The sequence below is a fragment of the Mesorhizobium sp. CCNWLY176 genome (assembly GCF_037153935.1).
GTDB classification, from domain to species: Bacteria; Pseudomonadota; Alphaproteobacteria; order Rhizobiales; family Rhizobiaceae; genus Mesorhizobium_M; species Mesorhizobium_M zhangyense.
Map to the genome: position 1 here is coordinate 1 of NZ_JBBBDZ010000017.1, position 55,358 is coordinate 55,358.

62 protein-coding genes (1 of these 62 running past the window's edge) are annotated in these 55,358 nt (G+C 62.2%); 39 read left to right on the forward strand and 23 right to left on the reverse strand.

Annotated elements, in window-relative coordinates; genetic code table 11:
* Positions 1 to 111 (forward strand): formate--tetrahydrofolate ligase (locus WBQ96_RS23165; RefSeq protein WP_336553949.1); only part of this gene is annotated, 111 nt, incomplete at its 5' end.
* Between the two features lie 356 nt (positions 112 to 467).
* Here WBQ96_RS23165 and WBQ96_RS23170 read toward each other — a convergent pair.
* The 15 genes from WBQ96_RS23170 to WBQ96_RS23240 all read right to left on the reverse strand — a co-directional run bounded on the left by WBQ96_RS23170 (position 468) and on the right by WBQ96_RS23240 (position 14,246).
* Positions 468 to 1,043: a DUF2380 domain-containing protein gene (locus WBQ96_RS23170; protein ID WP_336553706.1), complete on the reverse strand. Its 576-nt coding sequence runs from the start codon at positions 1,041 to 1,043 to the stop codon at positions 468 to 470.
* Between the two features lie 124 nt (positions 1,044 to 1,167).
* Positions 1,168 to 1,806 (reverse strand): sarcosine oxidase subunit gamma, encoded by a 639-nt coding sequence (locus WBQ96_RS23175; protein ID WP_336553708.1) that lies wholly within the window; start codon positions 1,804 to 1,806, stop codon positions 1,168 to 1,170.
* Positions 1,799 to 4,780 (reverse strand): sarcosine oxidase subunit alpha, encoded by a 2,982-nt coding sequence (locus WBQ96_RS23180; RefSeq protein ID WP_336553710.1) that lies wholly within the window; start codon positions 4,778 to 4,780, stop codon positions 1,799 to 1,801. Before WBQ96_RS23180 ends, WBQ96_RS23175 begins: the two co-directional genes overlap by 8 nt.
* Positions 4,780 to 5,085 carry a sarcosine oxidase subunit delta gene (locus WBQ96_RS23185; protein ID WP_336553712.1) on the reverse strand — a complete coding sequence of 102 codons (306 nt, stop codon included), beginning with the start codon at positions 5,083 to 5,085 and terminating at the stop codon, positions 4,780 to 4,782. Before WBQ96_RS23185 ends, WBQ96_RS23180 begins: the two co-directional genes overlap by 1 nt.
* 13 nt (positions 5,086 to 5,098) lie before the next feature.
* On the reverse strand, positions 5,099 to 6,352 hold the full coding sequence (locus WBQ96_RS23190; protein ID WP_336553714.1) for a sarcosine oxidase subunit beta family protein: 1,254 nt from the start codon (positions 6,350 to 6,352) through the stop codon (positions 5,099 to 5,101).
* A 36-nt stretch (positions 6,353 to 6,388) separates the two neighbouring features.
* Positions 6,389 to 7,696 (reverse strand): type III glutamate--ammonia ligase, encoded by a 1,308-nt coding sequence (glnT, locus tag WBQ96_RS23195; RefSeq protein ID WP_336553951.1) that lies wholly within the window; start codon positions 7,694 to 7,696, stop codon positions 6,389 to 6,391.
* Between the two features lie 76 nt (positions 7,697 to 7,772).
* Positions 7,773 to 9,101, reverse strand: coding sequence for an FMN-binding glutamate synthase family protein (locus WBQ96_RS23200; protein WP_336553716.1), 1,329 nt, complete (start codon positions 9,099 to 9,101; stop codon positions 7,773 to 7,775).
* A gap of 12 nt (positions 9,102 to 9,113) precedes the next feature.
* Positions 9,114 to 9,800 carry a GXGXG domain-containing protein gene (locus WBQ96_RS23205; RefSeq protein WP_165120589.1) on the reverse strand — a complete coding sequence of 229 codons (687 nt, stop codon included), beginning with the start codon at positions 9,798 to 9,800 and terminating at the stop codon, positions 9,114 to 9,116.
* 46 nt (positions 9,801 to 9,846) lie between these two features.
* Positions 9,847 to 10,743 (reverse strand): class II glutamine amidotransferase, encoded by an 897-nt coding sequence (locus WBQ96_RS23210; protein ID WP_336553720.1) that lies wholly within the window; start codon positions 10,741 to 10,743, stop codon positions 9,847 to 9,849.
* Between the two features lie 156 nt (positions 10,744 to 10,899).
* Positions 10,900 to 11,208, reverse strand: a complete 309-nt coding sequence (locus tag WBQ96_RS23215) for a hypothetical protein (protein ID WP_336553722.1) — start codon at positions 11,206 to 11,208, stop codon at positions 10,900 to 10,902.
* Positions 11,205 to 11,882, reverse strand: coding sequence for a hypothetical protein (locus WBQ96_RS23220; RefSeq protein WP_336553724.1), 678 nt, complete (start codon positions 11,880 to 11,882; stop codon positions 11,205 to 11,207). The genes WBQ96_RS23215 and WBQ96_RS23220 overlap by 4 nt, the downstream gene beginning before the upstream one ends.
* Before the next feature lie 72 nt (positions 11,883 to 11,954).
* Positions 11,955 to 13,364 carry an APC family permease gene (locus WBQ96_RS23225; protein WP_165120592.1) on the reverse strand — a complete coding sequence of 470 codons (1,410 nt, stop codon included), beginning with the start codon at positions 13,362 to 13,364 and terminating at the stop codon, positions 11,955 to 11,957.
* Between the two features lie 9 nt (positions 13,365 to 13,373).
* Complete coding sequence (locus WBQ96_RS23230) at positions 13,374 to 13,535, reverse strand: hypothetical protein (RefSeq protein ID WP_091915136.1); 162 nt, start codon at positions 13,533 to 13,535, stop codon at positions 13,374 to 13,376.
* 10 nt (positions 13,536 to 13,545) lie between these two features.
* Complete coding sequence (locus tag WBQ96_RS23235) at positions 13,546 to 13,926, reverse strand: hypothetical protein (RefSeq protein WP_165120593.1); 381 nt, start codon at positions 13,924 to 13,926, stop codon at positions 13,546 to 13,548.
* Positions 13,927 to 13,955: 29 nt separating this feature from the next.
* A complete protein-coding gene (locus WBQ96_RS23240; protein WP_091915527.1) occupies positions 13,956 to 14,246 on the reverse strand; it encodes a hypothetical protein in 291 nt (96 codons plus the stop codon).
* Positions 14,247 to 14,610: 364 nt separating this feature from the next.
* Here WBQ96_RS23240 and WBQ96_RS23245 point away from each other — a divergent pair, with 364 nt between their 5' ends.
* The 4 genes from WBQ96_RS23245 to WBQ96_RS23260 are packed head-to-tail and all read left to right on the forward strand — an operon-like array spanning position 14,611 to position 18,371.
* Positions 14,611 to 15,744 (forward strand): aminomethyltransferase family protein, encoded by a 1,134-nt coding sequence (locus WBQ96_RS23245; RefSeq protein ID WP_336553728.1) that lies wholly within the window; start codon positions 14,611 to 14,613, stop codon positions 15,742 to 15,744.
* 7 nt (positions 15,745 to 15,751) lie between these two features.
* The gene (locus tag WBQ96_RS23250; protein WP_336553729.1) at positions 15,752 to 16,351 is read left to right on the forward strand and encodes a dimethylamine monooxygenase subunit DmmA family protein; all 600 of its coding nucleotides are present in this window, start codon (positions 15,752 to 15,754) and stop codon (positions 16,349 to 16,351) included.
* Positions 16,348 to 17,313 carry a PDR/VanB family oxidoreductase gene (locus WBQ96_RS23255; protein ID WP_336553731.1) on the forward strand — a complete coding sequence of 322 codons (966 nt, stop codon included), beginning with the start codon at positions 16,348 to 16,350 and terminating at the stop codon, positions 17,311 to 17,313. Before WBQ96_RS23250 ends, WBQ96_RS23255 begins: the two co-directional genes overlap by 4 nt.
* A 17-nt stretch (positions 17,314 to 17,330) precedes the next feature.
* Complete coding sequence (locus WBQ96_RS23260) at positions 17,331 to 18,371, forward strand: heme-dependent oxidative N-demethylase family protein (RefSeq protein WP_336553733.1); 1,041 nt, start codon at positions 17,331 to 17,333, stop codon at positions 18,369 to 18,371.
* 212 nt (positions 18,372 to 18,583) lie between these two features.
* Here WBQ96_RS23260 and WBQ96_RS23265 read toward each other — a convergent pair whose 3' ends face one another.
* Together WBQ96_RS23265 and WBQ96_RS23270 are read right to left on the reverse strand one after the other, a co-directional pair.
* The gene (locus WBQ96_RS23265; RefSeq protein WP_336553953.1) at positions 18,584 to 19,243 is read right to left on the reverse strand and encodes a helix-turn-helix domain-containing protein; all 660 of its coding nucleotides are present in this window, start codon (positions 19,241 to 19,243) and stop codon (positions 18,584 to 18,586) included.
* Positions 19,244 to 19,435: 192 nt separating this feature from the next.
* Positions 19,436 to 19,966 (reverse strand): SRPBCC family protein, encoded by a 531-nt coding sequence (locus tag WBQ96_RS23270; protein ID WP_336553735.1) that lies wholly within the window; start codon positions 19,964 to 19,966, stop codon positions 19,436 to 19,438.
* A 498-nt stretch (positions 19,967 to 20,464) separates the two neighbouring features.
* Between WBQ96_RS23270 and WBQ96_RS23275 the strand changes: the two genes are divergently transcribed.
* Together WBQ96_RS23275 and WBQ96_RS23280 are read left to right on the forward strand one after the other, a co-directional pair.
* Positions 20,465 to 21,127 carry a helix-turn-helix transcriptional regulator gene (locus tag WBQ96_RS23275; protein ID WP_246245920.1) on the forward strand — a complete coding sequence of 221 codons (663 nt, stop codon included), beginning with the start codon at positions 20,465 to 20,467 and terminating at the stop codon, positions 21,125 to 21,127.
* Positions 21,124 to 21,894, forward strand: coding sequence for a helix-turn-helix transcriptional regulator (locus WBQ96_RS23280; RefSeq protein WP_336553739.1), 771 nt, complete (start codon positions 21,124 to 21,126; stop codon positions 21,892 to 21,894). The genes WBQ96_RS23275 and WBQ96_RS23280 overlap by 4 nt, the downstream gene beginning before the upstream one ends.
* 4 nt (positions 21,895 to 21,898) lie before the next feature.
* Here WBQ96_RS23280 and WBQ96_RS23285 read toward each other — a convergent pair whose 3' ends face one another.
* Genes WBQ96_RS23285 through motA form a run of 6 tightly spaced genes read right to left on the reverse strand, consistent with a single transcriptional unit; the run spans position 21,899 to position 26,771 of the window.
* Positions 21,899 to 22,345 (reverse strand): hypothetical protein, encoded by a 447-nt coding sequence (locus WBQ96_RS23285; RefSeq protein WP_165120602.1) that lies wholly within the window; start codon positions 22,343 to 22,345, stop codon positions 21,899 to 21,901.
* Positions 22,342 to 23,424, reverse strand: coding sequence for a flagellar biosynthesis protein FlhB (gene flhB / locus WBQ96_RS23290; protein ID WP_165120603.1), 1,083 nt, complete (start codon positions 23,422 to 23,424; stop codon positions 22,342 to 22,344). Before flhB ends, WBQ96_RS23285 begins: the two co-directional genes overlap by 4 nt.
* Before the next feature lie 20 nt (positions 23,425 to 23,444).
* Positions 23,445 to 24,458 (reverse strand): flagellar motor switch protein FliG, encoded by a 1,014-nt coding sequence (locus tag WBQ96_RS23295; RefSeq protein ID WP_336553742.1) that lies wholly within the window; start codon positions 24,456 to 24,458, stop codon positions 23,445 to 23,447.
* Positions 24,459 to 24,498: 40 nt separating this feature from the next.
* On the reverse strand, positions 24,499 to 24,888 hold the full coding sequence (gene fliN / locus WBQ96_RS23300; protein WP_165120605.1) for a flagellar motor switch protein FliN: 390 nt from the start codon (positions 24,886 to 24,888) through the stop codon (positions 24,499 to 24,501).
* A 42-nt stretch (positions 24,889 to 24,930) separates the two neighbouring features.
* Entirely contained in the window at positions 24,931 to 25,860 is a 930-nt protein-coding gene (locus tag WBQ96_RS23305) for a FliM/FliN family flagellar motor switch protein (protein ID WP_336553745.1), read from the reverse strand.
* Between the two features lie 35 nt (positions 25,861 to 25,895).
* A complete protein-coding gene (gene motA, locus WBQ96_RS23310; protein WP_165120607.1) occupies positions 25,896 to 26,771 on the reverse strand; it encodes a flagellar motor stator protein MotA in 876 nt (291 codons plus the stop codon).
* A 190-nt stretch (positions 26,772 to 26,961) separates the two neighbouring features.
* Between motA and WBQ96_RS23315 the strand changes: the two genes are divergently transcribed.
* The 32 genes from WBQ96_RS23315 to fliR all read left to right on the forward strand — a co-directional run.
* Positions 26,962 to 28,080, forward strand: a complete 1,119-nt coding sequence (locus tag WBQ96_RS23315; protein WP_336553747.1) for a DUF1217 domain-containing protein — start codon at positions 26,962 to 26,964, stop codon at positions 28,078 to 28,080.
* Between the two features lie 12 nt (positions 28,081 to 28,092).
* Positions 28,093 to 28,815, forward strand: coding sequence for a flagellar basal-body rod protein FlgF (flgF, locus tag WBQ96_RS23320; RefSeq protein WP_165120609.1), 723 nt, complete (start codon positions 28,093 to 28,095; stop codon positions 28,813 to 28,815).
* A 10-nt stretch (positions 28,816 to 28,825) separates the two neighbouring features.
* Positions 28,826 to 30,241, forward strand: coding sequence for a flagellar protein export ATPase FliI (fliI, locus tag WBQ96_RS23325; RefSeq protein WP_336553750.1), 1,416 nt, complete (start codon positions 28,826 to 28,828; stop codon positions 30,239 to 30,241).
* A complete protein-coding gene (locus WBQ96_RS23330) occupies positions 30,222 to 31,361 on the forward strand; it encodes a hypothetical protein (RefSeq protein ID WP_336553751.1) in 1,140 nt (379 codons plus the stop codon). Before fliI ends, WBQ96_RS23330 begins: the two co-directional genes overlap by 20 nt.
* A gap of 123 nt (positions 31,362 to 31,484) precedes the next feature.
* Positions 31,485 to 31,865, forward strand: coding sequence for a flagellar basal body rod protein FlgB (flgB, locus tag WBQ96_RS23335; protein WP_336553754.1), 381 nt, complete (start codon positions 31,485 to 31,487; stop codon positions 31,863 to 31,865).
* 5 nt (positions 31,866 to 31,870) lie between these two features.
* Positions 31,871 to 32,287 (forward strand): flagellar basal body rod protein FlgC, encoded by a 417-nt coding sequence (gene flgC, locus WBQ96_RS23340; RefSeq protein WP_165120613.1) that lies wholly within the window; start codon positions 31,871 to 31,873, stop codon positions 32,285 to 32,287.
* On the forward strand, positions 32,287 to 32,613 hold the full coding sequence (locus tag WBQ96_RS23345) for a flagellar hook-basal body complex protein FliE (RefSeq protein ID WP_165120614.1): 327 nt from the start codon (positions 32,287 to 32,289) through the stop codon (positions 32,611 to 32,613). The genes flgC and WBQ96_RS23345 overlap by 1 nt, the downstream gene beginning before the upstream one ends.
* A gap of 12 nt (positions 32,614 to 32,625) precedes the next feature.
* Complete coding sequence (flgG, locus tag WBQ96_RS23350; protein WP_336553759.1) at positions 32,626 to 33,414, forward strand: flagellar basal-body rod protein FlgG; 789 nt, start codon at positions 32,626 to 32,628, stop codon at positions 33,412 to 33,414.
* Between the two features lie 5 nt (positions 33,415 to 33,419).
* Positions 33,420 to 33,893, forward strand: a complete 474-nt coding sequence (flgA, locus tag WBQ96_RS23355) for a flagellar basal body P-ring formation chaperone FlgA (protein WP_336553761.1) — start codon at positions 33,420 to 33,422, stop codon at positions 33,891 to 33,893.
* A complete protein-coding gene (locus tag WBQ96_RS23360) occupies positions 33,890 to 35,146 on the forward strand; it encodes a flagellar basal body P-ring protein FlgI (RefSeq protein ID WP_336553763.1) in 1,257 nt (418 codons plus the stop codon). The genes flgA and WBQ96_RS23360 overlap by 4 nt, the downstream gene beginning before the upstream one ends.
* Positions 35,147 to 35,156: 10 nt before the next feature.
* Entirely contained in the window at positions 35,157 to 35,699 is a 543-nt protein-coding gene (locus WBQ96_RS23365) for a MotE family protein (protein ID WP_336553765.1), read from the forward strand.
* Entirely contained in the window at positions 35,696 to 36,394 is a 699-nt protein-coding gene (flgH, locus tag WBQ96_RS23370; RefSeq protein WP_165120619.1) for a flagellar basal body L-ring protein FlgH, read from the forward strand. Before WBQ96_RS23365 ends, flgH begins: the two co-directional genes overlap by 4 nt.
* A gap of 18 nt (positions 36,395 to 36,412) precedes the next feature.
* Positions 36,413 to 36,913 carry a flagellar basal body-associated FliL family protein gene (locus WBQ96_RS23375; protein ID WP_336553768.1) on the forward strand — a complete coding sequence of 167 codons (501 nt, stop codon included), beginning with the start codon at positions 36,413 to 36,415 and terminating at the stop codon, positions 36,911 to 36,913.
* Positions 36,910 to 37,641: a flagellar type III secretion system pore protein FliP gene (fliP, locus tag WBQ96_RS23380; protein WP_165120621.1), complete on the forward strand. Its 732-nt coding sequence runs from the start codon at positions 36,910 to 36,912 to the stop codon at positions 37,639 to 37,641. The genes WBQ96_RS23375 and fliP overlap by 4 nt, the downstream gene beginning before the upstream one ends.
* A 264-nt stretch (positions 37,642 to 37,905) precedes the next feature.
* The gene (locus tag WBQ96_RS23385; protein ID WP_165120622.1) at positions 37,906 to 38,682 is read left to right on the forward strand and encodes a flagellin N-terminal helical domain-containing protein; all 777 of its coding nucleotides are present in this window, start codon (positions 37,906 to 37,908) and stop codon (positions 38,680 to 38,682) included.
* Between the two features lie 130 nt (positions 38,683 to 38,812).
* A complete protein-coding gene (gene fliF / locus WBQ96_RS23390; protein ID WP_336553770.1) occupies positions 38,813 to 40,435 on the forward strand; it encodes a flagellar basal-body MS-ring/collar protein FliF in 1,623 nt (540 codons plus the stop codon).
* Positions 40,435 to 41,070 (forward strand): hypothetical protein, encoded by a 636-nt coding sequence (locus WBQ96_RS23395; protein WP_336553772.1) that lies wholly within the window; start codon positions 40,435 to 40,437, stop codon positions 41,068 to 41,070. Before fliF ends, WBQ96_RS23395 begins: the two co-directional genes overlap by 1 nt.
* Positions 41,067 to 42,290: a MotB family protein gene (locus WBQ96_RS23400; RefSeq protein WP_336553774.1), complete on the forward strand. Its 1,224-nt coding sequence runs from the start codon at positions 41,067 to 41,069 to the stop codon at positions 42,288 to 42,290. Before WBQ96_RS23395 ends, WBQ96_RS23400 begins: the two co-directional genes overlap by 4 nt.
* Positions 42,287 to 43,615 (forward strand): chemotaxis protein MotC, encoded by a 1,329-nt coding sequence (locus WBQ96_RS23405; protein ID WP_336553776.1) that lies wholly within the window; start codon positions 42,287 to 42,289, stop codon positions 43,613 to 43,615. Before WBQ96_RS23400 ends, WBQ96_RS23405 begins: the two co-directional genes overlap by 4 nt.
* Positions 43,616 to 43,764: 149 nt before the next feature.
* On the forward strand, positions 43,765 to 45,084 hold the full coding sequence (gene fliK / locus WBQ96_RS23410) for a flagellar hook-length control protein FliK (RefSeq protein WP_337035933.1): 1,320 nt from the start codon (positions 43,765 to 43,767) through the stop codon (positions 45,082 to 45,084).
* Positions 45,035 to 45,601 (forward strand): transglycosylase SLT domain-containing protein, encoded by a 567-nt coding sequence (locus WBQ96_RS23415; protein WP_336553780.1) that lies wholly within the window; start codon positions 45,035 to 45,037, stop codon positions 45,599 to 45,601. Before fliK ends, WBQ96_RS23415 begins: the two co-directional genes overlap by 50 nt.
* A 226-nt stretch (positions 45,602 to 45,827) precedes the next feature.
* On the forward strand, positions 45,828 to 46,499 hold the full coding sequence (locus tag WBQ96_RS23420; protein WP_091915198.1) for a response regulator transcription factor: 672 nt from the start codon (positions 45,828 to 45,830) through the stop codon (positions 46,497 to 46,499).
* Between the two features lie 181 nt (positions 46,500 to 46,680).
* On the forward strand, positions 46,681 to 47,946 hold the full coding sequence (locus WBQ96_RS23425) for a flagellar hook protein FlgE (protein ID WP_165120629.1): 1,266 nt from the start codon (positions 46,681 to 46,683) through the stop codon (positions 47,944 to 47,946).
* A gap of 31 nt (positions 47,947 to 47,977) precedes the next feature.
* Positions 47,978 to 49,426, forward strand: coding sequence for a flagellar hook-associated protein FlgK (gene flgK, locus WBQ96_RS23430; protein ID WP_336553782.1), 1,449 nt, complete (start codon positions 47,978 to 47,980; stop codon positions 49,424 to 49,426).
* Between the two features lie 4 nt (positions 49,427 to 49,430).
* Complete coding sequence (locus WBQ96_RS23435; RefSeq protein WP_336553784.1) at positions 49,431 to 50,477, forward strand: flagellar hook-associated family protein; 1,047 nt, start codon at positions 49,431 to 49,433, stop codon at positions 50,475 to 50,477.
* Between the two features lie 14 nt (positions 50,478 to 50,491).
* Positions 50,492 to 50,839 carry a flagellar biosynthesis regulator FlaF gene (flaF, locus tag WBQ96_RS23440; RefSeq protein ID WP_165120632.1) on the forward strand — a complete coding sequence of 116 codons (348 nt, stop codon included), beginning with the start codon at positions 50,492 to 50,494 and terminating at the stop codon, positions 50,837 to 50,839.
* The gene (gene flbT, locus WBQ96_RS23445) at positions 50,836 to 51,279 is read left to right on the forward strand and encodes a flagellar biosynthesis repressor FlbT (RefSeq protein WP_336553787.1); all 444 of its coding nucleotides are present in this window, start codon (positions 50,836 to 50,838) and stop codon (positions 51,277 to 51,279) included. The genes flaF and flbT overlap by 4 nt, the downstream gene beginning before the upstream one ends.
* A gap of 5 nt (positions 51,280 to 51,284) precedes the next feature.
* A complete protein-coding gene (flgD, locus tag WBQ96_RS23450; RefSeq protein WP_376767748.1) occupies positions 51,285 to 51,689 on the forward strand; it encodes a flagellar hook assembly protein FlgD in 405 nt (134 codons plus the stop codon).
* On the forward strand, positions 51,686 to 51,952 hold the full coding sequence (gene fliQ / locus WBQ96_RS23455) for a flagellar biosynthesis protein FliQ (RefSeq protein ID WP_165120635.1): 267 nt from the start codon (positions 51,686 to 51,688) through the stop codon (positions 51,950 to 51,952). Before flgD ends, fliQ begins: the two co-directional genes overlap by 4 nt.
* Positions 51,953 to 52,231: 279 nt before the next feature.
* Positions 52,232 to 52,591 (forward strand): lysozyme inhibitor LprI family protein, encoded by a 360-nt coding sequence (locus WBQ96_RS23460; RefSeq protein WP_165120725.1) that lies wholly within the window; start codon positions 52,232 to 52,234, stop codon positions 52,589 to 52,591.
* 165 nt (positions 52,592 to 52,756) lie between these two features.
* On the forward strand, positions 52,757 to 54,844 hold the full coding sequence (gene flhA / locus WBQ96_RS23465) for a flagellar biosynthesis protein FlhA (RefSeq protein ID WP_336553791.1): 2,088 nt from the start codon (positions 52,757 to 52,759) through the stop codon (positions 54,842 to 54,844).
* Positions 54,841 to 55,358: the 5' portion of a flagellar biosynthetic protein FliR gene (gene fliR / locus WBQ96_RS23470; RefSeq protein ID WP_336553792.1), read on the forward strand. It continues 235 nt past the right edge of the window; only the first 518 of its 753 coding nucleotides appear in the window; the start codon lies at positions 54,841 to 54,843; its stop codon lies off the right edge, out of view. Before flhA ends, fliR begins: the two co-directional genes overlap by 4 nt.

A 55,358-nucleotide genomic window follows, 5' to 3' on the forward strand; every position in this document is an offset into this window, starting at 1 on the left:
TTCGTCGTCGCCATCTGCGGCGAGGTCATGACCATGCCAGGCCTGCCCAGGACACCGTCGTCGGAGAGGATCTTCCTTAATGACAAGGGGCAGATCGAGGGGTTGTTCTAGAGCGAGAACTGAGCCGCCTGCCCTGCAAGGGAGGGCAAGGTCGCAGCACGTTACCGGCAAACAAAGACGGCGCCCGCAACGGCGCCGTTTGCGTTTGTGGCAACGGTGCTCCCCTCTCCGTCTCGGCTTCGCCGAGCCACCTCTCCCCATTTCATGGGGCGAGGAACCGGTACTTTCCGAGGCCGAGGCGTTTCAGGACTTGGGTTTTCCTCGCCCCATGAAATGGGGAGAGGTGGCGCGCGAAGCGCGACGGAGAGGGGGAACTACAGGACGCAAGGCGGGTCGGTGTATTCGGGATCGCTCCAATCACCCCACGCGGCGACCCTCCCAAACAAGGGGAAGGCAATAATGCCGTCTCACTTCACCGGAGCGTTCTTGATCAGCTCCCTTGCCGCATAGCGAGCCGCTCGCTGCCAAGCCTCGTCATTGTCGCCGCGAAAGGTCAGCAGGCGGTTGAACACGATCTGCCGGCTCGGCACGTCATAGACCTCGAAGCGCGTCCAAAGCACCAGCGTGCTCATCTTCTCGACCGCGCCGACGGTGACGAAGCGCGCGCCGGCCCCCTTCGCGCGGTCCAGCATGTGGTCGAGCTGCAACTCCTTGCTCGTACAGCCCGCTTCCGGGCACTGCATCTCAGCCAGCGAGAACTTTCCGCTCTTCGACAATTCGTCGTGCATGATCTCGTCGAACCGCTTCAGCCGCGCGTCGTGTTCGGCATCCTGATTGCGCACCTCACCGGAAGAATCGACGAGATAGAAATCGCCAAGCGCCATCGAAAGGCGCTCTTCGCTGGCACGAGCATTCGAGAGAAGCGCGAAGAAAAGAACCAGCGCGCAAAGCAGAGGCACGCTCGCTGCTAAAGCGAGGACGACCAGCCTTCGGCCATCCTTCGAAGCTTCGCATCTCGCATTCGATTTGACGTGGCTGTTCATGCCGACCTCCCGGCTCGCCGGGCGATCCGCCCGCGCGACCAATCATCATGATCGGCAAAGCTTAGGAGCAGCCCGCGGCCAACTCAACCGACGCAGTCTTGTCAATTAGAACGAGGCACTGCGATCAACCCGCGGCAATGGATATGGTTTCGACCTCGATGCCATATTCGGCGGCCGAGTCGACCAGCGTATGCCACAGGCTGTCGGCGAAGCTCGAAAACACCAGCACGTTGAACACCGGCGAGCCGTCTGCCGCATCCGCCTCGCGCCAGAGATTGACCGCCGTGTGATCGATGGAGGTGGTCGCGGCCGCCCCAATCGGAAACACGCCATCATGCAGGTCGAGCGAGTTCACCTTCGCGAGCATGTCGCGCACGCGCGGGCCGGACAGGCGGATCAGGCAGCGCCCGTCGGACTGGTCGGAAAGCGAAGCGAAACCCTCGAAGACACCGCGCAAGCCATCGATCGGCTGGATCGTGCCAAGGCGCGGCGACAGCGCCATGAACTGGTCAGCACCGGACCAGACCAGCACGCCCTTTTTGCCCGTCACCGCCTTTGGCCCGGTCGGTGCGGCAACGCCGAAATAGGCTTCCGCCGCCTTGGCGGTCGCGGCCCATTGCCCGCGCCGCACAAAGACCTGCACCAGATCGAAATCGCGTATTTCCGACAGGCGGATGCCGGCCTTGACAATCGCCGCGCCGTGTTTGCCGGCAATGACCGCCTGCTGCAGCGGCGAACGGGTGGTCCAGACGAAATCAGCCACGCTGACGCCCTCCCTCGGGATCGTAGAAGACCGGATTGCAGATTTCGACGTCATAGTCTTCGCCGCGCAGCGGGTCATGCGCGCGCACGATCTCGCCGATGCGCTCGCGTCCGCGCTCGACAAGGCCGAGGCCGATCCACTGGCCGAGCATTGGCGAATGGCAGACCGAGGTCACATAACCCTGGTCCGTGTCCGGGCCGACTGCCGCGCCCTTCGGAATGATATGCGCGCCGGAGCGCAGCCGCCTTGCCTTGTCGACCGGTTTCAGACCGACAACGACCTGACGATCGGGCGCCGTCAGCGCCTCGCGCCCGGCCATGACGCGGCCGACAAAATCCTTCTTCTTCGACATCATCTTGCCGAGGCCGAGATCGTCTGCCGTCGTCGCGCCATTGAGTTCGGCACCAGCGATATGGCCCTTTTCGATGCGCATCACGCCAAGCGCCTCGGTGCCGTAAGGCACGACGCCGAAAGGCTCGCCGGCCTTCATCAGGTTGCGCGCCATGGCGTCGCCATAGCGGGCCGGAACCGAGATTTCGAAGGCCATCTCGCCTGAGAAGGAGATGCGGAACAGCCGCGCGAACAGCCCGCCGCGCAGGCGTACCTCGCGCACGCCCATGAAGGGAAACCCTTCGTTGGACAGGTCTTCCGCCGGGTCGACGATTTCGCGCAGCAGGTCGCGGGTCTTCGGCCCGGCGATGGAGAACTGCGCCCACTGGTCGGTGCAGGAGGTGAGCTGCACGTCCAGTTCCGGCCACAGCACCTGCCGGCAGAATTCGAGATACTGCATCACCGGCCCGGCCTTGGCCGTGGTGGTGGTGAGGAAATAGTGGTCTTCGGCCAGCCGCGAGGTGGTGCCGTCATCCATGACGATGCCGTCCTCGCGCAGCATCAGCCCGTAGCGCGCCTTGCCGATGGCCAGCGAAGCGAAGGCATTGATGTAGACCCGATCGAGGAAAGCGCCGGCATCCTTGCCCATCACGTCGATCTTGCCGAGCGTGGAGACATCGCAGAAGCCGACGCCGTTGCGGACGGCAAGCACTTCGCGGTTGACCGAGGTCAGCCAGTCGTTCTCGTCGGCAATCGGATACCACTGCGCGCGCTTCCACAGACCGGTGTCGACGAATACCGCACCGCGCTCGGCAGCCCAGTGATGCGACGGCGTCAGCCTGACCGAATGGAAATTCTCGTCGCGATGATGGCCGGCAAAGGCACCGATCGCCACCGGAACATGCGGCGGGCGGTAGATGGTGGTGCCGGTCTGCGGGATCGAGCGCCGCGTCAGCTCCGACATGATCGCCAGGCCGGTGACGTTCGAATTCTTGCCCTGGTCGGTCGCCATGCCGAGCGTGGTGTAGCGCTTCAGGTGCTCGACGGATTCGAAGCCTTCGCGCTGTGCCAGCGCGATGTCAGAAGCGGTCACGTCATGCTGGAAGTCGACAAAACCCTTTTTCCGCCCCTCGACATGCCAGAGCGGTGAGATGGAAATGGCTTCGTCGTTCGCAACGGGGGCGCTGCCACTCTTTCCACCAAAGCCGCAATCGGATGCAGCAGCGAACCCCGCCTCGTGACCGGTGCGCAGGCAGGCGCTCAGCGAAAAATCGCCATTGGCCGCACCTGCGGAAAGCATTCCCGCCGGCGCGCCCTCCGGCACGAAGGCCGAAATATCGTCGCGCCATTTCGGCCGTCCGCGATGATGTGAGGACAGGCCGACGGATGGGTTCCAGCCGCCCGACATGGCAAGCACATCGGTGGTGATCTGCGCATGGCCGCCATTGGCCAGCGCCACCTCGACGCCGCTGATGCCTGTCTTGCCACCCTTAACATCGACGACGACGCCATTGTGCACGGCAAAGCCGCCGCTTTGCGCCAGCGCGCGATGATGCTGCGGTACATCCTTGCGGGAATCGATAACGGCGGCGATTTCGATGCCGGCGCGGTGCGCGGTCTCGACCGTCTTCCAGCCATCGTCATTGTTGGTGAACAGCGCTAGCCGCTTGCCCGGAGCCGCAGCAAAACGCTCGACATAGGTGCGCACAGCCGAAGCCATCATCACGCCCGGCCGGTCATTGCCGGAAAAAACGATCGGCCGTTCGATCGCGCCTGCAGCCACCACACAGCGCTTGGCGATGATACGCCAGAGACGCTGGCGCGGCTGGTGCGCCGGGGGAACCGGCACATGGTCGTTGACGCGCTCCAGCGCCCCATAGGTGCCGCCGTCATAAACGCCGAACACGGCGGTTCGCGTCATGATGCGGACATTCGGCAAGGCTTCCAGTTCGGTCAGCGCACCGGAAAGCCATACGCCCGCCGGCATGCCGTCGATCTCGCCGCCGTCGCTGTTCAGCCGGCCGCCGGCCAGGCGGTCTTCCTCGGCAAGGATCACGCGCGCGCCAGCGCGGCCCGCCGCAAGAGCGGCAGCCAAACCGGCAGGGCCGGAGCCGACGACCAGCACATCGCAATGCGCCCAGGCCTTCTCATAGTGATCCGGGTCAGCGATCCCGCTCGTGCGGCCAAGACCAGCGGCGCGGCGGATGGCAGGCTCATAGAGCTTTTCCCAGAACTTCGCCGGCCACATGAAGGTCTTGTAGTAGAAGCCGGCGACGAAGATCGGCGACAGCAGCGAATTCACCGCCATCACGTCGAGGCCGAGCGAGGGCCAGCGGTTCTGGCTCAGCGCATCGAGCCCGTCATAAAGCTCGGCAGTGGTCGCCTTGGTGTTGGCCTCACGCCGCGCGCCGCTGCGCAACTCCACCAGCGCGTTCGGCTCTTCCGGGCCGGCGGTCAGGATGCCGCGCGGGCGGTGATATTTGAACGAGCGACCGACCAGCGCGACGCCGTTGGCGACCAGAGCCGAGGCCAGCGTGTCACCGGCATAGCCGGTCATCGCCTTGCCGTCGAAGGTGAAGGAAAGCGGCGCGTTGCGGTCGATCAGTCCGCCCTTGGCGAGACGGTTGGTTTGCGCGGAAGCCATTACTTCGCCCCCGCCTTGGCCGCACCTGCGCCGGGTGCGGCACTCACCGACTTGATCTCATGCGTCAGCGTGTTGCGCTCGATGACCAGCCAGGAGCGACAGCCGCCGCCATGATACCAGTACTCGCTCATCTCGCCGGCAAAATTGTCGCGCAGATAGACATAGTCGTAGAAGGCTTCCGCCTCGCCGGGCGCACCTGCGCCGCCGTCGATGGCGGCGATAGCCGGGCGCTTCGGCTTGGCGTCACCGAGATAGGTGAACTCGCCATTCTCGCGTTCGCCACAAAATGGGCATGCAATGCGCATTCCTGATCCGCCTTCAGTGCAAGTTCGGTTGGGCGCCAACGCCCTTTTCGTCGATCATCGCGCCGCGCTGGAAACGGTCGAGCCGGAAGCGTTTTGCTTCTTCATGCGGCGTGTCGGTGGCGATCAGATGCGCGAAGACGAGGCCCGAGCCCGGCGTCGCCTTGAAGCCGCCATAGCACCAGCCGGCATTGAGATAGAGCCCGTCGATGGGTGTCTTGTCGATGATCGGCGTGCCGTCCATCGACATGTCCATGATGCCGCCCCACTGGCGCAGCAGGCGCACGCGGCCGATCATCGGCATCAGCGCCATGCCGCCTTCGCAGACGTCTTCCATCACCGGCATGTTGCCGCGCTGGGCATAGGAATTGTAGCCATCGATGTCGCCGCCGAAGACCAGCCCGCCCTTGTCGGACTGGCTGACATAGAAGTGGCCGGCCCCGAAGGTGATGACGCCCGGGATGAGCGGCTTGATCGCCTCCGAGACGAAGGCCTGCAACACATGGCTTTCGATCGGCAGGCGCATGCCGGCCATTGCCGCGACGCGCGATGAGTTGCCGGCCACCGCCATGCCGACCTTGCCGGCGCCGATCGCGCCGCGCGAGGTTTCGACGCCGGTGACCTTGCCGTTCTGGTCGCGGGTAAAGCCGGTAACTTCGCAATTCTGGATGATGTCGACGCCGAGCCTGTCGCCGGCATGGGCGTAGCCCCACACCACGGCGTCATGGCGCGCCGTGCCGGCGCGGCGTTGCAGCAGCCCGCCCTGGATGGGAAAGCGCGCATTGTCGAAATTCAGGAACGGCATCATCTTGCGAACCTGATCCTGGTCGAGCAGTTCGGCATCGATGCCGTTGATGCGCATGACATTGCCGCGCCGCGCATAGGCGTCGCGCTGCGCATCGGAGTGGTAAAGATTGACGATGCCGCGCTGGCTCATCATCGTGTTGTAGTTGAGATCCTGCTCCATCCGCTCCCACAGCTTCATCGAAAGCTCATAGAAGCCTGTGTTGCCGGGCAGCATGTAGTTGGAGCGCACGATGGTGGTGTTGCGGCCGGCATTGCCCGAGCCGATCCAGCCCTTCTCCAGCACCGCGACATTGCGGATGCCGTATTTGTGGGCGAGGAAATAGGCGGTCGCCAGACCATGCCCGCCTCCGCCGATGATCACCACGTCGTAATGGTTCTTCGGCTGGGCATCGCGCCAGGTACGGGGCCAGTTCTTGTGTCCTGAAAGGGCTGCCCGCGCGAGAGAGAAGATCGAATATTTCATCAAGGTTTTCCGCCGCGCAGGCCTGCTATTTCCGACTTACACGTCGAGCGTGTTTTCGCGTTCCCACTGCGTGAAGTGGGAGGCGTAGGCATTCCATTCCTGATGCTTGAGCTTCAGGAATGCACTGGAGAATTCCTCGCCCATCGCCGCTTTCAGCCCGCTGTCCTTGTCGTATTCGCGGAGCGCATCGAGCAGGTTCAGCGGCAGCTTCGGGCCGTTGGTGACGGTATGGCCGTCCTTGTACATGTCGATGTCGCTGCGCTCCCCGGGATCCGCCTTGGTACGAATACCGTCGAGGCCGGCAGCGATGATGACGGCCTGCATCAGATATGGGTTGGCCGCACCGTCGGGCAGGCGAAGCTCGAAGCGGCCGGGGCCTGGCACGCGCACCATGTGGGTGCGGTTGTTGCCGGTCCAGGTCACCGTGTTTGGGGCCCAGGTCGCGCCCGAAACGGTGCGCGGCGCATTGATGCGCTTGTAGGAATTGACCGTCGGATTGGTGATCGCGGCAAGTGCTGAAGCATGCTTCATGATGCCGCCGAGGAAGTGTCTGCCCTTGGCCGAGAGGCCCAGCTCGGCATTCTTGTCGGCGAAGGCGTTGCTCTTGCCGTCGAGGTCCCACACCGAGATATGGGCGTGGCAGCCATTTCCGGTCAGGCCCTGGAACGGCTTGGGCATGAAGGTGGCGCGCAGGCCGTGCTTCTCGGCGATCGACTTGGTCATGAACTTGAAGAAGGAGTGCTTGTCGGCGGTGTTCAGCACATCGTCGAAAGCCCAGTTCATCTCGAATTGGCCGTTCGCATCCTCATGGTCGTTCTGGTAGGGCTGCCAGCCGAGTTCCAGCATGGCATCGCAGATCTCGGCGATGACATCATAGCGCCGCATCACCGCCTGCTGGTCGTAGCAGGACTTCGTCGCCGTATCGTATTCGTCGGAAATCTTCTCGCCACCCGGCGTGGTCAGGAAGAATTCGGGCTCGACGCCGGTCTTGACGCGCATGCCCTCTTCGGCGGCTTCCGCCACCAGCCGCTTCAGCGTGTTGCGCGGCGCCTGCGCAACGCTCTTGCCTTCCATGACACAGTCGGAGGCAAGCCAGGCCACGTCCCTTTTCCACGGCAGCTGGATGACGGAGGAAGCGTCGGGCACGGCCAGCATGTCGGGATGCGCCGGTGTCAGGTCGAGCCAGGTCGCGAAACCGGCGAAGCCCGCGCCTTCCTTCTGCATGTCCGAGATCGCCTGCGCCGGAACCAGCTTGGCGCGTTGGCCGCCAAACAGGTCCGTATAGGAAATCATGAAATATTTGACGTTATTCGCCTTTGCGAATTCTGCGAGATCGTTTGCCACAGCAGTTCCCCGTTTGCTTTCGAATGCCGTTCCCATGGCATGTTCCTCTCTTATTATTTTTGATCTTATTTTTTGATCAGAAACCGTTCTTTCCCGGTATCCAGCTGGTTCCCGCCAGCGGCACCTGAGCCATTGCGGCGGCTTCGATTGTCAGTGCGCAGAGATCCTCCGGCTCGAGATTGTGGAGATGATTTTTGCCGCAGGCGCGCGCGATGGTCTGTGCCTCCAGCGTCATCACTTTCAGATAATTCGCCAATCGCCTTCCCGCAGCGACCGGATCGACACGTTTCATCAGCTCCGGATCCTGCGTGGTAATGCCTGCAGGATCCTTTCCTTCGTGCCAGTCGTCGTAAGCACCGGCCGTCGTGCCGAGCGCCTGGTACTCGGCCTCCCAGCGCGGATCATTGTCGCCGAGCGCCACGAGCGCCGCAGTACCGATCGACACCGCATCGGCACCCAGCGCCATCGCCTTGGCGACGTCGGCGCCGTTGCGAATGCCACCGGAAACGATGAGTTGGACCTTGCGATGCATGCCGAGGTCCTGCAGTGCCTGGACGGCGGGCCGGATGCAGGCGAGCGTCGGCTGGCCGACATTTTCGATGAACACTTCTTGCGTGGCAGCAGTGCCGCCCTGCATGCCGTCGAGCACGACGACATCGGCACCCGATTTCACCGCAAGCGCGGTATCGTAATAGGGACGCGCGCCGCCAACCTTCACATAGATCGGCTTTTCCCAGTCGGTGATCTCGCGGATTTCGAGGATCTTGATTTCGAGGTCGTCCGGGCCGGTCCAGTCAGGATGACGGCAGGCCGAGCGCTGGTCGATGCCCTTGGGCAACGTGCGCATTTCGGCAACGCGGTCGGAAATCTTCTGGCCGAGCAGCATGCCGCCGCCACCGGGCTTTGCGCCCTGCCCGACCACGATCTCGATCGCATCGGCGCGGCGCAGGTCGCGCGGGTTCATGCCGTAGCGCGACGGCAGATACTGATAGACCAGCGTCTGCGAATGGCCGCGCTCTTCCTCGGTCATGCCGCCGTCGCCGGTGGTCGTGGAAGTGCCGGAGAGCGAGGCGCCACGGCCAAGCGCTTCCTTGGCCGGACCCGACAGCGAACCGAAGCTCATGCCGGCAATGGTGATCGGAATTTTCAGCTCGATCGGCTTCTTGGCATGGCGCGCACCGAGCACAACGCTGGTGTCGCACTTTTCGCGGTAGCCTTCGAGCGGATAGCGCGAGATCGAGGCTCCGAGGAACAGCAGATCGTCGAAATGCGGAAGCTTGCGCTTCGCGCCGGCGCCACGAATGTCATAGATGCCGGTAGCGGCGGCGCGGCGGATTTCCGACAGCGTATATTCGTCGAATGTCGCAGAGTATCGGGGCTTCGTCGGCGGGTTCTGATAGGTCATTCTGATCTTGCCTCAATACGCGTCGGCATTGTCGATGTTGAAATTGTAGAGCGTGCGGGCTGAGCCGTAACGCGTGAACTCCTCCGGCTTGACGTCCTTGACGCCCGCGCGGTCGAGCAGATCCCTGAGCTTGGCGATATGCTCCGGCCGCATCTCTTTCTTGATGCAGTCGGCACCCAGGCTCTTGACGTTACCGCGCACGAAAAGCTTCGCCTCGTAGATGGAATCGCCCAGCGCATCGCCGGCATCGCCCAGCACCACGAGATGGCCCGACTGCGCCATGAAGGCGGACATATGGCCGATATTGCCGTGGACGACGATGTCGATGCCCTTCATCGAGATGCCGCAGCGCGACGAGGCGTTGCCCTCGATCACCAGCAGCCCGCCCTTGCCGGTGGCGCCGGCATACTGGCTGGCGTCGCCCTTCACGACAATCGAGCCCGACATCATGTTCTCGCCGACGCCGGGGCCGGCCGAGCCGTGCACCGTGATAGTGGCTTCGCTGTTCATGCCGCCGCAATAGTAGCCGACGCTGCCGCGCACATCGACGCTGATCGGCGCATCGACACCCGCCGCGACCGCGTGGCTGCCCTTCGGATTGAGCACTTCCCAGGCGGTCTCGTTGGAGCCGTTCTGGACGTTGTGAAGCGCCTGGTTGAGTTCACGCAGCGTTGACTTTGCAAGGTCGAAGACCTGCATGCCGGAGCTCCTTTCCGCTACATTGACGACATCGTGTTTCACGGTTTCAGTGCTCCCAGAAATAAACGGTGGAGGGTTCCGGCTCCCAGACCTTCGCGCCGTCGATGCCGGGCAGCTTGGCCAGCGCGCGGTATTCGGAACCGAAGGCGACATACTGGTCGGTTTCGGCCAGAACCGCAGGCTTGCAGGCGATCGGATCGCGCACCACGCCGAAGCCGTTCTTGGTGCCGACGACGAAGGTGAAGAAGCCGTCGAGATCACTGAGGCTGGATTCCAGCGCCTGGCCGAGATCCTGGCCGTTGGAAATCTTGTGCGACAGGTAGGCGGCAGCGACTTCGGTGTCGTTCTCGGTCTCGAACGTCATGCCCTCGCGCTTCAGCTCGCGGCGCACATTGTTGTGGTTGGAGAGCGAACCGTTGTGCACGAGGCACTGGTCCGACCCGGTCGAGAACGGATGCGCACCCATGGTGGTGACAGCGGATTCGGTCGCCATGCGGGTGTGGCCGATGCCATGCGTGCCGCTCATCTTCGAGACTTCGAAGCGTTCCGCCACCTTCTCGGGCAGGCCGACTTCCTTGTAGATCTCGATCGTATCGCCCATGCCCATCACGCGCGCATCGGGGCGCAGTTCGGCAATGGCATCACGTGCCGCTTCGAGCTTGTCGCGCGGCACGTCGAGCACGGCGTGGGTGGATTTCACCAGCATCGTCACCGAAGCGCGGATCTTCTTGCCGAGTTCGGCTTCCAGCCCGGCAAAATCGCGCGCCGGCTGCTGCGACTGGATCGTCAGCTTGCCGTGATCTTTCTGCGACGCGCCATAGATAGCGATGCCGGCGCTGTCCGGCCCGCGATCGGTCAACAGAACCAGCATTTCCGACAGCATGGCGCCCAACTGAGGCTCCAGCGATTTATCCTTAAGAAACAGTCCAACAATGCCACACATCGGCCTGAACCTCCTTGCGAGTTTTCTGACTTCAATGGCTAGCAGTTTTGAAAATTGAGTTCAACCCATATGAATGTTTTTTTCATGTGAGAAAAGAAAGGCGCGACTTTAAACAGTCCAGCGCCGTCCCCGGCGTGCCCTCGGTATGTCGTGGCATCACGCCGCTGGCGGCGTGTTTTCCTGCCTTCGCGCAAAGCGCCATTTCTCGTGCTGGATCCGTGCGATCTTGTAGGCATCGAGCACGCAGAAACCATAGATCAGAATGGCTCCGGAATGGCGCGCGAAAAACGAGCCGTCCGGCAGCAGCCGGATGCCGACCCAGCCGAATACCGCCATGAAGAACAGGAACATCAGCGCGCGCTGCGCATAGCCGAGCAGCAGATGTCCCGCGCCCGGCACCAGTATGGAAGCAGCCAGGATCGCCAGCGGCTTGAATGGCTCTTTCGCCTCGGCAACCATCGTCATGCTGCCACCTCCATCGGTTGGCGCAGATTGTAGACTACTGCCACCATCCGGTTGAGCACCACCTCGATAAGGTCAGGATTGATGACGATGTCGCCGAACTCCGCCTGCCGAAAGACGCCATATTGCGCGCGGTTCGCCTCCGCGATCTGGATCACGATGCGCACGCCCTTGGGCGAAACCAGGAATTCCTTCATGCGCGGATTGGCAAACAGCGGCAGCGCCGGCGCAACCGCAGCCGGCCGCGGCATATCGTGCGGATCGTCGCTGCGCAGCAGGCCGTCCTCCGGCCATCCGGCAGGCGACGCCACGATATGCGGCAGGTGGTCGAAGTTCGAAAAGCTGGTCGGCCCGGCAGGCCGCATCATGAAATCGAACGTGCCGCCAACGCTAGTGGCGATCGGGATCGTCACCTGAAGCCACAGGCTCGGCAGCTTGCGCACCGCAAGCGTGTCCACCACCGGGCGAAGCTGCACCGGCAGGCCACGGAACTGCCCTTCCAAGACGGGATGGTCCGGTGCCTGAAGTTCACGCACGACCGGGTTCTCAAGCAACTCTTTCACCGTGCTGAACAGAAGCCCTTGCCGCTCAGCCACAGTCTCACGGCTGCGCTGGAACATACGGAAGAGCTGCCACGCCACAAGCGCGAAAAGCAGGATGCCGAGTGCGGTTTTCACGATGATCGCTCCGCTTGCCTTGCGATGTTTCGGCGGCCCGCAACTGTTGCGCGGGCCGCCGGTTTCAGGTCGTCAGTAGCCGATCGGCTTCGGCCACGGCATGGTGAACTGGTCGCCGCGCCGGACGTATTTGTAGCGGTAGAAATGGAACCAGATCGACACGACGATATAGAACAGCGTCATGGCGATGAGCTGTGAACCGTATCCGAGGAACACCGCGAAATAGGTGATGACGCAGATCGACAGAAGCGCGATCGCCGGCATTGGGTGGAACGGATGCGTATAGCCTCTGCGGATCGAGCCCAGCGGCCACTTCCTGCGGAACATCATGATGTTGATCGACATGAAGGTGTAGCCGAGCAGGCCCGACAGGATCGAGAAGGTGATCGCCTGGTTCAAGTCTGCGATGAAGGCGAAGGCCAGCGCGATCGGCAGCAGGAACAGGATCGACCGGTAGGGCGTACGGTATTTCGGATGCACCGCCGAGAACCATGTCGGCAGGTAGCGGTCGCGGCCGAGCGAGAACCAGGCGCGTGCCGCATCGTTGATGCAGCCATTAGCCGAAGCGACAGCCGCCAGCACCGTGCCCCAGAACAGCAGCGTCTCGAGGAAGCCCGAGCCCGTTGCCCTCGCCGCGTCGAACAGTGGGAAGAAGGTGAAGCCGAGATACTCCCACGGCAGCAGCGAAGCGCAGACATACCAGGTCATTGCCGCTCCGATCAGCAGAGTGATCATGCCGGCCATGGTGCCGTAAGGCAGCGAACGCGCCGGCGAGCGCACTTCCTCTGCGGCCTGCGTCGTGCCCTCGATGCCGAGATAGAACCAGATGCCGAAATGGAAGGCCGCAAGAACGCCGATCCAGCCATAGGGCAGCGCGTTTTCCGGCGTGATCAGATCCCCGAGCTTCAGCACCGTGCCTTGGCTCCACGGCTGGACCGAGAAGAACAGGATGATGATGGCGACATAGGCGATCGCGGTGATGACGAAGTTGACGTTGAGCGTCATCAGCACGCCGCGATAGTTGAGCCAGGCAAGCACGACGATGGTCAGCACGACGAAAGCGTGCCGTTCCAGCCCTTCGGTTCCGGCCACCGTCACGATCAGGTCGCCAACGAGGATAGCGTCGGAAACCTCGAGCATCGTATAGGCAAAGACGAGATAGAGCGCGACATTGAAAGCCATCAACGGGCCGACGATATGCTTGGCCTGCGCATACTGGCCGCCGGCGGCGGCGACCGTGGAGGTCACTTCGGAATCGATCATCGCGACCGAAGTGTAGAGCAGCCCGATGAACCAGCAGACGATCAGCGCGGCCAGCGAGCCGCCCTTGTCGACGGCGAAGTTCCAGCCGGTATATTCGCCGACCAGCACGATGCCGACGCCCAATGCCCAGACATGGGCCGGGCCGAGCACGCGCAGCAGCGAAACCCGCTGGCCGGGCGCCACCGTCGACGGTGAGGTAGTGATTGCAGCGTCAGTCATCGAACGCCCTCAGAGCTTGTGTTTTTCGGTGGCTGCCTCGATCTCGCCTTCGCGCGAGGAGGTCAGCACGTCTTCCGAATAGGTCGTGTCGGTCTTGAACCAGTCGAAGAGCATCCAGGCGGCGAGAACCGCCGAAAGCGCCCAGGCGACATAGGAAAGTGTGAACCACATCGTTTCGCTCCTATTTCTTGTCGCCGAACTTTTCGTCGATCACTTCGCGGTATTCCTTGTCGGAGGCGCGGAAGAGAAAGATGAAATAGCCGACGACCACGACGACCATGACGAGCAGCGTGGTGATGTCCCAGGTGTAGTGGAACTTGTTCTGGATGATGTCGTGGGCGGTCGTCGGGTCGTAACCGAGCTTCTCCCAGAATCCGACCATGGTCGGGTTTTGCCCCAGGCTTTCCCAGGTCGGGTTCTCGATCTTGTCGATGGCCTTGGAAACACCGGCAAGGCCAAGTTTCAGCGGCAGCCACAGCGCCACGAAGATAGCGACAACGATGAAGGCGATGTCGATGACCTGCATCACTTTCGGTTGTTCGGGTGGTATATATTTCGGCATTCTTTGTCCTCCCAAAACCTGCCAGAGCGCTAGAGATTCTTCTCCCGCTTCGCCGCGTCCAGATGCTGGATATCCAGCCCGTAGATGAAGTGCTTGTCTTCGGCGTAGTGCTTGACCATCGCCCGGATCGCGGCGGTGTTGAAAATGAGCACCGCGGCAGCAGCAACGACCACCGCAACCCTGATCCCGCTATTGGGGATGTAGGGCCAGGTCATGAACAGGACGAAGAGCAGGGTTATCCAGAGAAGTACTACGAGAAGCCACGCACCGCGCACGTCAGAACGGTACATGGCCTCAATCCGCTGATTGAGGTCCGACATTTCTCTCCCTTTCGACAGCGCTCGTATTGGCCTGGCGGAGCGCCGCTTTCCCCGTGGGAATTATACTGCCAGGCAACATTTTTGTTTGCGAAGAAAATACCCGCGCAACCCCGATGTCAAGGCGTATTTACGCGGCGTAAACCATAACGCACCGGAATATCGCGGAGCGAATTCAGGTCCTTTTTCTAGCGAAACCTGCGCCCAAGGACTTGTCGCCGGCAATTCCTGATTTTGCCTGATAATGAAATTTTTTGCACTACAGTGTTGCGTGTCCGGAAATTTGAGGCACTATGGCTGGCAATCAAAGTTGCAGCATTTCGCGCGGGGGCGAAATCAAGCAAAGTGCAAATGGGAGATGTATCAGATGACTGCTTCCTGGAGATTCTCGACCCTCGCTGACCGCCATCGCGCCCTCGGCTCCAAGCTCGAAGACTGGAGCGGCATGGGCACTGCCTGGACCTACGACAAGGACGCCGACGAGGAATATGTCGCGATCCGCACCAAGGCCGGGCTGATGGATGTCTCGGGCCTGAAGAAGGTCCACGTCAACGGCCCGCACGCCTCCCATCTGCTCGATCTCGCCACCACGCGCGATGTCGAGAAGGTCTATCCCGGCAAGTCGGTCTATGCCTGCATGCTCAACGAAGCGGGAAAATTCACCGACGACTGCATCCTCTACCGCATGGGCCCGAATTCATGGATGGTCGTGCATGGTTCGGGCACCGGCCATGAGGAACTGCAGCGCGCCGCCATGGGCCGCGACGTGTCGCTGCGCTTCGACGACAATCTTCACGACCTGTCGCTGCAGGGACCGCTTGCCGTCGACTTCCTCGCCAAGCATGTGCCGGGCATTCGCGACCTGAATTACTTCCATCACATGCAGACGCGTCTGTTCGGCTTCCCGGTGATGATTTCGCGCACCGGCTACACCGGCGAGCGCGGCTATGAAATCTTCTGCCGCGGCCAGGATGCCGGCACGGTCTGGGATACGATCCTCGCAGAAGGTAAGGACATGGGCATCATCCCCTGCCGCTTCACCACGCTCGACATGCTGCGGGTCGAGAGCTACCTGCTCTTCTACCCCTACGACAATTCCCAAAAGTACCCGTTCGAGAACGAAGGCCCCGGCGACACGCTGTGGGAACTCGGCCTCGACTTCACCGTCAGCCCGGGCAAGACCGGCTTCCGCGGTGCTGAGGAGCACTACCGCCTGAAAGGCAAGGAACGCTTCAAGATTTACGGCGTGCTGCTGGAAGGCAAGGAACCGGCCGACGAAGGCGCGCCGATCTTCAAGGACGGCAAGCAGGTCGGCGTCGTCACCTGCGCCATGTATTCGCCGCTGGTCAAGAAATCGATGGGCATCGCCCGCATGCCGGTCGATTGCGCGGTCGCCGGCACGCCGCTTGAAATCCACTACGCTAGCGGCAAGATCAAGGCGACGGCGCAACCGCTGCCGTTCGACGATCCGAAGAAGCTGAAGCGCACCGCAAAGGGTTGAGCCGGCAATGACGGCAAAGACCATACTGAGCCGACCCGTCTATGGCACACTCTCGCCGCAGCCGGGAAAGCATCACCTCTTCATCGCCGACGCCGAGGGCGCGGCGGCGATCCTCGACATGGCCAATAGCGCGCCCGCCGGCTTCTTCGCCGATGCCCACATCATGTTCGTTCCCGGCGCCACCGGCACGAAATATGTGGAGCCGTTGAAGAAGCTCCAGCCGGCGCAATTCTATGAAGGGCCTTCCCTAGCCAGCGCCCTGCCGCGCCTGCGTCAGACGCTTGCGACGGCGCATATGGGCCTGCGCGTCTATCTTTCCGGCACCGAAGGGCTGATCGGCCAGGCCATGCAGGCTGCCCTTGAAGCCGGCATCGACCACACCTCGATCCAGACCGAGCAGCGCGGCTCGCTGGCGCGGCGCGTCCAGTGCGTCCACTGCAAGGGCATTACCGAGAATGTGACGACCCAGCCGGCGACCTGTTCGCATTGTGGCCTGCTTCTTCTGGTACGCGATCATTATTCGCGCCGCATCGCCGCCTTCCAGGGCGTGTGCATCAATGCGGAGGACCCGACCGAGAACCCTCCAAAAGAGGAGATTTTCCGTTGAGCGCCGGAACGAGCAAGATCGACGTCACCGTCACCGATGTCGTCCCCGTTAACGAACTGGTCAAGCGCTTCCATTTCCGGCGCACGGACGGCGCCATCCTGCCGACCTTTTCGGGCGGCGCGCATGTGGTGGTGGAGATGCGCGACGACGATCGTACGCGCCTCAACCCCTATTCGCTGATGAGTTCGCCGCTCGACACCACCGACTACACGATCAGCGTGCGGCGCGACGATATCGGGCGCGGCGGCTCGCTGTTCATGCACAACCGGGTAAAGCCCGGCCAGCGCATGGTCATCAGCAATCCGGTCAACCTGTTCTCGCTCGATCTCAGGGCCAGGAAGCATCTGATGATCGCCGGCGGTATCGGCATCACGCCCTTCATGGCGCAGACCTCGCAGCTTGCCGGCGAAGGCGGCAATTTCGAACTGCACTACACCTGCCGCAGCGAAGCGCTCGGCACCTATGCCGACGTGCTGCAGGCCCGCTATGGCAGGCGCATCCATCTCTACCACGACGACCGCGACGAAAAGCTGCCGCTCGAAAAGCTCCTGTCGTCGCAGCCGCTCGGCACCCATCTCTATATCTGCGGCCCGGCCGGCATGATCGACTGGGTGCGCAGGACCGCAGCCGAGGCCGGCTGGCCGAACGAGACGGTGCACTACGAGCATTTCGCAGCACCCCAGCCGGGCAAACCCTTCGATGTGACGCTCGCCGTCAGCGGCAAGCAGATCCGCGTCGGTGAGCAGCAGAGCCTGCTCGAAGCCATCGAGGCAGCGGGCGTCGATCCGCCCTATCTCTGCCGCGGTGGCGTCTGCGGCCAGTGCGAGACCAATGTCGTCTCTTATGACGGCAAGTTCCTGCACAACGACCATTGGCTGTCGGAAGAAGAACACCGCTCCGGCTGCAAGATCATGCCATGCGTTTCGCGGTTCGAAGGAAAATCCCTCGTACTTGAACGCTAGCTCGAAGGGGAAAGAAAATGGGAATCAATTTCAGGAAGGAAACGTTTCGCGACGATTTCACCTTCAGGAACAGTCCCGAGCATATCAGGCGGTTTCCGTTCCCGTTCCATGAAGACGCTTACATGTTTGCGGTCAACATCGAGCCGCATGTGCCCGGTCCGAAAGGCAGCGTGCTCGAGCATGGCATCGACGTCGACGAGCACTATGTCTCGGAGATGCAAGACCGGGCGCTGGTGCTGGCGGAAGACCCGCTGCGCTGCCAGTCGCTGCCGCATATGACGCTGGCCGGCTGGGACCTGCTCGAACTCTTGATGACCTCCAAGGCCGAGAGCTATCCCGAGCATTTCTCGCTGGCCCGCGATGGCGACAAATGGCACTGGATCAACCGGCCGCTCGGCATCGATGACCGTTTCACCTTCGGCGACGTCTCCACCCTGCCCTATGGGCCGATGGAATACATCACTCGCCAGAGCCAGGGCGATTTCTGCATCCTCGACCAGCGCGACGGCAACCTCTGGATGGATGCCGGCATCGTCACCACCCAGGCCGACTGGTCGCTCGATTTCGACATCGGCATGAACTTCTTCGAATGGCACGCCCCGGTGCCGCTGGCGCATGAAAAGGGCATCTTCACCCGTGCGCTGAAGTTCCTCACCAACATCCAGCAGGGCGCGCCGGCTCGACGCCTGAACTGGACGATGACGATCAATCCGCGCCTCGACACCAGTCCCGAAAACTATCACAAATGGGGCACCGACCGCGCGACGGTGACGCCGGAGAATGTAGGCCAGAAGGTGCATCTACGCGTCGAGCTGCAAAGCTTCTGGCGGCTGCCGCGCTCCAATGCGCTGGTGTTCCCGATCCGCTGCTACCTGATCAAGATGGACGAACTGGTGACCTCGCCGAAATGGGCGCGCCGTTTCCACCGCGTCCTGCGCGACTTGCCGACCGAGCTTGCCGACTACAAGGGTTTGTCGCGCTATCGGCCGACGGTGCTCGAATGGCTGTCGCAATATGACGACGGCGCAGCGACCTCGCCGGGCTTTGGGCCGGATTAAGGTTTGCAGCGCGGAGCAGCCCCTCACCCTTACCCTCTCCCCGTGAAGAACGGGGAGAGGGGGTTCTGCAACCTCGCCGCTTGTCCCTTCTCCCAGTAAATGACGGGAAGGAGGGAGTTCCAACGCTGACGCCCCCTCTCCCCGTTTCTCACGGGGAGAGGGTAAGGGTGAGGGGCAGCGCCGATTTTGCGGAATTGCCGACGACAGCAAACTCAATCGCCGCCGCTGCCCTGCGGGTAGGAGATGATCGAGAGATAGCGCATCGGCAGCTTGGTCAGCTCTTCCGGCCCATGCGGCGCATCGGCATCGAAAAACAGGCTGTCGCCCGGCGTCATCCGGTAGAGGTTATCGCCGTGGCGATAGACCACCTCGCCCTCCAGCATGTAGAGGAACTCCATGCCGTCATGCTGGAAGGTCGGAAACACGTCCGAATCTTCGCTCAACGTGATCAGATAGGGCTCGACCACGACACCGCTGGTGTTGGAGCCGACATGGCCGAGCAGCGTGTACTGATGGCCGGCGCGCGTGCCGCGGCGTTCGACATCGACGCCCTCGCCCGCCTTGACAAAGACCGCGTTGCGCTCCTGCTCGAAGCGGCGCAGGAACGCCGTCACCGGCACGCCGAGCGCCCGCGACAGGGATTGCAGCGTCGTCAGCGACGGCGAAGTGTTGCCGTTCTCGATCTTGGACAACATGCCGAGCGAGATATTGGTCGCAGCCGCAAGATCGGCAACGGTGATGCCGAGCTTCTTGCGAAAAGCGCGCACCTCGCGGCCGATCGCCACTTCCAGCACGTTTTCGCGCGTATCGCGCACCGCATGCGGGTTCTGCTTCAGCGCGGTGTTGTGAAGATCGCCGTCGACCACTTTCAACGGCCGAACCGAAACGCCCGCGGCTGGTTTGCCGACCTGTGTCGTTGCCTGTGAAGCCTTCTTTGCCAAGCCCGCCTCTCCTTGCGCTGAGATTTCACTCGCAGTGAATATTTTTATTCTCAGTACGCGTTTGTGGCAAGGGATGCAAGTTTCTTGCTTGGGCAGCAGACAGGATGAAATTGGCTGATAGCGTCACGAAGACAGACGCTTCTCATACTCCTTCTCCAATTGGGCAAACGTCGACCAGAAACCACGCGGCTTTCGGCCTGCCAATTGGTCTTCCAGGATGCCGAGATGGGTGTGCCAGCCGCTGGCGACGCTGGTCATTTCCAGGCGATCGGCAAGCCTGCGATGCGTCAGTATCATGAGAACGTCGTCGCCCTGAGGCGACAGCTCAAAGGTCACTTCCGACATGTCCCCGCCGCTGCTCGGCCAGGTGAAGCTCAGAAAATGCGGCGGCTCGCATGCCGTCACCTCGCCGACATTTTTGAATTCCTTGCCGTTCTCCCCGAAACGCTCCGGTGTCGCCTCATGCGAAAGCTCGGAGTGCCTGAAACGAAGTTCGACCACGCCGCCGACATGGTCGGCCATCGGTCCCGCCGCCAGCCAGACGCGGCGCTTCTCCGGCTCGGTCAGATAGGCCCATATCCGCTCGATCGGCCCGGGAAACACGCGCTCCAGCCGAACCGTGTTGGGCGCGGTGACGACACCGAATTCACGCATTGACCTTCTCCTCGTTCCGATGATCTGACCGGATCACATTAAACCATACAGTTCAATATCCCAGCCGGAAACGCATTGTCAACCATTCGGTTTAATAAAGCTCGCATTACCTTTGCGATGTCGTGTCGGGCTGTAATCCAAAAGACACTCAGATCACACGCTTTAACATTTGTTAATTTTTGGGTTTGCTGTCGGATTCCGCTGGGTTAGATTAGACCCGAATCAGCCGGCCCGCGGGGGGCCTGGCGAACCACTCAAAGTCAGAGTTCCGGAATGTTTTCCGGCACAAGACGCGGCAGGTTTCGCGTGGTCCCGCAAGGATTCGGCCGATGGCACCACACCGTGCCCGGTGCGAGTTTTTCGTAACAGGTGAAAGCGTTTTCAGGTTCGGTCGCTGGCGTTGCCAGGGGTCCGGGCATTTACATGGATTCCGGCCGTTTTGGACACATGACAAGTCTAGCCGAGCAACATCAGGATACCGGAATACCCGCGGTCAAATTGACATCGCGCGGTGACCTCACCGGTTTTCTCATGCAGCTCACAGCCACCATCGGCGCCGACAGCTACATGCTGGTCGCTATCCTGCACGATCAGGACAAGAGCGATGCGCGCATCCTCGCCTCCAACTGGATCTACGACGCGATCGAACTCGCCGGGCATCAGCTGATCGCCAATCTGGCAACGAGCGCGCTCGCAGTTGCTCCCGGCATCAGGCCGCGCGGCATCGTCACAGCACACGCCCCTGCCCTGGGCAGCGTTCTCAGCGGCGAGGAAGCCAAGCTCCTTCATGTGCTCGGCCACTGCGAAATCTATGCGCTGAAACTCAATGTCGGACGCCAACGCCTGTTCATCCTCTTTTCCGCGGCCGTTCCCGGCCAGATCGATATCGGCGCGCTGATGAAGGCGCAGGTCGAATGCTGCTACGCGCTCTCGCAGGCACCGGCGCTGGTCGCGGCAGCCTCCATGCAGGATCCTCTTTCGGACCGCGAGCGCGAATGCCTGTTCTGGGTTTCGGAAGGCAAGACCACGGATGAGGTGGCGGTGATCCTCGGCGTCTCGTCCAACACCGTCAACAGCTACATCACCCACGCGATCCGGAAGTTCTCGGCCAGCAACCGCGCCATGGCGGTGGCGACGGCAATCAGGAGCGGCATCATTTGACACAGACAGCAGCGGCAAAAGCGGCGGACGTGCTGCTCGGTGTTAGAAGAAACCCCTTCGGCGCCAACGTACCGGGCTCGGAGACACATCCGGCCGTCACCATCCCTGACGCCGTGCGGCGTTGCCGCTGGATCGCCGTCGATATCAACGCCACCGGCTTCGGGCTGTTTCTCGTCAGCCCTTCCATGGAGCGGGCCCGCCTGGTTCCGTGCTTCGATTCCGATTATCCGCGTGTATCGCTGCACACGAAATTCGTCTCCGGCAGCAATGGCGAGGACCTTGTGCAGCACACGCGCGTCTCCAGCCTGCCATGCTGGTGGAGCAGCGACGCGCGCGCGGCATCTACCAGGACCCTGGAAGCGCTTACATGGGCCGAGAAGATTTCACCGCTGGTACCTGACAGTTCCGGCATAGCCTTCCCCGTTTATGCCGAACGCGGCCAATGCGGACTGGTGATCTTCTATGGCGCCGATATCAGCCTGCCACAGGCGCAGCTTCACGAAATCCACGCCCGCTGTTTTGCGCTCTTCAGCGCCGTTGCCGTCATGCGGCCCGGCGACAGCGGCAAGGTGCCTTCGATATCGAAACGCGAACTGGAATGCTTGAAGCTGACGGCCAATGGCTTCACCAGCGAGGACATCGCCAAGCTGCTGAAGCTTTCGGTGCATACCGCCAACCAGTATCTCACCAACACCACGCAGAAGCTGAATGCCGTCAACCGCATGCACGCGGTGGCAAAGGCGCTGCGGATGGGGCTGATAGAGTAAGCGCTTAGCTCTCCTCAGAGACAAGCCGCGTCACCGTCTTGCGGATCCGGGATTGCTCGAGAGACGCCTCCAGAAACGCCGAGTTTTTTTCCGGGTCCTCGTCGGCCATGTCGAAGGCGATGTAATTGACCTCCACCGATGCATGGAGCGCGGTCAGCGTCAGGGCGAAATAGACCGTTGCGCCGGCCGGGCGCAATTCGAGGTCGAGCACGATGCGCGGATTTTCGGACCAGCCGACATGCGCTTCACCGCCATGGCCGAGGCGCAGCGTACCCGGCATGAAGAAAAGCTCGGCGGCTGAATCGACGATGTCTGAAATGCAGCCGAATTGTTCCAGCCTTATGAAGGCGATGTAGTCCGCCACATCGACAAGGCGCAATTCGCTCACCACCTCCTGTATGGAGTTGGCGACGATGATCTCGCGTGTCGATGCATGCGGCTGCCTGATCATGAAATGCCTTTGCGCTGCGGCTTGTTGCCGTAAACGATGCGAACCAGTTCGGCGACGGCCTGGTAGAATTTAGCCGGTATCACACTATCGACCGAAACTTGCTTGTACATGGAGCGGGCCAGGGCCACGTCCTCGAAGACCGGAATGCCGTGCTCCTCGGCGATCTCGCGGATTTTCAGCGCCACCAGATCCTGCCCCTTGGCAAGAACCATCGGGGCCGCGTCTTCCTCGCGGACATATCTCAGCGCGATCGAGTAGTGGGTCGGGTTGGCGATGATCAGCGTGGCGCGCGGCACCGCGTCCATCATGCGCCGTCGCGCCCTGTCTCTGCCAAGCGAGCGCAGGCGCGACTTGACGATCGGATCGCCTTCCGACTGCTTCATCTCGTCCTTGACCTCCTGCTTGGTCATGCGCAGGTCCTGCCGCCAGTGGAAGCGCGACCAGACAAGATCGACCGCCGCGATCAGCCCCATGACGAAGACGATGGAGACGATGATGTCGATGCCGATGGAGCGCATGGTCAGCGCATAGGCGGCGGGCTGCGTGATCATGCCGGAAAGCAGCAGGCGAATATCGCCGCTGAGCGTAAAGACGAGCACCAGCGTCACAAAGCCCAGCTTGCCGAGCGATTTCAGGAACTCGACGAAGCCCTGTATGCCGAACAGGCGGGTCCAGCCCTTGCTCAGCGATATGCGTTCGGCTTGCGGGCGTATGCGCTCACCCACGAATTGCGGCATGTTCTGCAATACGGAAGCGCCGACGCCCGCAACCACCAGAAGCACCATCAGGATGCCGAGAATCTTGGCAATTTCGACGAAAACCACCTGATAAAGCTCGATGACGTCCGGCGCCGTCGAAAGCGGCCAGGCTTCCGGTTTCTCCAGGAAGATCGCCAGGAACATTCCGAGTTGGCTGATGCTGTCCTGCGCGAAGAACACGGCAAAGATCAGTATGGCAACGAACGAGGCCAGAAGTCCCGTTTCCTTCGAAACGGGCAGCTTGCCCTTTTCGACGGTGTCACGGATCTTCTTCTCTGTGGCTTCTTCTGTTTTGCTTTCTTTGTCGGCGCCCTCGGACAAGGTGTCCTCTCAATGCCGGTTCAGGCAGCGTGCTGCGTCGACGGAAGCTCGAAGGCGCCCTCGAGCGACATGCGAATGGCGGTGGAAGCGACGCTTCGCCGTGCCTTCGTCACTTCGGCTGCCGAGATGCCATCGACTTCCTGGCCAAGCTCGGCCTCGATCATGCGGCGAGCGCGCGCGCCGATCGAGGACAGCACCGATTCCGTGATCTCGGGCGATGCGCCGCGCAGGCACAGCGTCACCAGTTCCGTGGACAGGCCATCGAACAGCACCACGCGCGCTTTCTGCGCCAGAAGCGGAATGTCATCGAAGGAGAACAGCCGCGCGCGAATGCCGTCTAGATCGCTCGCGCCGGTCTGTTCCAGATCCTGCATGACTTCATCGAGCTGCGACTTGTCCATCTCGTTGAGCAGGCTGGCGACGCGGGTCTGACCGACGGATATGTCCTTTTTCGCCCCTTCCGAGAGCACACGGGTGCGCAACTGGTTTTCGACGATGCGGGTCGCGGCCTCGGGCACGGTCGTCATCGACATCATCCGCCGGATGATGTCGCCACGCTGCGGCTTCTCAAGCGCAAGCAGCACATTGGCCGCGACCGAAGGCGCCAGCTTGGACAGGATGACCGCCGAAGTCTGCGGATGTTCGCTGGCGAGGAATTTCCCGAGGCGCTCCGGTTCGACCTTTTCCAGGTCAGGCCAGACCGGCGGCGGACCTTGCGGGCCGGCCACCTTCTTGCCGTTGCCCATGATGGCGTCCATCTCCTCGGCGGAGAGGGACTCGTTCATGATCGTGTCCATCTGGTCGCCGGAATCGAGCAGGCCCGCGCCCTCGGTGAATTCCGCCTCGAACTCCGCGACTATGCGCTCCAGATCGCCTTGCGGAATGGTGCGCAAAAGCCTGGCTGCCTCGATCAGCGCCTTCAGTTCTTCCTGCTTGAAGAATTTCAGCAGCCGGCTCGCCGACGGCTTGCCCATCGCGACCAGGATGGCAGCGGCTTTCTGCGCACGCGTCAGGTTCACAAGCGCCGTCGTCATGCGCCGGACCTCCTGCAATTGGCGAGAGCGCATAAATTCATCACGCGGGCTTCGCCGCGGTTATGATTTCGGTGAGCTTGATGCCGAAGCGCGACGGATCGCTTTCCAGCACGGTGATTTCGCCCCGCGCGATCTTGCGGCCGTTGACGACGACGTCGACGGGCTCGCCGATACGGCGGTTGAGTGCAACGGTCGAACCCTTCTGCAAGGCCATCAGATCGGAGACGGGCATTTCGGTGCTGCCAAGCACGATCTGAACGTCGACCGGAATGTTCATGATCACGGCGGCATTCGATGCCTGCTGCTCGGCCTTGGCCTTGTCGGGCGAGCGCTTTTCCTCTTCCTGGAGAGCACCGCGCAATTCCTCGATCGCCCGGTTGAGCTGTTCTTCCGGAATATCGACATCCGGCGCCGGGTTGGTCTGGTTCATAGCCTTCTCCAATTCAGGTCCTTCTCGAAACGACGTCGCACGTCATCCCGGCAGCAGCGTATCGATGAAGTCCTGGCCGGCATCGAAAGGATGCCTGATTCGCACGGTGTAATTCTGCCCCAATTTGCCGAATTCGCACACAAACAGTGTCTTGTTGCGCGCCGAAAGCCTTGCCTCCGACTGCGCCGTCTCGCCAAGTTCGATGACCTGTCCCGCCTGCAGCATGGCAATCTCGCCGAGCGTCATCTTGGCGAGCGGCATGGTCGCCTCCAGATTGACCTCGGAGCGCATGACTTCCTCGCTGAAGCGGGTGCGCCATTCCGTCTCCGGCTCCGCGCTCTGCTTCACGCCGGCGTCGCCGCGATGCTTGAGAAGCACGCGCTGCGGCATGGTCAGCGACACCTTGCCGACCGTGGCGCCCATCGACACAGAAAAGACGACACGCACGGCAGGCCCGTCGCGGACGATGTGCTTCTTCAGTTCCATGCCGGTGATCGCGGCAGGCAGCGGCAGCCTGAACTCGAAGGCGCGCGGGCCGGAACCGTTGACCGCCTCGGCGATCTGCTGGAACACCATCGTCGCCACTTCCGTCTCGGTCGGCGACAATTCGCGATTGATCGGCGAAACCGGCAACTCGGGATCGCCTCCGAACAGCGCGCTGACGATGACCGCAACAGCTGACGCATCCATCGACAGGATCAGGGCATCGGGCGACGAGGTCGACGAAGCGACCGTCATCGCATGATGGCCGCTCGTCGGCCGTGCCTGCGCAAGCCGGGCCAGATCCACCGAAACGACATCGAAACTGACGGGGGTCGAAAGATTCTCGCCAAGACCCTGAATGATCGCCGGAAGCGCGCGCTCCGAAAGCGAGCGCGCCGCATCGAGGATGCGGTCGGGCTCACCGGTATCGCCGACAAGGCGTTCGACGATGAACGCACGCGTCTCCGCTGGACTGGCTACGCTGCTCATGGCCGGCGGAATTCCTGTTCAGGCGCGACCATCTATCAGGCTGCTTTCTTTGCGTCGGCGGCGGTGTTCATGGTGCTTTGCTCGACGGCATCGATCGACGGCCGGTCGTAGGACGAAATCGTCTTGCGGCCGAATTCGATCGCCACCTGCGGCAGCGAGCCGTTCATATAGGCAAGCAGCGTCTGCTTCACGATGATGTAGAGGCGGTTATTCTTCTCGCGCACGATCTTGATCTTGGTGGCGACCGGTCCGACCACCGCATAGGAGAGGAAGATGCCGAGGAAGGTGCCGACGAGCGCGGCGCCGATCAGGCCGCCCAGAATTTCCGGCGACTGGTCGAGCGCACCCATCGCCTTCACCACGCCCAGCACCGCAGCCACGATTCCGAGCGCCGGCAGGCCATCGGCCATCGCCGTCATCGCATGATAGGGTTTGAGGCTGTCGGAGCGGATCGTCTGGATTTCCTCGTCCATCAGCGCTTCGATCTCGTGCGAACGCGCATTGCCGATGATGATGAGGCGGCAATAGTCGCAGATGAAATGCGTCAGGTCATGCTTCTTGAGCACGGTCGGGAACGCCTGAAAGATCACTGATTCTTCCGGATTGTCGATATGGGCCTCGACCTCGCTGCGCGACTTGGTGCGCAGTTCGCGCATCAGACTGTGCAGTACGCCAAGCGTCTCAAGATAGTCGCGCTCCTTCGGGACTGCCTGCTTGACCGCCTCGATGCAGGCCTTGCCGGTATCCTTCACCGTCTTCATGGGGTTGGCGACGAGGAAACACCCGAGTGCCGCGCCGCCGATGATGACGAATTCCCAGGGCTGCATCAGCACGTCGATGTGCCCGCCCATGGCCATGAAGCCGCCGAGCACACAGCCCAGGGTCACCGCAAAACCGATCAGAATGCCCACTGCCCGTCCTTCCGCAAGTCGTCCAGCCTTACGCAATACCGGCTGTGCCTTGTGTGAAGCTTGAATCGCCCCTGCATTTTTCGCCGCCAACAAAAAAAGCAGATGATTCTCAGAACAGCCTGCGATTCAGCTTCGCGCAAGGAAGTTAGTTTAGCGTCCCCAGATACTTTGGGCGGAGGCTTGCCACGCGATGACGACCTATACCAGCTACCAGATCATTGCGAGCAACCTGACCAGGTCGCTCGACCGCGTCAGCAAGCAGCCTGTGGTCGATCGCGAGACCAAATATTATCTCGAGAATATCACCAAGGTGAAGACGATCGACGAGTTCGTATCGAACCCCCGATTGTTCAACTATGCGATGAAGGCGCATGGGCTGGAAGACATGACCTACGCCAAGGCGTTCATGGTCAAGGCGCTGAAGGAAGGCATCTCCGATCCGGACAGCTTCGCCAACAAGCTCAGTGACAAGCGCTACGCCGAATTCGTCCGCAGCTTCAACTTCGCCGCCCGCGGCGAGCAGACGACCACATACAACATGGCGCAGCAGTTCACCGCCGAGAACTACGCCAGCCAGATCAAGATCAACGGCGGCGATCCCGACTCCGATGCCGTGAAGGCAGAGACCACCTATTACCTGGCCAATATCGTCAAGGTGAAGTCGATCGACGAGTTCATGAAGGACGACCGGCTGCTCAGCTACGCCAAGACCGCGTTTGCCATGGACCCGGAAATCGACACCAACGATTTCCTGCGCAAGATTCTCGAGGGCGGCGTCCGCGACGAGGACAGCCTTGCCAACAAGCAGGATGAGCCTCGCTACGCCGCTTTCGCGACGGCCTTCAACTTCGAGGCTTATGGCGAGAAGGCAACGACCTATGTTGCAGCCCAGCAGCCCTCCACGGACAAATATCTCCGCCAGACTTTGGAACAGGATGCGGGCAAGCAGAATGAGGGTGTGCGCCTGGCGCTCTATTTCGAGCGCAAGGCTCCGTCCCTGACCAATTTCTACGAAGTCCTCGGCGACAAGGCGCTTGCTCAGGTGGTTCGCACAGCACTGGGCCTGCCGGATGCCTTTGCGCAGGCCGACATCGACAAGCAGGTCAAGTATTTCCAGTCGCGAATTAAGATCGAAGACCTTTCCGACCCCACAAAGCTCGGCAAGTTCATCCAGCGCTTCACCGCGCTTTGGGAAATCGAAAATCCGTCGACGTCGGCGGCCACTTCGTTGACCGTGCTGTTCAGCCAGCCGGCCGAATATGGCGTGTCGACGAATCTGCTGCTCTCCATCCAGTCAATGAAACGCTGAGGTACATATAAAGTGCAGGATGGTCTCTATGTCGCCCTCTCGTCACAGATCGCGCTGGAACGCCGGCTGAACACGATCGCCGACAACGTCGCCAACGCGTCCACCGTCGGCTTTCGCGCCACCGGCGTGAAGTTCGAGGATGTCGTCTCGGGCGTCGGCGAAAAGTCCGTGTCCTTCGCCTCGACCGGCGACACCTATCTGTCGACGCAGTCCGGATCGTTCCGCGAAACCGGCAATCCCTTCGATTTTGCCATCCGCGGCGATGCCTGGTTCGGCATCGAGACGCCGGCCGGCACCATCATGACCCGTGACGGCCGCTTCACCATGCTGGAAACCGGCCAACTGGTTTCCATCGAAGGCTATCCCGTGCTCGACGCCGGCGGCGCGCCGATCCAGCTCGATCCGCGCAATGGCGCGCCTCAGGCAGGCGCCGACGGCGTGCTTCGCCAGGACGGCCAGCTCGTCGCGGCAATCGGTCTCTACGATTTCAACCCCGGCACCAACTTCCAGCGCTATGGCAATTCCGGCATCATTCCAAACGGCCAGCCTGACCCGGTGGTGGACCGCATCGATGTCGGCGTCGCACAGGGCTTCGTGGAAGATTCCAACGTCAACCCGATCCTGGAAATGACGCGGCTGATCGGCGTCCAGCGCGCCTTCGAACAGACTGCCGCCCTGATGCGCAGCTCCGGTGAGACCTTCAGCGAGGCCGTCCGCACACTCGGCTCGAAGTAGTGCGGCATAGATGACCAACGCCCAGCCGGTCGCAACCAACCCGGACCTTCAGCCTGCGCAGCACCACGAAAACAGGCTGACGATCCTGGAGCGGAGCTATCATCGCTTCGCCGACGCGCGCACCATCGTCAAGCGCGGTGGCCGGATCACGGAAGTATCGCCGACACACTACCATGTCCGCGGCCTTTCAGGCACGGCAAGGCTCGGCGACATCGTCGAGCATCGCGGTCAGAACGGAACGCGGCGAGGCGAGATCATCCAGATCGGCTCGCAGGACGTGCTCGTCGCGCCATTCGAACGTACCGCCGATGCCGGCGTCAACGATCTCGTTTTCAATCGCGGTCCCTTCACTGTTGCCCCGCATGTGACGTGGCGTGGACGTGCCATCGATTCGCTCGGCCGGCCGATAGACGGCGGTCCGGCTCTGGTTGAAGGAGACATCCAGGACGCAGCCGATTCCGTGCCGCCGGCCGCATTGTCGCGCCAGCGCGTCGAAACCTCGTTTCTCACCGGCGTCCGCGTCATCGACATCTTCACGCCGATCTGCTTCGGCCAGCGCCTCGGCATCTTCGCCGGTTCCGGCGTCGGCAAATCGACGCTGCTCGCCATGCTTGCGGGCGCGGAGGCCTTCGACACTGTCGTTGTCGCGCTCGTCGGCGAACGCGGCCGCGAGGTGCGAGAATTCCTCGAAGACACGATTGGCCATGCCAGCATGGCCAAGACGGTGGCGGTCGTCGCCACCAGCGATGAAAGCGCCATGATGCGCCGCCGCGCCCCGGACACGGCGATGCGTGTGGCCGAGCACTTCCGCGAGCGCGGTGATCGCGTGCTTCTGGTGCTTGATTCGATCACGCGCTTTGCCCATGCGTTGCGCGAAGTGGCCATCGGCACCGGCGAGCCGCCGATCGCGCGCGGTTATCCTGCTTCCGTCTTCACCGACCTGCCCAAGCTGCTCGAACGCGCCGGCCCCGGTGTCGAGGGCACGACTGGCTCCATCACCGCGATCATCTCGGTTCTGGTCGACGGCGACGACCACAACGATCCCGTGGCCGATTCCGTGCGCGGCATTCTCGACGGCCACATCGTGCTCGACCGCGCGATCGCCGAGCAGGGCCGCTACCCGGCGGTCAATCCGCTGTCATCCATCTCGCGTCTGGCCGGAAAGGCCTGGAGCAATGACGAGCGCGCGCTGGTAACCCGCCTGAAATCGATGATCTCGCGCTTCGAAGATACGCGCGACATCCGCCTGCTCGGTGCGTATCAGGCAGGCGCGGACGCCGAGCTCGACCTGGCGGTGCGTCAGGTGCCGGCGGTCTACGAAGTCCTGACCCAGTCGCCGGCCGACCCGCCCTCACCCGATCCGCTTGCTGATCTCGCCCGCCATCTCAGAGCCAAGGAAAAGCCCGATGCAGCTCCGGGAAATTGAACACGCCCTCCGCGCTATGCTCGACGAGAGCAGGGCCAGGGAGGAACAGACCGGATGGCGGGCACTTCGGCGGCGTCTGCGCGAGCTCAAGCAGAGCACCAGCCGCATCTTCAGCAGAAGCAGAAGATGGGACGAGGAAACACGGCGCTGGTCCTGGCGGCGGCGTCTGCAGCCTGCCCAGGTTGAAGAGACGCTCGAAGAGATTCCCGAACACAACGAGGCCGAGGAGAGCCGCCCCGGCTGGCGGCTTTTTCAGCGTAACGCCAAGCCCGGATATTTCGAACAACGCCGCCAGGAATTGGCGAACGCACACCGGGCCGAAAGGGAAAAGGAGGTGCTGGCGCAACTCCATCCCGACCCGCAACCCAGAAGTGCCGAGCGCGAACTGCTGGATATAATCGAGGAAAACACGCCGGAGCGGGTAACGCTCAAGGCGAGACCATCGACGCAATCGACAAGGACCGAACCCGCGCGCAACGAAATACACAAGGCCGAGAAGGAAAAGGCCGGCTGGCGTCCGTTCCAGCGCACCAAACCTGCTGTCGACAACGCTCCAAAACCCAGGCCCGCGCCAGCCCGGGCGCCTATGCGCCCGACAGTGCCGGTCAAGGCTGTCCGCAACCCGGATCGTCGCAGCGATCTGGTTATTGCCGGCCTTGGCGTGGGGCTCGGCCTCTTCTGCGCGCTGTTTCCCTGGTATGTCTTCCTCAATCAGGAAAAGTTCGGCGTGCAGGCCATGCAGTTCAGCGGCAACGGCCAGGGCACGCGCCCGGCCCGCATAGCCTTCTCTTCCCGCTATGAGACTGTAGAGGCGCCTTTCGCCGACGAGGATCTTCCGTTCGGCAAGCTGGATCCCTTCATCACCGCTTCCTTGCCAAGCGATCAGGCGCCGAGGGCGGCTGCGGCACTCGCCGACCAACCCTTTCCCGGTGACGAAGCGACGTTCAGCCTGGTCCATGTCGTCAACGGCCGCGCCATGATCGAGGACGAAACCGGCCTGTGGGTCGTCCAGCGCGGCTCGCTGCTGCCTGACAACAGCCGCGTCGCCAGCATCGAACTGCGCGGCAAGAAATGGGTGCTCATTACCAGCGCCGACAAGATCGTCGAGCTTTCGCAGTAGGACCATGACCCCAAAAAGTGGTCACCGGTTTTTGGGGTCATGGTCAAGCAATAACCTCATGCTGGCCGCAAGGCCCGCGCAAGACTGGTTGCCTACAGTGTGGAAATCTGCCCGGAGATTTCTATGCAGCCTGTCAATTTGTTCAATCTCGCTTCCCAGCAATCGGAATGGCTGGCTGTCCGCCAGTCGGCGATCGCCGGCAACATCGCCAATGTGAATACGCCCGGCTACGGTACCGCCGAGATCGAGCCTTTCGAGAAGGTGCTCGACAAGCGCCGCGTCGCCATGAGCGCCACGCAGGAAGGCCATTTCGCCGGCGGCATCTCCAAGGCCGCCTATGCCGTCCGCAACGAAGACGGCAAGAACTCGGTGCTGCCTTCGGAAAACACCGTCGTGCTCGAAAACGAGCTGATGAAGGCCGGCGAAGTGCGCCGCACCTTCGAATTGAATACCGCGATCGTCAAGGCGTTCCACCGCATGATGATGCAGACCGTGAAGGGCTGACCTGGATGGACGCACTCACCGCCACGCTCAAGGTTGCAGCCTCCGGCCTCACCGCCCAGTCGGAAAGACTGCGCATCGTCTCGGAAAACCTTGCCAACGCGCAGTCGACCGGCAGCACGCCCGGCGCCGACCCCTACCAGCGCAAGACGATCATCTTCTCCGCTGAGGTCGACCGCGCCGTCGGCGCATCGACCGTGGATATCGCCGCGATCAATCGCGACCAGTCGGCTTATCCCGTCGAGTTCCTGCCCGGCCACGAGGCAGCCGACGAAAACGGCTACGTCAAGATGCCCAACGTCAATGTGCTGGTCGAAATGGCTGACATGACGGAGGCAAACCGCTCCTACGAAGCAAATCTCCAGGTCGTCAAACAGGCGCGCGACCTCATTTCCATGACCATCGACCTGATGAGAGGCAACTGATGATCACCGGCATCGGCGCAATAGGCCCGAAACTCCAGCCGAGCGGTGTCGAAAACACCATCGGCCTCTCCCCCAGCAGTCTCGGACAGACGGCCGGCACCGATATCGGCCAGTCCTTCGCGAACATGGTTTCGGAAGCCGCCAACCGCACCATCGACACGCTCAAGGGTGCCGAGAACGTATCGGTCCAGGCGCTTCAGGGCGACGCCGACATGCGCAAGGTTGCCGATGCGGTGATGACCGCCGAGCAATCTCTGCAGGCGGCTGTCGCCATCCGCGACAAGATCGTCACCGCCTATCTCGAAGTCAGCCGCATGGCGATCTGAGGACAATAGATCATGAAAGCACTCGCCATCGCCGCCACCGGCATGAACGCCCAGCAGACCAATCTGGAAGTCATCGCCAACAACATCGCCAACATCAACACGACCGGCTTCAAGCGCGCACGCGCCGAATTCTCCGACCTGCTCTATCAGGTCGACCGCATGCAGGGCGTGCCCAACCGCGCCAATGCCAATGTCGTGCCCGAAGGCGTCACGATCGGCCTCGGCGTCAAGACGTCCGCCGTGCGCAACGTCCACGTTCAGGGCGGGCTCACCAGCACCGGCAACAAGCTCGACCTCGCGCTGACCGGCACCGGCTGGTTCCAGATCGAGGGCGCCGACGGCCAGACCCTCTACACCCGCGCCGGCTCCTTCAACACCAACGCCACCGGCCAGCTCGTCACCGTCGACGGCTTCAACGTCCAGCCGGCGATCACCGTACCTGCCGATGCCGTCGAGGTCGTCGTCAACAAGACCGGCCAGGTCTTTGCCCGCATCGACGGCCAGGCCGATCTTCAGGACCTCGGCCAGCTGACATTGGCGACCTTCGCCAACGAGGCCGGCCTTGCGCCGCTCGGCGACAATCTCTTCCAGGAAACCCCGGCCTCCGGCGCTGCCAATGTCGGCGTGCCCGGCGATCCCGGCTATGCCACCGTCGAGCAGGGCTATCTCGAAAACTCCAACGTCGATCCGGTCAAGGAAATCACTGAGCTGATCTCGGCCCAGCGCGCCTACGAGATGAATTCCAAGGTCATTCAGGCCGCCGACGAAATGGCTGCCGTGGTCTCCAAGAACATAAGGTGACGAGAATGATGCCGCGCGCATTTCACAGCCTGATTGTTGCGGCCGCCGCCGGACTGGCGCTGCTGACGGGCGCGGCTGTTTCCTTTGCCGGCGAGACGGTGACCATTCCCAATCGCGTCATCTATCCCGGCGAAACCATTCCTGCCGAAGCGCTCAAGGAAGTCACGCTCAGCCAGGGCAAGCAGCCGCCGGCTGCCGTCGCCATGGCAAGGACCGACATCGAAGGCAAGATCGCGCGCCGCACGCTGCTTCCGGGCCGTTACATCCCGCTCGCCGCGGTGCGCGACGCTTTTCTCGTCGAACAGGGTGCTGCCGTGCAGGCGCTGTTCGTCTCCGGCGTACTCACCATCTCGGCGGCTGCCGTGACGCTTCAGCCGGGTTCGGCCGGCGACATGATCAAGGTCCGCAATCTCGACAGCGGCAAGGTACTGTCCGGCACCGTCATGGCCGATGGCTCCGTACGGATCAGCGGCCTATGATGCGCGTAATTGCACTGGTTCTGGCTTTCCTGATCGGACTTCAGCCGGCTCTTGCCGACGGCCCCGAGGGCAAGATCCCCGGTCGCGGCGTCAATGGTGCAGCCATCGATACGAATGCGCGCGTGCTTGCCGCCACCGGCGGCGCGGGCGGTGCCTATGGTGACGAAGGCTATGACAATCGCGGCCGGCGCCTGCCCGGCGGCAACGGCCCGATATCGCGCATCAAGGACATCGCCCGGCTGCAGAGCGCGCGCGACAACCAGCTCGTCGGCTACGGCCTCGTCATCGGCTTGCAAGGCTCGGGCGACAGCCTGCGCAACTCGCCCTTCACCGAACAGTCTATCCGCGCCATGCTCGAAAATCTCGGTATCGCGTCCGAAGGCGGTCGCGCCCGCGCCAAGAATGTCGCCGCCGTCATCGTCACCGCCAACCTGCCGCCCTTCGTCCAGTCCGGCGCGCGCATCGATGTCAGCGTCTCGTCCATGGGCGACGCCATTTCGCTGGCGGGCGGCACGCTGATCATGACGCCGCTTAAGGCAGCCGATGGCGAAATCTACGCCGTGGCGCAAGGACCCGTCTTCATTGCCGGTTTCGAGGCGCAAGGGCAGGCCGAGCGGGTAACCCAGGGCGTTCCGACTGCCGGCCGCGTGCCGAACGGCGCCATCGTCGAACGTCAGGTGCAGGCGGCAATGGGCGACCAGTCGCTGCTCACCCTTCAGCTTCTCAACGCCGACTTCTCCACCGCCGTCCGCGTCACCGACGTCATCAACGACTATTCCCGCGCTCGCTTCGGCAAGCGCGTCGCCAGCGAGCAGGATTCGCGCACGGTCATGATCCGCAAGCCGGAGGGCATTTCGCCCGCGCGCTTCTACGCCGAGCTTGAAAATCTGGTCGTGGAATCCGATGTGCCCGCCCGCGTCGTCGTCGACGAGCGCACCGGCACGATCGTGATCGGACAGGACGTGCGCATCTCGCGCGTTGCCATCAGCCACGGCACGCTGACGGTGCGCATCACCGAAACGCCGACCATCGTCCAGCCGGAGCCTTTCTCGCGCGGCGTCACGGCAGTAGAGCCGAACACCGCCATCGATATCTCCCAGCCGGACGCCAAGGTCGCGCTCCTCGATGGGCCCGATCTCGAAACGCTGGTTTCCGGCCTGAACCGGCTCGGCGTCAAGCCAGCTGGCATCATCGCAATCCTTCAGGGCATCAAATCCGCCGGCGCCCTGCAGGCCGATCTCGTGCTGCAATAGGTGAAGGCCGATGAGCGCTGATCCCCACTTCCTCACATGGCCCCGGCGAAACGCCGGCCGCATCCTGGCTGCCGTAGCGCTAACCACCATGCTGAGCGCGAGCGGCCCTGCCGCGACGCAGTCGATCGTCACTGCCGCAGCGCCAACGGACGGCTCCGGGACCGAAGTCGAGCGCTTCTGCTCCAACATCGCCGACGCCGCCCGCGACCGCCGCTACGCGCTCCAAGCGCAGGAACTCGAGACGCTGCAGAAAGACATCGACCAGCGCATGAAGCTGCTCGAGGAAAAACGCGCCGAATACGAGGAATGGCTGAAGCGCCGCGACGACTTCCTGTCGAAGGCAGAAGACAACGTCGTTAAGATCTACGCGGCGATGAAACCCGATGCCGCCGCCGAGCGGCTGGCCGAGGTCAACATCAATGTTGCCGCCGGCATCATGATGAAGCTCGATTCGCGCAAGGCCGGCGTCATCCTCAACGAAATGGACCGCAAGGCGGCCGCAGCACTTACCGGCATCATGGCGAGTGCCGCCCGCAAGGAAGACCCCTCATGATCCGATTTGCCCTCGTAGCACTGGCCGCTGCTACGGTTTCCGGCTGCGCCACCAGAGTTGAAGAAGTCGGCAAGGAGCCGGTGATGTCCCCGGTCGGGTCCGGCATCGCCGCGCAATCGGTCTATCAGTATCCCCAGCCGCCGGCCCAGCCGGTCAAGCGCTTCTCGCTGTGGGACGACCGCCAGAAGCGGCTCTTCACCGATCCGCGCGCGCTGGCACCCGGCGACATCCTCACCGTCAAGATCGAGATCAACGACCGCGCCCGCTTCAAGAACGAATCCGACCGCGACCGCAAGGTCAACCGCACGCTGGGCGCGGGCATGGACTTCGGCTGGAACGGCAGCAAGCAGGGCGGCTCTTTCGATGCCGACGTCGGCTCGAACACCTCCACCAAGGGCTCCGGCAAGACCGAGCGCTCCGAGAGCATCGAGCTTTCGGTCGCCGCAGTCGTCAGCGACGTATTGCCCAACGGCAATCTCGTCATCAACGGTTCGCAGGAAGTGCGGGTGAATGCCGAACTGCGCATCCTGACCATCGCCGGCATCGTTCGCCCGACCGACATCGGCCCCTACAACACCATTTCCTACGAGCGCATCGCCGAGGCCCGCATCTCCTATGGCGGTCGCGGGCGCCTGACCGAGGTTCAGCAGCCGCCCTATGGCCAGCAGATTCTCGACAACGTGCTTCCCTTCTAGGAAAGAAACGCCGCCGCCATGTCCGTAACCGAAGTAGCCCCTCCCCAACCCAAGGGTCCATCGCTGGTCATTCAGGCCGCGGTCCTTCTGGGCATGACGGCCGCCGCGATCGGTCTCGGCTGGGTTTCGGGCCAGTATCTCTACGGGCGCGAGAGCGCGGCCAAGGTGGAGGTTGCGGCAGGTGAAAGCCATGAAGCGCCGGCAAAAGCCGAGGGCGACCATGGCAAGGCTTCAGCCGGCCTCGAGGTTCCCCTGCCGCCAATCACCACCAATCTTGCCGCGCCGAGCGACATGTGGGTTCGCATGGAGGCCTCCGTCGTGTTCGACGCCCCCCAGCCGCAATCGCTTGTCGACGATATCCATCAGGACCTCCTCGCCTTCCTTCGCACCGTCAAGGTCCACCAGATCGAAGGTGCGAGCGGGTTCCAGCATCTGAAAGCCGATCTCGAGGAGCGGGCGAAAATCCGCAGCGAGGGCCACGTCAGGCAGGTGCTCATCCGGACACTGCTTTTCGAATGAGAAAACTTCTCCTCACGGGCTTGGCGCTGATCGCCACCGCAACGGTGGCGCAGGCCCAGCAGATCGATCTCGGCGGCATCGGCCAGGCTGACGGCACCACCGTGGGCTACATCATCCAGATGTTCGGCCTGCTGACGGTTTTGTCGATCGCGCCGGGCCTGCTCATCATGGTGACGAGCTTCACCCGCTTCGTCATCGCCTTCTCGATCCTGCGCGTCGGCATGGGCCTGCAGACGACGCCCGCCAACATGATCATCATCAGCCTGTCGCTGTTCATGACCTTCTACGTCATGGCCCCGACCTTCGATCAGGCATGGGCCAATGGCGTGCGCCCGCTGATGAACAACGAGATAAACCAGGACCAGGCGCTAGAGCGGATTTCCGATCCATTCCGGCAGTTCATGGTCAAGCACGTCCGCGACAAGGATTTCGACCTGTTCGCCGACCTTGCGCGCGAACGCGGCCAGACCGTTTCGCGCGAAAATGTCGATCTGCGCGTGCTGGTTCCCGCCTTCATGATTTCGGAAATCCGGCGCGGTTTCGAGATAGGCTTCCTCATTGTGTTGCCATTTCTCGTCATCGACCTGATCGTCGCCACCATCACCATGGCCATGGGCATGATGATGCTGCCGCCGACGGTGGTGTCGTTGCCGTTCAAGATCCTGTTCTTCGTGCTCATCGACGGCTGGAACCTGCTCGTCGGCAGCCTTGTCAGGTCGTTCAATTGAACATTCCGGGAAATGGTTAAGAATTTTCGGCGCGACAAAAAGACTCATCCAAACAATGGCATGAGAGATTTCGCGGGTTGTGGCAGGCTGAATCCGGCCATAGAGTCACAAAACTGAATTATCCTTTTGGTAGGGATTGCCCGCCATAAAGGCACTCATACAGACGGATTGGCCCAACCAGGGCCATAGGCATGATGCCGCTCCGCTCTCGCCGGTAGTTTCCGGCATGTTCCTCATCCATATACATCATAAGGAACACGGCTCATGGCTAGCCTTCTCACCAACGCGTCGGCAATGACCGCGCTGCAGACGCTCACGCAGACCAACAAGAACCTGGCGACCACGCAGAACCGCATCGCCACCGGCCAGGCCGTTTCGACCGCTTCGGACAACGCCGCCTACTGGTCGATCGCCACCGGCATGCGCGCGCAGAATTCCATCAACCAGTCGGTCAAGGATTCGCTGGGCTTCGGCTCGGCAGTCGTCGACGTCGCCTACACCGGTCTGGAAGAGTCCATCAAGCTCGGCGAGAAGATCGTGTCCAAGCTTGCTTCTATGGGACAGGACGGCATCGACGATGCAACTGTCCAGAAGGAAGTCGACGCGCTCACCGCACAGATCGCGCAGATCGCCACTTCGGCCGACTTCGAAGGCCAGAACCTGCTGAGCACCGCCGGCACCGCCCTGACCGTCGTCGCAGGCTACGTCAAGGATTCGGGCACTCTCGACACGATCACCGTTGCCAAGTACGACCTCGAAGCAGCTGACTTCTCCGATCTTGCGACGGCGGAAACCACGCTCAAGGCCATGCGCGATGCCGCAGCCGACCTCGGCGCCTCGAAGATCCGCGTCGACTCGCAGCTCTCCTTCACGTCGAAGCTGATCGACGCTGTCGACCGCGGCGTCGGCGCGCTCGTCGATGCTGACATGAACGCTGAATCGGCTCGCCTTTCGGCGCTCCAGACCCAGCAGCAGCTCGGCATCCAGGCGCTGTCGATCGCCAACTCGAGCTCGCAGTCGATCCTGACGCTCTTCCGCTAATAGCGGATTGGGTTAAAGGACGGGGCAATTAACCGGGTCGCGCTCTTTCGGGGGCGCGGCCCGATTTCATTTTCGCACAAGCTTCGACCTCTAGTGTTCCTGTCGACAGACATGCAGGAGCCTTTGAGCCGTGCCGCAGCAAATTCAGACCATTCTTTCGAACCTGCAGGGTTTCGGCCCGCGCCGGCTGGCAATAATGGGCGGTGTCGCCGCATTGGTGATGGCCATCATCGGCCTCGGTGCCTTTTATCTCAACCGCCCGGCCTATGAGACGCTCTATGTCGGGCTCGAACGTTCCGACGTGAACCAGATCGGCCTTGCGCTCAACGAAGCAGGCATCGGCTTTGACGTCGGCTCCGACGGCACCAGCGTCCTTGTTCCCACCGGCAAGACCGCCACCGCGCGCATGCTGCTCGCCGAAAAGGGCCTGCCGACCAGCGCCAATGCTGGCTACGAACTGTTCGACAATGTCGGCTCGCTCGGCCTCACCTCCTTCATGCAGCAGATCACCCGAGTGCGTGCGCTTGAAGGCGAGATTGCCCGCACCATCCAGTCCATCAACGGCATCCGCGCCGCCCGCGTCCACATCGTCCTGTCCGAGCGTGCCAATTTCCGCCGCGACGAGCAGGAGCCGTCGGCCTCCGTCGTCATCCGCGCCTCCGGCATCGACGAGGTCAAGAGCGCGATGTCCATCCGCCATCTCGTCGCCGCCGCCGTCCCCGGCCTGAATGCCGAGAAGGTGACCGTGCTCGATTCGGCCGGCACGCTGCTTGCTGCCGGCGATGATCCGATCAATTCCAGCGCCAGCCGCTCGCTCGGCGTCGAGCAGACGGTGGAATCGCAGATCGAGGCCAACATCCGCCGCGCGCTGACACCCTATCTCGGCCCAGACAATTTCCGCGCCAGCGTCAAGGCCGACGTCAACACTGACACCAGGCAGACGGAAGAGACGATTTTCGATCCGGAATCGCGCGTCGAGCGCTCGGTTCAGGTCGTGCGCGCCAATGAGAGCGCCAACCGCCGCTCCGCTGCCGCACCCGCCACCGTCGAGCAGAACCTGCCGGAAGCAAACCTCGCAGCCGTCGACGGCCCGCAGTCGTCCGAAAACAGCGACCGCAAGGAAGAGACGACCAACTACGAGATGAACTCCAAGCGCATCGCCACCGTCAGCAACGGCTATACGGTGACCAAGATGTCCGTGGCAGTCGTCGTCAACCAGCAGCGTCTCGCAGCCATTCTCGGCGAAGGCGCCACCGCTGAGCAGATCAACGGCCGCATCGCCGAGATCCAGAAGGTCGTTTCCACCGCAGCCGGCCTCGATACGGCACGCGGCGACGTGGTCAATGTCTCGGCGGTCGAGTTCATCGACGGTCTCGACGGCGTCGAGATCGCCGCGCCCGGCTTCATGGACAAGCTTGGCCAGCAGACCGGCACGATCATCAATGCCGTCGCCTTCGTCGTCGTGGTCTTCCTGGTCGCCTTCTTCGGACTACGGCCGATGGTGGCATCCCTGTCCAAGCCTGCCGAGATCGCCAGCCCGAGCTTCGACGACGTGCAGCGTTCGCTGCCGACGCCGGACCAAGCCTCCAGCGAGACCGAGTCCCTGCCGCAGCCACCCCGCACCAATCCGCTCGACGACCTGCGCCGCAAGCTCCGGCCGGCACCGCAGGAACGCCTCGCGCGCATGGTCGACCTCAATGAGGAACGCACCGCGCACATCCTGCGCAAATGGGCTCATCAGGAAGCCGCCTGATGAGCGCGCTTGCCCTTTTCGAGCTTCTTCAGGATTTCGGCCCCGTCCGTGCGGCCGAACCTGCACGCACGCCAGAGCCGCAACGCAAGGCGGCTTCCCCGGTTTTTACGCCGTCGACCATAGCCCCCGACTACTCCGACATGATCAGCGCGGAAGTTGCCCGCGCTGAAGCCGTACTGACGGAGCGTCTCGCGGCCGAGCACGCTATCGAAATGGAGGCCGAACGCCTGCGTCACGCAACCGAGTTGGAAGAAGTTCTTCATCGCTTCGGGCAGGAAGCCGGCGCGACCCTGGCTGCCGGCATCGCCGAGATGGAAGCGCGCGTCACCGAACTCACCACCACGGCAACGGCTCGCATTGTCGGCGGCATTCTGAGCGAGGATATCCAGAAGCGTTCGCTTGAAGCGCTTGCCCAGTCGATCAAGACCGCCACCGCCGATCCCGAAGCGGTGCGCATCCGCGTTTCCGGCCCGCAATCGCTGTTCGAGGCGCTAAGGGCGGCCATGCCGGAGCGGGAGCACAATTTCGATTATGTCGAGGCACCCGGCTTCGACCTCACCGTCACGATTGACGGCGACATATTCGAAACGCGGATCGCCGAATGGTCCGCGGCAATCTCGGAGATCCTGGCGTGAGCAGCGTGGATATCGACAACGTCAAGCACGAGATCGTCATCGTCAGGCGTGGTCACAGCGGCGAGGACGACGCCCATCACGGCGGCGTCTGGAAGATCGCCTTCGCCGACTTCATGACCGCGATGATGTGCTTCTTCCTCGTCATGTGGCTGATCAGCGCTGCTGACGAGAAGACGAAGAAATCCGTCGCAAACTACTTCAACCCCGTTCAGTTGATGGACAACACCACGAGCAGCCGCGGCCTCGAAAGCGAGAGCGAAGGCCTGCCCGCCGAGAAGCCCGAAGATTCGACCAGCGCGGGCGAAGGCACCGGCCGCGCCAAATCCGGTCCGTCGACGGAGCAGAATTCCGCCGATGCCGCCGATACCGATCAACGCTCGGATGAGAACCTTTTCGCCGACCCCTACGCAGTGCTGGCCGAGATCGCCGCCAATTCCGGCGTGCGCCAGAATGTCAGCGACAAGGGCGATGGCGGCGTGCAGGAAGCCGGCCCGGCAACCGGCGCGGAAGGCGGCGAATCCTACCGCGATCCGTTCGCACCGGACTTCTGGTCGCAGCAGGTGGCAACGCCGCTGGCCGAGGCAAGTGCGGAGCGCTCCAAGCCCGAAACGGAAACCGCCAAGGCTGATATCACCGCCCCCAAGGATGTCGCACCGCTGGAAGAACTTGCCGAGACGAAAAAGGAAGCCAAGCCGGAAAAGCCTGTCGCTGAAAAACCAGCCGACACTGCGCCCAAGCAGGACAAGCCGAGCGCCGCCGACGTCAAGAAGGCGGAACAGCTGCGCAAGGAACTTGCCGCCGCATTCCCTGCCGGCGACAAGCTGCATGACGGCATCTCGGTCGAGGCAACGGCTAAGGGCGTCATCATCTCGGTCACCGACCAGCTCGATTTCGGCATGTTCGAGATCGGCTCGGCCGTGCCCCGCCGCGAGCTCATCCTGGCGATGGAAAAGATCAGCAAGGCGTTGAACGAGCAGAAGGGCGTGATCACCATCAGCGGCCATACTGATGCGCGCCCGTTCAGGAGCGCAGCCTATGACAACTGGCGGCTTTCGTCCGCTCGCGCCCATTCGGCCTATTACATGCTGGTGCGCGGCGGTCTAGACGAGCGCCGCGTCACCGAAGTCGGCGGCTTCGCCGACCGTAAGCCGAAGAATGCCGCCGACCCGCTGGCCGCCACCAACCGCCGCATCGAGATCGTGCTGGAGAACGGCGGATGAGGCTCGCGCGTCCGCTGCATGGTCTGATCGGCATGGCGCTGCTTGCGGCGGCCGCCTTGCCCGTGTCCGCGCGCGCCGAAACCCAGCTCCAGCCCTTCCAGATGGTGCGCTCGCTGCAGCTGGTGCAGGACCGCATCGCATCGGGCGACCACGCGGCACTGCCGATGCAGCGCAAGCTGCTCGAAATGATAGACGAGCGCCTGCGCAAGACCGGGCAGGACGGCTTCGATGATCCGCGCAACTACCGCGCCATGCTGGTCTATGCCATGAGCGGCGGCAACCCGGCGACGATCGACACCATTCTGTCACGCCTCGTGCTGGATGAGCAGAACCGCGGCATCGGCAAGGGCCTGCTCGACTATCTCAACGGTCAGGCGGTCAGCGCGCGAACGACGCTCGGGCCGGTCGATCCGATGAAGCAGCCGCCCGAACTCGGTGCATTCCTGGCGCTGGTCAAGGGCTCGCTCGCCGCCAACGACAACCCGCAAGGGGCGCTGAAACTGTTCGATCAGGCACGGCTGCTCGGCCCCGGCACATTGGTCGAGGAAGCAGCGCTTCGCCGCTCCATCGGGCTTGCCACCGCGCACGGCGATGCCGGGCGCTTCACGCTCGCCTCCACGCAGTATGTCGAACGCTATCTGCGCTCACCCTATGCCAGCCAGTTTGCCGACTCCTTCGTAGCAGGCGTCATCGCTCTTCACGATTCGATCGACCTCGCCAAGGTCAGCGAAATCACCACGATGATGGACGCCGAACAGGAGCGCGTGATCTATCTGCGCATAGCCCGCGTCGCCGGCATCGACGGTTTCAAGGAACTGTCCGCCTTTGCCTCGGCAAAAGCCGAGAAGAACACAGGCAGCGATGCCGTTGCCGGCGGCGAAGACCCGCGCGCGCTGCTCTATGCCAGCCTTGCCTCGGTGACCTCCGGTACCGATGAGGAAATCAGGGCCATGCTTGCGAAAATCGATCGCGCCAGGCTGTCGGCAGGTGATCGCAAGCTGTTCGACGCCGTCGCAGCCGTCGCTTCCAAATTGACCGGCACTCTGCCCACGCCTTCAAGGCAGGAAGTGCGTCAGGCAATTCCCATCACTGCTGCCGCCGATGAAAGCGACCCTTTGGTGATCGAAGCCGACCCGCTGCCGTTGGATGCCGTCGAAGAACAACAGCCCCAGGACATTGTGGAGGCCTCGGCACCGGTAGCCCTAGCGGAGAGCACACCAGCCCAGCCTGTCGTGCAAACGCCGGCCGATCCCGGCGATGAAAAGCTGGTCGCGAACCGTAAGAAACTGGAAGAAATCGACAAGATGCTGGGAGACGCGCAATGACGATCGGCATCAATCAGGCTCCAGCGGCAACTGTCTCGGTTCCGGCGGTGTCGGGCAAATCGGGAAAGTCGGGCGCCAAAGGTCAGGATAGCGGCAGCACATTCGGCGCCGTTGTCGGCCTTCCCGGCACGAAAGGCAAAGGTGGCGAGATGACGTCCAGCGCCGGGATCGGCCTGCAGAAACCCGAAAAGCTAGCGCAGCCAAAGACCCCGGCCGCATCGTCCGAGCAGGGACAGCCACGCTGGCTTCGCCCTGGTGCTCAATTCGACAAGGTCATCGACGTCGCCCTGAAGGCCACCACTGATGAGGCCGACGCCTCGGGCGAAACCTTGCCGGAAGAGGATTCCGCCGGGACCGACCCAGACGGCGCCACGGATACTCGCTCGGCAAAAGCCGTCGGCGACCCATTGTCGGCGATCATGATGGCGAGCAGGCTGGAAACGCGAGGCGAGCAGGCTGGAAACGCCAAGGCCGGTTCTGAAAAATCGGACACCACTGGGATGTCATCGGCGCGCGAAGCAACGGCCGCGAAACTCCCGCTCGAAGGCGATGCGGCATCGCTGGCCGAGGCAGCACGCGCAGCGCGTAGCGCCGAGGGCAAGGAACAGTCGACTGCCGCCAATTTCCGGTTGCCTGGACAGGTTTCCGGCGAAATGGCCACCCTTTCCGTTGCTCGCACTGATGTGAAAAACACCGCCAAGTCGGCGGCAGCGGCCCTCACCGTCTCGCTGTCTCAAGCGACGACCGTCGGAGACGCACCAGCAGACGGCGCCGACGCGGCGATCCCGTCTGTCGGCGACGACTTTCGTCAAAGCCTAGAGGCCGGCAGTCGCGGTCGCCAGCAGGCGGATACGTCAGGCCGGCGCTCGGACGGCAAGGCCGAGCGGGTGACCGTGGTGAATCAGCAGAACATACCCGCGCCGATCGCCCAATCACCAGTTTCGACCGCCTCGGCGCTTGCCAATCAGCTCGCTGCCGACACCGGTTGGCGCGAGGCGGCGGCACCTTCCTTCCGGCCTCTTGCCGCACAACCCAATTTGTCTTCGGCACACACCCTGAAAATTCAGCTGAACCCCGCTGAACTCGGTGTCGTCACGGCCAGCATGCGTTTCTCCGGAGAGCAACTGACGGTTGAGATTCAGGTTGAGAACGGTGACGCTTACCGCCGCCTCAGCGCCGACAGCGAGACCATCGTGAAATCGCTGCGTGCGATGGGTCTCGACATCGATCGGGTGACCATCCAGCAACCGCAGGTCGCATCGCAATCCGTGACGCGAACCGACAGCAGCGCAATGGCTTCGGGCTTTGCACCGCGTGACCAGCAGTCGTTCGGCTCTGCCAGTTCCGGCGGCAATGGCGAGACATCCGGCGGACAGCGATCGGCAAGGGACGGCAACGATGGCGCATATGGGACTAGTGATGGCGCATCGACTTCTTCGAACCGCTCTGGCAGCGATATTTATATCTAGCGCCGCAACGGCGGCTCTGGCAGCTGGCAATCCGTGCGAACCTGAAATCCTGCGCGCTGCCGACCGCTACGGTGTACCGGTTGGAATCCTCTATGCGGTCGGCTTGACGGAGACTGGCAGGAAAGGCAGCCTTCAACCCAATGCATTGAATATAGAAGGAAAAGCGGTTTTTCCGTCATCGTCTGCACAGGCAATCGCAGCCTTCGAGACGGCGCGGCGAAGCGGAGCGAAATTGATCGATCTGGGATGCATGCAGATTAACCACCACTATCACGGCGAGCATTTCCGCAGCGTCGCAGAGATGCTCGATCCCAGCCGAAACGTGGACTATGCGGCGCGCTTCCTGGCGCAGCTTCATGCCCGGCACATGACCTGGTCGATGGCGGTTGCGCGCTATCATGCCGGCCCCAACAACGACCCAGCGCAGAAGCGTTATGTCTGCCGCGTCATCGCCAACATGGTCGCCACCGGCTTTGGCAAATGGACCGGCAACGCGCGCTCTTTCTGCGCCCCATAGTTGCACTGCTGTTGGAACGGAATTTGATGGCGGCCATGCCTACTGGACGTCAGGCGTGTGCATTACCCGCGCCACAATCAAATGGCGCGAGCACCACCGGGGGATGCAACCATTCCGATTCTCGACTCCCAAGAAACTAGCTACAAGATTTAACGGTTTTTCATGATTCGCGGCAACGCGTACGACTTCCCCGTCAGGGCATTCTTGCTGATTCGGGGGCGGGTCGATGATTGTAATCGTAGACGAGCGACAGCTCGTTACAGAGGGATATCATTCACTTTTCGACAGGGAAGGCGTCGCAAGCGCCGGCTTCCGGTCGAGCGAATTCGGCGAGTGGGTCGAAAGCGTCGCTGAAGCCGATCTCAAATCAGTCCGCGCTTTCCTGATCGGCGATTGTGGCGGCGATGTGGTGCTGCCGCGAAAGATACGCGACCGCTCCGGCGCTCCGGTTATCGCGCTCAGCGAGCAGCATTCCCTGGAAAACACGCTCAAGCTTTTCGAGTCCGGCGTCGATGACGTCATTCGCAAGCCCGTCCATATCCGCGAGATCCTGGCCCGCATCACCGCCATTCGACGCCGTGCCCAGGAAGAAGCAAGCTTCACCCAGGTCGGCCCGATGCGCATCTTCACCGATGGCCGCGACCCGGAGATCGCCGGCGAGCCGCTGCCGCTGCCGCGGCGCGAACGCCGCATCCTCGAATATCTGGCGTCGAACAGCGGCCGCCGCGTCACCAAGACTCAGGTCTTCAACGCCATCTACGGCATCTTCGACGAAGAGGTCGAAGAGAACGTCGTCGAGAGCCACATCAGCAAGCTGCGCAAAAAGCTGCGCGAGAAGCTCGGCTTCGACCCGGTCGATTCCAAGCGCTTCCTCGGCTACCGGCTGATCGTGGGATGAGAGGTTTTCCGCACAGGATAGCCGCGCCTTTCGGCGCCGGCCCGCTGCTCAACGCGGATGCTGCGCGTGCGCCCTGCCCTGTGCTCGAATTCTCCTCGCGGCTGCGCCGCACCAGCCTCGCGCAAGTCAAACCGTATAGCCTTCTCCTGACCCAGGGTCCGGATAATCAGGAGACTTTTCGATGAGCTTGTATGGAATGATGCGCACGGGCGTGTCGGGCATGAATGCCCAGGCAAACCGCCTTTCCACCGTCGCAGACAACATCGCCAATTCCAGCACCACCGGCTACAAGCGCGCGAGCACGGAATTCTCCTCGCTGATCATCCCTTCCACCACCGGCAACTATACGTCGGGCGGCGTGACGACGACGGTGCGCAATTCGATCAGCCAGCAGGGCGATCTGAAATACACCACCTCCGGCAGCGATCTCGCCATCAACGGCAACGGCTTCTTCGTCGTGCAGGGCGCAGGCGGATCGCCGGTACTGACCCGCGCCGGCTCGTTCGTGCCGAACGCGCAAGGACAGCTTGTTAACGCCGCCGGCTTCCAGCTCATGGGCTACAGCTACGAGAACGGCATCCCCAGCGCCGTCGCCAACGGCCTTGGCGGACTGGTTCCCGTGACCATCAACCAGACGGATCTGGTCGCAATCCCATCGACAACCGGCATTTTCACCGCCAACCTCCCGTTGGATGCCGAGATCGTCGACCCGGCCGACCTGCCGTCGGCGAATGCCACCACCGCGACATATTCGGCCAAATCGTCGCTGGTCACCTACAACAGTCTCGGCAGCGAAGTCCTGCTCGACGTCTATTACACCAAGACCGCCGACAACACCTGGGAAGTCGCCATATACAAGCAGTCGGACGCAGCAGCTGACACCTCATTCCCCTATACCGGCGACGAGCTGGTCGGCACCCAGACCCTCGAGTTCGATCCTGCGAACGGCAAGCTGACGACGACTCCGCTCGACGTGACCGTGACGATCCCCGGCCCGCCGTCGCAGGAGATCAAGATCGACCTGTCCAAGATGACGCAGCTCGACAAAAGCTACACCGTCGTCTCTGCTGAAGCCGACGGCGCCCCGCCCGCCAGCATCGAAGGCGTACAGATTTCCGACGACGGAACCGTCTACGCCAAATACGAAAACGGCGCGCTGAAGCCGATCTTCCGCGTTCCGATCGCCACCGTGCAGAGCCCCGATATGATGCAGGTTCTGCCCGGCAACGTGTTTTCGCCAACCGCCGACTCAGGTGTCGTCCAGATGGGCTTCGCCAACGAGAGCGGCAGGGGCAAGGTCGTGTCCGGCGCTCTGGAAGGGTCGAATGTCGACATCGCCCAGGAGCTGACGGATATGATCGAATCCCAGCGCAGCTACACCGCCAATTCGAAAGTGTTTCAGACTGGCGCCGATCTCATGGACATCCTCGTCAACCTCAAGAGGTAGTCCGGCCGGACGAGCCGAACAGGAATAAAGCATGTCGTTATCCAGCGCACTCAGTATCGCCCAGAATTCCCTTCTCAATACGAGCCGCCAGACCAGCGTGGTCTCGCGCAACGTTGCGGAAGAGAAGAACGCGGACTATGCGCGCCGGACCGCCGTGCTTTCCAGCACCGCTCCAGGCGCTCGCGTCGTCGTTATCCAGCGCGCCACCAACGAGCAGCTTTTCCGCCAGAACCTGTCGGCCGTCTCCTCCTGGAGCGGCCAGACGACGCTTTACACCGGCATGGACAGGCTCAGCCTCGCCGTAGATGGCGTCGACAACGCGCTTTCGCCTGCAACCTCCATCACCGAATTGCAGAAGGCGCTGCAGACCTACTCGGCTACTCCGACCAACCGCACGCTCGCCGACAACGCCATCAATGCCGCACGCAATGTGGTGCGCAGCCTCAATGACGGCGCAGCCGCAATCCAGACCTTTCGCGTCGAGACCGACCAGCAGATTTCCACTGCAGTCAACGAACTGAACAACCTGCTTTCCCAATTCCAGGACGCCAACAAGGAGATCGTCTCCGGAACGGCCTCCGGTCGCGACGTGAATGACGCGCTCGACAGGCGTGACGCGCTTTTGAAGCAGATTTCGGAATATGTTCCGGTCTCCACCTTCACGCGCAGCAACAACGACATGGTCGTCATGACCGCCGACGGCACGACGCTGTTCGAGACCGTGCCGCGCAGCATCACCTTCCAGCCAGAAGCCGCCTACCCTTCAGGCACCGCCGGCAACAAGGTCTACATCGACGGCGTGCCCGTTACCATGGGATCGGGCGGCAACACCACCGCCGGCGGCAAGATCGCCGGGCTTCTGCAGTTGCGCGACAGTGTCGCCACCACCATGCAGAGCCAGTTGGACGAAGTCGCGCGCGGCCTGATCAGCGCCTTCGCCGAGACCGACCCGAACGGGGTTCTTGCCGATGCACCCGGCCTGTTCACCTGGCCCGGCGCGCCCGCCATGCCGGCGGACGGCACGCTGGTCAATGGGCTCGCGGGGCAGATCTCGCTCAATGCGGCTTTCGTCAGCAATCCGGAATATCTGCGTGACGGCGGCGCCAACGGTGCCGGCTACGTCCACAACACCGAAGGCGGCGCATCCTATACCGACCTTCTGATCAAGTATGGCGACCGCATGGACGAGCCAATGGCCTTCGATGCCGCCACAGGCATCGGTGGCACGGTAAGCCTGGCCACTTACTCGGCGAACTCCATCGGCTGGTTCCAGGGGGTGCGCAAGGATGCTTCAACGGCGGCTGAGTCCAAGGAGGCGCTGGCCGTCCGCACGGCAGAGGCGCTTTCAAACGAGACAGGCGTCAATGTCGACATGGAACTATCGATGCTGCTCGAACTTGAGAATTCCTATTCGGCGTCTGCCCGCCTGATCAAGGCGGTCGACGAAATGCTGGCAACCTTGCTGGCGGCAGTGAGGTAATACGATGAAAGCCAGTTTTGTCTCCTCGTCATCCATCAACCAGGCCATGCGTTATTCCATGATGAAGACGCAGGCCGCGCTCATAACCGCGCAGAAGGAGCAGGCAACCGGTTTCGTTGCCGACAAGGGCCTGGCGCTCGGTGCAAGCACGTCCCAATCGGTTACCTTCAACCGGGAACTCGAGCGCATGAAAGGCATCACCGCCTCCAATGCCCTGGCCACCGCGCGCCTGACTGCGACCCAGAATGCACTCGACCAGGTCTCGAAGGCCGCGCAGTCCTTGCTGTCGATCCTGCACACCGCAACGTCGGGCGACTCCACCGCGAGCATCACCAAGGCTACCGCCGTGGACACCTTGAAAACCATGACCTCGGTCCTGAACAGCGGTTTGAACGGCGAGTACATATTCGCCGGCGTAAACACCGACGCGAAGCCGATCAACGATTACACCGCACCTGGATCGCCCGCCAAGGCCGCCTATGACGCGGCTTACGCGCAGTATCTGGCCGATACCGGGGCCAACCCTGCCGACCCGTTTCCGACCGCCGCCGACATGGACTCTTTCATAAACACCTATGTCGAGCCGCAATTCACGGGCGCAGGCTGGGACAACTGGTCGAATGCCTCTGACCAGAGCATCGGCAGCCGCATTTCGCTGAATGAGACGACCGAGACATCGGCGAGCGCCAACAATGACGGCTTTCGCAAGCTGGCCATGGCCACGACGATGATCACCGAACTTCTGTCAGGCGAGCTTCCGGCCGACGCCCGCAAGGCGCTGGTCGACCGCGCCTGGGTATTGGTGTCCGACAGCATCGGCGATATCGTTGATCTGCAGTCCAAGATGGGCATCGCCGAGAAGCGTGTCACCGATGCCACCGACCGTCTGAACACGCAGGCCGGACTGATCGAAAAGCATATCCTGGCGACCGAAGGCGTTGACCCTCTCGAGGCAAGCACCAGGGTCTCCGACCTTATTTCGCATTATGATACGTCTTTAGCGATCACGGCACGCATTCAGCAACTCAGCTTCCTGAAATTCATGAGCTAACCGGCGGGCATCAAATGTATCAATTTTCATACGCCGACGTTCAGACCGACTCCGTGGCAGACGCCAAGGATCGCGAGAAACAGCTTCTGAACCGCTCGATCGATCTGCTTGCAACCGCAAGCAAAGTCGGTGTCGGCTCGCTGGAGGCGGTACAGGCGCTGCACTTCACCAATCGGCTCTGGACCACTTTCATCGAGGACCTCGGCAGCCCCGACAACGCCCTGCCCAAGGAACTGCGCGCCAACCTGATTTCGATCGGGCTGTGGCTTCTGCGCGAAGCCGAGGAGGTGCGTCAGGGCCGCTCCGACAATTTCGAAGGCCTGATCGAGGTTTCGCAGATAATCCGCGACGGCATTCAATGAAAAGCACGCTGAAGATCTCGTTGAAGCCGAACGAGAAGATCTACATCAACGGCGCCGTCATCAAGGTCGACCGCAAGGTTTCGCTGGAACTCCTCAACGACGTTCAATTCCTGCTTGAGAGCCACGTCCTTCAGCCCGATGACGCCTCGACGCCGCTTCGCCAGCTCTATTTCATGATCCAGATCATGCTGATGGAGCCCACTGGCGCTCCGCAGGCCCGCGAAATGTTCCGCCAGTCCCTGCCGCTGCTTCTGGCAAGCTTCGAGGACGAAGAGATACGCGCCACCCTCAAGCAGGTCGACCGCATGGTCAGCGAAGACCGCGTCTACGAGGCGCTCAAGGCGCTCCGCGGCCTATACCGTCTCGAAGAGCGAGCCCTTGCCCTGGAAGCTCCGGCAGCATCCGCGCCTCGCCCCATCGCCGTAGGAGAACGATACTGATGAGCATGGTAATCGCACCCACCACGTCGACGACCAACACATCCTCGACCGAGAAGACCCCGCAGACCACCGTCGACTATCAGTCCTTCCTTCGCCTGCTGGTCGCGCAGATGAAGAACCAGGACCCGACCAATCCGATGGATTCGACGCAATACGTCGCCCAGCTCGCGCAGTTCTCGCAGGTCGAGCAGTCGGTCCAGATCAACAGCAAGCTCGACGCGCTGCTGTCATCCTCGACGCTGTCGCAGGCCGACGCCCTGATCGGGCGCAACATCACCTCGGCCGACGGTACGCTCTCCGGCAAGGTCGCCTCGGTGAAGCTCTATTCGGACGGCATCGTCGCCGTGCTGGAAAGCGGCAAGGAGATCGTCGTTGGTCCCGGCGTCGTTATCAAGCCGAGCGAAGCGTGAACGAAGCCGACGCCCTCGACATCGTCCAGTTCGCCATCTGGACGGTCCTGACCGCCGCTGGTCCGGCGGTAGCCGTGGCAATGCTGGTCGGCGTCGCCATCGCACTGGTTCAGGCGCTGACGCAGATCCAGGAAATCACGCTCACCTTCGTCCCCAAGATCATCGCCATCATGCTCGTCGTTGCCTTCACCGGCCCGTTCATGGGCGCACAGATTTCATCTTTCACCAACGTCATCTTCGAGCGCATCGAAACCGGGTTCTAGACCCCTTGAAGACCGTTTGATAATTCGCCTGCCGAGGCATATGGCGTGGTTTTCGGGGTCGCCACAGGCGACGAGCGGATCGTACATAAGGTAAGTGAGCACCGGAAGCGCAGAAAACTGCGTCAGATGACCGGCAGGGTAGAGTTTCCAAACGGTCTCTTAGCCTTGTCCGCCGTTCGTAAGCCATCAACCTTTCGCTTACCTTGCGGTATGGCGATGCTTGCCGACCGCCTCCAGACGTGCTTGCCTTTGGTTGCTTTCACTCTGAGGGATACAACCATGCGGTTTATGCTTACTGGCGTCTCCATACTGTCGTTTGCCGCCAACGCGGCACTGGCTGATCCAGCTTCGGACTTCAAAAAGGCCGACCAGGCGTTGAACCAGACCTTCAAGCAAATTCAGAAGCGGATTGCGGACGATGCCGATGGCAAGGCGCGGCTCGTCACGGCGCAGAGAGCGTGGATCGCGTTCCGCAACGCCGAATGCACTTTCCAATCCAGCGGCGATGACGGCGGCTCTGCGGCGCCGATGGTTGCCGCTGCATGTCAGGCTGAACTGACTAAGAATCGCACCAAACAGTTGAAAGCCTATCTGAATTGCCAGGAGGGCGACCTCGCTTGCCCGGTGCCGGCAGAATAGCCGGAAGAAACAAGATACCAACATTCAAGATGGGATACGTGCTGATCGCGCTTGCGCCGCTGGCAGTTCCCTCCTCCCATGTTCGCGCAAGCTTGGGCCGCTAGGGTCATGCTGTAATCGGCCATTGCCAACTTCGGCACCGGTCGGGAGCAGCATGGAGACAAGATGGCCATCGCAGAAACAATGCCGTCGGGCAGCCCCGCGAAAAGCGCGCGCGACATCTTTTTCGCGCTCGGCATCGTCGTCATCCTGGCCGTGCTTTTCCTGCCTATTCCGGCCTTCCTCATCGATATCGGACTGGCCTTCTCCATCGCCCTTTCGGTGCTGATCCTGATGGTGGCGCTGTGGATCCAGCGACCGCTCGACTTCTCGTCCTTCCCGACCATTCTTCTGATCGCAACGATGCTGCGCCTGTCGCTCAACATCGCCACCACGCGCATGATCCTTTCGGAAGGCAACATCGGCACCCATGCCGCCGGCTATGTCATCAGCGGCTTTTCGCAACTCGTCATGAGCGGCGATTTCGTCATCGGCCTGATCGTCTTCCTGATCCTGGTCATCGTCAATTTCATCGTCATCACCAAGGGTGCGACCCGTATCGCCGAAGTCGGCGCGCGCTTTACCCTCGATGCCATTCCCGGCAAGCAGATGTCGATCGACGCCGACCTTTCCGCCGGTGTCATCGACGACAAGACGGCGCAGCTTCGCCGCCGCGAGCTGGAGGAGGAAAGCTCCTTCTTCGGCTCCATGGACGGTGCCTCCAAATTCGTCCGCGGCGATGCCATCGCCGGCCTCATCATCACCGCCATCAACATCGTCGGCGGCATTGCCATCGGCTACTTCCGTCATGACATGGGCATGGCCGAAGCCTCCGACGTCTTCATCAAGCTTTCGGTCGGCGACGGTCTCGTCACCCAGATCCCGGCGCTGATCGTCTCGCTGGCCGCCGGCCTTCTCGTCTCCAAGGGTGGCACGCGCGGTTCGGCCAACCAGGCAATCTTCGGCCAGCTCGGCGCTCATCCGCGCGCGCTGTTTGTCGCGGCCGTCCTGCTCATCGTGCTCGGCCTCATGCCCGGCCTGCCGATGTTTCCTTTTTTCGCGCTTGCCGCCGCCATGGGCGCGATCGGCTACATCATTCCCAAGCGCGAGCAGCAAAGGGTTGACGAAGCCCATGCCGTGCAGAAGCAGGCGCAGGTGACCAAGGACGAAGAGGAAAAGAACTCGATCAAGGCGTCGCTCAAGACCGCCGAAATCGAACTCCTCATCGGCAAGCAGTTGTCCACCAAGCTCCTCATCTCGCACCAGGAACTGGCCTTCCGCATGGGCAAGATGCGCAAGAAATTCGCCCAGCAATACGGCTTCGTCGTTCCGGAAGTGCGCCTCACCGACGACCTCTCCATCCCGAGCAAGAGCTACCAGATCAAGGTCCATGGCACGGTGGTTGCCGAATATCAGATGCGCGTCGGCGAGATCATGGTGCTTCTCGGTACTCGCGAGCTCCCCGACATTCCGGGCGAGGAAGTGCGCGAGCCGGCCTTCGGCATGCGCGCTTATTCCGTACCGGAAATGTTTGCCGAAGATCTGAAGCGCGAGCAGTTCACCTCCGCTGACAACATGTCGGTGCTGTTGACCCATCTCAGCGAAGTCATCCGCAACAACCTGCCGCAGCTCCTGTCCTACAAGGATATGAAGGCGCTGCTCGAACGGCAGGACCAGGAATACCGCAAGCTCGCCGACGAGATCTGCACCTCGCACATCTCCTATCCGGGCCTGCAGGCGGTGCTGAAGCTGCTGCTTGCCGAGCGCGTCTCGATCCGCAACCTGCATCTCATCATCGAAGCGATTGCCGAAATCGCGCCGCATGTGCGCCGCACCGAGCAGATCGTCGAGCATGTCCGCATCCGCATGGCGCAGCAGATTTGCGGCGACCTGTCCGAGGGTGGCGTGCTCAAAGTTCTACGTCTCGGCAACCGCTGGGATCTCGCTTTCCACCAGAGCCTCAAGCGCGACGCCAAGGGCGAGGTGCGCGAGTTCGACATCGACCCGCGCCAGCTTGAGGAATTCGGCCAGGACGCATCGAAGGCAATACGCGGCTATCTCGAAGCCGGCGAACGCTTCGTGCTCGTCACCTCGCCCGATGCCCGCCCCTATGTCCGCATGATCATCGAACGGCTGTTCACCACCTTGCCCGTTCTGTCCCATGTCGAGATCGCCAAGGGCGTCGAAATCCGGGTGCTCGGAACCATATCGTGACGGTCACTGCCGAAAGCGTGGTGCTTGCGGCATTCATCGCGTTCTGCCGTGTCGGCGGCTGCTTCATGATCATGCCCGGCCTGTCCAGCGCGCGCGTGCCGCTGCAGATACGGCTGTTCGTGGCAGTCGCGGCCACCGGCGCGCTTCTGGTCAATCTCTGGGACCAGATCGTCCCCTTCATGGATCGCCGCCCGCAGTTCCTGATGCCGATGATCGCGTCGGAACTTCTGATCGGCGCGCTGATCGGCGTCATGGCCCGGCTCTACATGATGGCGCTGAGCTTCATCGGCACGAGTATTGCCATGCTGATCGGCTATGGCGGCATGTCCGGCATGGGCATCGAGGAAAACGAACCGCGGCCGGCGCTCGATTCAATCATCTCGTTTTCGGCGCTGCTGCTGTTGTTCGTCTTCGACTTCCATCACGAGATCATCAAAGCGCTGGTCACCTCCTATCGCGTCGCGCCGCTCGACGTCTTCTTCAACCCGCAGGCAGCACTGGTCGACGTCACCGA

Excerpts from the sequence above, each read along its gene's own strand:
- WBQ96_RS23170 (WP_336553706.1), bottom strand. The coding sequence starts at position 1,043 with ATGAACAGCCACGTCAAATCGAATGCGAGATGCGAAGCTTCGAAGGAT.
- WBQ96_RS23180 (WP_336553710.1), bottom strand. The coding sequence starts at position 4,780 with ATGGCTTCCGCGCAAACCAACCGTCTCGCCAAGGGCGGACTGATCGAC.
- WBQ96_RS23185 (WP_336553712.1), bottom strand. The coding sequence starts at position 5,085 with ATGCGCATTGCATGCCCATTTTGTGGCGAACGCGAGAATGGCGAGTTC.
- WBQ96_RS23190 (WP_336553714.1), bottom strand. The coding sequence starts at position 6,352 with ATGAAATATTCGATCTTCTCTCTCGCGCGGGCAGCCCTTTCAGGACAC.
- WBQ96_RS23200 (WP_336553716.1), bottom strand. The coding sequence starts at position 9,101 with ATGACCTATCAGAACCCGCCGACGAAGCCCCGATACTCTGCGACATTC.
- WBQ96_RS23205 (WP_165120589.1), bottom strand. The coding sequence starts at position 9,800 with ATGCAGGTCTTCGACCTTGCAAAGTCAACGCTGCGTGAACTCAACCAG.
- WBQ96_RS23210 (WP_336553720.1), bottom strand. The coding sequence starts at position 10,743 with ATGTGTGGCATTGTTGGACTGTTTCTTAAGGATAAATCGCTGGAGCCT.
- WBQ96_RS23215 (WP_336553722.1), bottom strand. The coding sequence starts at position 11,208 with ATGACGATGGTTGCCGAGGCGAAAGAGCCATTCAAGCCGCTGGCGATC.
- WBQ96_RS23225 (WP_165120592.1), bottom strand. The coding sequence starts at position 13,364 with ATGACTGACGCTGCAATCACTACCTCACCGTCGACGGTGGCGCCCGGC.
- WBQ96_RS23230 (WP_091915136.1), bottom strand. The coding sequence starts at position 13,535 with ATGTGGTTCACACTTTCCTATGTCGCCTGGGCGCTTTCGGCGGTTCTC.
- WBQ96_RS23235 (WP_165120593.1), bottom strand. The coding sequence starts at position 13,926 with ATGCCGAAATATATACCACCCGAACAACCGAAAGTGATGCAGGTCATC.
- WBQ96_RS23240 (WP_091915527.1), bottom strand. The coding sequence starts at position 14,246 with ATGTCGGACCTCAATCAGCGGATTGAGGCCATGTACCGTTCTGACGTG.
- WBQ96_RS23245 (WP_336553728.1), top strand. The coding sequence starts at position 14,611 with ATGACTGCTTCCTGGAGATTCTCGACCCTCGCTGACCGCCATCGCGCC.
- WBQ96_RS23250 (WP_336553729.1), top strand. The coding sequence starts at position 15,752 with ATGACGGCAAAGACCATACTGAGCCGACCCGTCTATGGCACACTCTCG.
- WBQ96_RS23260 (WP_336553733.1), top strand. The coding sequence starts at position 17,331 with ATGGGAATCAATTTCAGGAAGGAAACGTTTCGCGACGATTTCACCTTC.
- WBQ96_RS23270 (WP_336553735.1), bottom strand. The coding sequence starts at position 19,966 with ATGCGTGAATTCGGTGTCGTCACCGCGCCCAACACGGTTCGGCTGGAG.
- WBQ96_RS23285 (WP_165120602.1), bottom strand. The coding sequence starts at position 22,345 with ATGATCAGGCAGCCGCATGCATCGACACGCGAGATCATCGTCGCCAAC.
- WBQ96_RS23295 (WP_336553742.1), bottom strand. The coding sequence starts at position 24,458 with ATGACGACGGCGCTTGTGAACCTGACGCGTGCGCAGAAAGCCGCTGCC.
- fliN (WP_165120605.1), bottom strand. The coding sequence starts at position 24,888 with ATGAACCAGACCAACCCGGCGCCGGATGTCGATATTCCGGAAGAACAG.
- WBQ96_RS23305 (WP_336553745.1), bottom strand. The coding sequence starts at position 25,860 with ATGAGCAGCGTAGCCAGTCCAGCGGAGACGCGTGCGTTCATCGTCGAA.
- WBQ96_RS23315 (WP_336553747.1), top strand. The coding sequence starts at position 26,962 with ATGACGACCTATACCAGCTACCAGATCATTGCGAGCAACCTGACCAGG.
- fliI (WP_336553750.1), top strand. The coding sequence starts at position 28,826 with ATGACCAACGCCCAGCCGGTCGCAACCAACCCGGACCTTCAGCCTGCG.
- WBQ96_RS23330 (WP_336553751.1), top strand. The coding sequence starts at position 30,222 with ATGCAGCTCCGGGAAATTGAACACGCCCTCCGCGCTATGCTCGACGAG.
- flgB (WP_336553754.1), top strand. The coding sequence starts at position 31,485 with ATGCAGCCTGTCAATTTGTTCAATCTCGCTTCCCAGCAATCGGAATGG.
- flgC (WP_165120613.1), top strand. The coding sequence starts at position 31,871 with ATGGACGCACTCACCGCCACGCTCAAGGTTGCAGCCTCCGGCCTCACC.
- WBQ96_RS23345 (WP_165120614.1), top strand. The coding sequence starts at position 32,287 with ATGATCACCGGCATCGGCGCAATAGGCCCGAAACTCCAGCCGAGCGGT.
- flgG (WP_336553759.1), top strand. The coding sequence starts at position 32,626 with ATGAAAGCACTCGCCATCGCCGCCACCGGCATGAACGCCCAGCAGACC.
- flgA (WP_336553761.1), top strand. The coding sequence starts at position 33,420 with ATGATGCCGCGCGCATTTCACAGCCTGATTGTTGCGGCCGCCGCCGGA.
- WBQ96_RS23360 (WP_336553763.1), top strand. The coding sequence starts at position 33,890 with ATGATGCGCGTAATTGCACTGGTTCTGGCTTTCCTGATCGGACTTCAG.
- WBQ96_RS23365 (WP_336553765.1), top strand. The coding sequence starts at position 35,157 with ATGAGCGCTGATCCCCACTTCCTCACATGGCCCCGGCGAAACGCCGGC.
- flgH (WP_165120619.1), top strand. The coding sequence starts at position 35,696 with ATGATCCGATTTGCCCTCGTAGCACTGGCCGCTGCTACGGTTTCCGGC.
- WBQ96_RS23375 (WP_336553768.1), top strand. The coding sequence starts at position 36,413 with ATGTCCGTAACCGAAGTAGCCCCTCCCCAACCCAAGGGTCCATCGCTG.
- fliP (WP_165120621.1), top strand. The coding sequence starts at position 36,910 with ATGAGAAAACTTCTCCTCACGGGCTTGGCGCTGATCGCCACCGCAACG.
- WBQ96_RS23385 (WP_165120622.1), top strand. The coding sequence starts at position 37,906 with ATGGCTAGCCTTCTCACCAACGCGTCGGCAATGACCGCGCTGCAGACG.
- WBQ96_RS23395 (WP_336553772.1), top strand. The coding sequence starts at position 40,435 with ATGAGCGCGCTTGCCCTTTTCGAGCTTCTTCAGGATTTCGGCCCCGTC.
- WBQ96_RS23405 (WP_336553776.1), top strand. The coding sequence starts at position 42,287 with ATGAGGCTCGCGCGTCCGCTGCATGGTCTGATCGGCATGGCGCTGCTT.
- fliK (WP_337035933.1), top strand. The coding sequence starts at position 43,765 with ATGACGTCCAGCGCCGGGATCGGCCTGCAGAAACCCGAAAAGCTAGCG.
- WBQ96_RS23415 (WP_336553780.1), top strand. The coding sequence starts at position 45,035 with ATGGCGCATCGACTTCTTCGAACCGCTCTGGCAGCGATATTTATATCT.
- WBQ96_RS23420 (WP_091915198.1), top strand. The coding sequence starts at position 45,828 with ATGATTGTAATCGTAGACGAGCGACAGCTCGTTACAGAGGGATATCAT.
- WBQ96_RS23425 (WP_165120629.1), top strand. The coding sequence starts at position 46,681 with ATGAGCTTGTATGGAATGATGCGCACGGGCGTGTCGGGCATGAATGCC.
- flgK (WP_336553782.1), top strand. The coding sequence starts at position 47,978 with ATGTCGTTATCCAGCGCACTCAGTATCGCCCAGAATTCCCTTCTCAAT.
- WBQ96_RS23435 (WP_336553784.1), top strand. The coding sequence starts at position 49,431 with ATGAAAGCCAGTTTTGTCTCCTCGTCATCCATCAACCAGGCCATGCGT.
- flaF (WP_165120632.1), top strand. The coding sequence starts at position 50,492 with ATGTATCAATTTTCATACGCCGACGTTCAGACCGACTCCGTGGCAGAC.
- flbT (WP_336553787.1), top strand. The coding sequence starts at position 50,836 with ATGAAAAGCACGCTGAAGATCTCGTTGAAGCCGAACGAGAAGATCTAC.
- flgD (WP_376767748.1), top strand. The coding sequence starts at position 51,285 with ATGGTAATCGCACCCACCACGTCGACGACCAACACATCCTCGACCGAG.
- WBQ96_RS23460 (WP_165120725.1), top strand. The coding sequence starts at position 52,232 with ATGCGGTTTATGCTTACTGGCGTCTCCATACTGTCGTTTGCCGCCAAC.
- flhA (WP_336553791.1), top strand. The coding sequence starts at position 52,757 with ATGGCCATCGCAGAAACAATGCCGTCGGGCAGCCCCGCGAAAAGCGCG.